We start from the raw sequence: 57,283 nt of genomic DNA on the forward strand, positions 1-57,283 counted from the left end.
GACTGCTGAATCCAGCAATCAAGTCGTCGAGCATAGCCTTTGCACGGAACAAAGGCCAGCTACGACGAGGAAAATGATCGCACGGAACTAAACAGTTTAACCACCACCATTGGCGCGATGGCGCCGACCTTCGGGTTGCGGTACTGCTTGTCGAGCGGCAGGTTGTCTTCGAGTTCCTGCAGGTGCTTGCCGAAGAAGTCGAGCTTGGCCGTTTCCTGCGGATCGCGGATGCTCACATAGGCTTCGAAGGCGGCCTTGTAGCCGAACAGCTCGTCGTTATAGGTTTCGTACGGCCCGATGGTCACGTCGACCGGCGCGTCGAGGTCCATCCAGGCGAAGTCCGAGGCGAGATAGTCGTTGGAAAGGAACGCGTCGGCGCGCAGGTTCAGGAATTTCTTGAGCGAGGCGTTATCGGTGGCTGCCGCCGCCTCGCGCAGCAGTTTCGCCAGCTGTTCCAGTTCGGGGCGGTATTCTTCCGAATACTTCACGGTGCGCAGCTTGCCGTCCGGCCCGGTGCGAATCACCGTAAAGAACCACTGCGCCTCTTTCTTCTGCTCCGGCGCCAGGCCGTTCATCCAGTTTTCCAGGGATGCCTTGGTGGCGCCTTGCGGATAGAAGTTGGCGCCCTCGGGCTTCTGCGCCGGAATCCTGATGCCCGCATACTCGGCCGGCATGAAGGAGGCATTGTTGTCGAGGTTCGACCACGGGCCCTTGTTGAGCCAGAAGGCATCCAGGCGCGCACGGCCGAGCGGCGTGGTGTCTTTCCTGAGCGCGTTCCACAGGGCCTCGTTGTGGGCCCAGCGCTGGCGCAACTGCAGCGTGTCGACGATCTTCGCCGCTTCGATCAGCTTGGCGATGGCGGCGCGGTCGCCTTTGGACAAGTGCGCCACGTCGGCGCGCAGCTCGACCGGCGCGAAGCGTTTCGCCATGGCGTGCAGCTGGTCGGCGCTGGCGACCGCGGGCGCTGTTTGCGCCTGCACGGTCGGGGCAACAGCGGCGCCGATGGCGGCGCACAGGACGAATGGTGCGAGGATGGTTTTCATGGTCTCTCGGGTCGTGGATGACAACCGGACCATTATCGCACCGTCGCCAGCGCCTCTCCCTGCTCCCAACCGCCGCCGAGCGCGCGCGCCACCGCCACCGTCGCCAGCAGGCGCTGGGTGCGGATCTGGGCCGCGGCGCGGTCCGCCGCCAGCGTGCTGCGCTGGGCGTCGGTCACGTCGAGATAGGTCGACACGCCGCGCTCGTAGCGCGCCTGCGCCACCAGCAGCGCGCGCGCCGCGGCCTCCTGCGACTGCGCTTGCACGTCTCCCTGCTTCTGGCGTTGCTGCAGGTCGGACAGCGCGTCTTCGACCTCGCGCAGCGCCGTCAACAATGTCGTCTGGTGGTTGGCCACCGCCTCGTCGTAGCGCGCCCTGGCGAGCGCCAGGTTGGCGCGATTGCGTCCGCCATCGAAGATCGGCAGCGACAGCGCCAGCGGGCCGGCCGAGAACTGGCGTGCGCCGCCGCTCGTCAGGTCGTTCAGGCTTTGCGAGGCATAGCCGAAATTCCCGGTCAGCGACAGCGCCGGATAGAAGGCGCCTTCGGCCACGCCGATCTGGGCGTTGGCCGCCTTCAGCTGCGCCACGCTGGCCGCCAGGTCGGGCCGCTGGCCCACCAGGCTGGCCGGCAGGCCGACGGGAATCGCGGGCGGCTGCGGCAGTCGCACGTCCGCTGCCGCCAGCAACGGCGCGCTGGGCGTGCTGCCCACCAGCGTGGCCAGCGTGTGTTCCACCAGGTTGCGCTGGCGCTGCACTTCGTGCAGGTCGGCTTCGGCGTTGGCGCGCTCGATGCGCGCGCGCGACACGTCCAGCTCGTTCGACAGGCCGGCATTGAAGCGGGCCTCGACCAGTTGCTGCGACTCGCGCCGCGTGGCCAGGGCGTCCTCCAGGATCGCCCGCTCGGCATCCAGGCCGCGCAGCTGCCAGTACGACGACGCGACCTGGCTCGACAGCAGCAGGATCACGCCGTCGCGATCAATCTGCGCCGCCAGCGCCTGCGCATCGCTGGCCTCGACGACGCGGCGCACGCGGCCCCACAGGTCGAGCTCATACGACAGCGACGCGCCGACGCTATAGTTATTGCCCTCGATCGAGCGCCCGCCCAGGGCCAGGCCCTGCGACGTTTCGGCCGAGGTCCGGCTATTGGACACGCCCGCGCCGAGCGAGACGCTCGGCAGCTGGCCGGCGCGCACCACGCCGAGTTGCGCCTGCGCCTGCAGCAGGCGCTGGGCCGCGGCCTGCACGCCCGGATTGTCGCGCAGCGCGCGCGCCTCCAGGCTGTCGAGGGTGGCGTCATGGAACACGGTCCACCAGGCGGCCGGCAGGCGCGCGCTGTCGCTGCCCGCGTCGAGATGGCGGAACGCAGATTGCGCCGGCGCGTCCGGCGCCTTGAAGTCCGGGCCGAGCGTGGTGCAGCCGGCGAGCAGTACGCCGATCGCGATGACGGTGGCGAGAGGTTTGAACATGGTTGATCTCTTCATTCGAATTCAATATCAGTGGCCACCGCCACCACCGCCAGGCGACTTGACCTTGTCGGCCATCCAGATCGCCGCGATGCAGCCGAGCAGGATCATGCCGATGATCCAGAAGCCGTCGTTATAGGCCATCACATAGGCTTCGCGCCGCACCAGGCGGTCGACCACGGCGAGCGCCTGATCGGCGGCGCTGGCGGGATCGATGCCCTTGGCGATGAAGCCCTGGGTCAGCACATCGAGGCGTTCCTGGGTCGCGGGCGCATAGCTGGAGACCGCTTCGCCCAGGCGCGCCGAGTGGAAGTGTTCGCGGTTGGTGAGCGAGGTCGCCAGGAGCGCGATGCCGATCGAGCCGCCCAGGTTGCGGGTCATGTTGAACAGGCTCGAGGCCGATCCCATGTCGCGCGGCGACAGGCCGGACATCGCGAAGTTCGACAGGGTCAGCATCACGAACGGCTGGCCGATGGCGCGCACGACTTGCGTCCACATCAGCTGGTCGTAGCCGGTGGTGGCGTCCATGAACGAATTCATGATGCATGAGATGCCGAACATGAACAGGCCGAAGCTGCACAGGATGCGGTTGTCCACTTTCGAGGACAGCTTGGCCGCGAACGGCATCACCAGCAATTGCGGCAGGCCGACCCAGGCGATCACTTCGCCGATCTGCATCGGCGTATAGCCGGCGATCTGGCCCAGGTACAGCGGCAACAGGTAAGAGGAACCATACAGGCCCATACCGATCACCGCCGACAGCGTGGTCGCCACCAAAAAATTACGCTGGCCGTAGAGGCGCAGGTTGACGAACGGTTCCGGCTTCGAGAAGCTCAGCGCCACCCAGCCCAGGAGGCCCGTGAGCGAGAGCGCGGCGAAGGTCACGATGAAGCTCGAATCGAACCAGTCCTTCGAATTGCCTTCTTCCAGGAAGATCGTCAGGCAGGCCAGGCCCATCGCCATCAGCGCGATGCCGAGCCAGTCGGCCTTCACCAGCGTCCTGAGGTTGGCCTTCTCGGGATTCAGGCCCCAGGCCATGCCGGCGATGAGCAGCACGCCCGGCACCCAGTTGATGTAGAAGATCGACGGCCAGCCATACAGCTCCGACAGGTAGCCGCCCAAGGTCGGGCCCATGGCCGGCGCCAGGGTCGCGGTCAGGCCGAAGATGGCCATGCCGGTGGCGCGCTTCGACGGCGGCAGCAGGGTCATCACCAGGGTCATCGCCATCGGGATCAGCGCGCCGCCGGTGAAGCCCTGCAGCATGCGGAACACGATCATGCTCTCCAGGCTCCAGGCCGCGCCGCACAGGGTCGAGAACACCAGGAACAGCGCGGTGGTGCCGATCATGTAGTTGCGCACGCCGAAGGCGCGCGTGAACAGCGCCGTCAGCGGGATCACGACGATCTCGGCGCACAGGTAGGCGGTCGAGATCCATGAGCCTTCTTCCTGCGTGGCCGACAGGGTGCCGAGGATGTCGCGCAGCGAAGAGTTGGTGATCTGGATGTCGAGCACCGCCATGAAGGCGCCCAGCATGCCGGCGGCGATCGCGATCCAGGTGCGCAGGTCGACCGCGGCGCCATTCGCAGGCGCGCCGGGGACTGCCCCCGATGTCGGGCCGGCTGCGGCGGGTTTGCTCAGGGTCGTCATGGCAAGCGCTTAGTGCGCGGCGGCGGTCTGGGTCGGCTTGACGTCCTGGCCCAGTTCGACCTCGGCCACCACCGACATGCCGGGCACCAGGCGGCCGGCGTATTTTTTCACGTCCTGCGGGTCGAGCGTGATCTTGACCGGCACGCGCTGCACGATCTTGGTGAAGTTGCCGGTCGCGTTATCGGCCGGCAGCAGCGCGAACTGGTTGCCCGAGGCCGGGGCGAAGCTGTCCACGCGGCCCACCAGGTGATGCTCGGGCAGCGCGTCGACCTCGAGATTGACCATCTGTCCCGGCGCCAGGCCGGCGAGCTGGGTTTCCTTGAAGTTGGCGACCACCCAGACGTTGTCCTCGACCACGGCCAGCATCGCCTGGCCCGGCTGCACGCGGGCGCCGACTTCGACGCTGCGGCGGCCGACGCGGCCGTCCACCGGCGCCACGATGCGGTTGTAGGCCAGCTGCTGCTGCGCTTCCTTCCACTGCGCCTGCAATACCTTGACCTGCGCCTTGAGCACGTCGCGGCCCGCCTCGGCAGCGCCGATCTGGGCTTGCGCCGCGGCGGCGTTGTCGCGGCGCGCGGCCAGGTCGGCCACGGCGGCGTCGCGCGCGGCGTTCGAGGCATCCACCTCGGCCTTCGAGACCGCCTTCATGGTCTCGTTGTACAGCTGGCCGAAGCGTTCGGCGTCCTGGCGCGCCCGCAGCAGCTGGGCCTGGGACTGCTTGACCTGGGCGCTAGCGCCGGCGGCCTGGGCGCGCACCTGCTCGATCTGCGCCTCGGCCTGCTTGAGCTGCTGCTGCATGCTGGCGATCTGGGCTTCGATCTGCTCGACGCGCACGGCGTGGTCGACCGGGTCCAGCTCGGCGATCGTGTCGCCCGCCTTCACCAGCTGGTTGTCGTCCACCAGGACCTTGGTGACCACGCCGGCCACGCGCGACGACACCTGGTGCACGCGCCCGGTGACATAGGCATTTTCGGTCTCGACGAAGTGATGGCTGCGGTACCACATGCGTCCGCCGGCGCCGATCGCGGCCAGCGCGATCAGGCCGACGACGACCAGCACGCGCTTGTTGGGCGCGCTCTTGCCGGGCCCGCTGCCTGGCGCCGCGCCCGCTGGGGTCTGTGCCGCGGGCGCCTGCCCTGCCGTGCTGTGCATCTCTGCCATGGAAAAGCTCCGGAAAATGAAATGAAATGGATTCATCGCATTATTTGCCAGCAACACGGGGAAGTCAAGAAATGAAACGGTTGCGTTTCATTTTGGTTTGCACTAGAGTCCTTGCCATGAGCAAAGCACAGAGTGAAACCCCGGCGACCGTCAAATCCGCCGGCCGCCCGAAGGCGTCGGAAGTCGAGGCCCGTACCCAGGAATTGATCGAGGCCGCGGGCTGCCTCATCCTGCGCCATGGCTATACCAAGGTCAGCCTGGAAGCCATCGCCCGCGAGGCGCGGGTGGCGGTGCGCACGATCTATGTGAAGTTCGGCGGCAAGGCCGGCCTGCTCAAGGCCGTGCTCGCCTCACGGCGCGAACGCCTGTTTGCCGGACACAGCATGGACGCCGACACCCGGCCGCTGCGCGCGATCGTCGACGACTTCGCGCGCGACTTCTACGATCTGCTGGTCGACCCAGATACGATGGCCATGCAGCGCGTGGTGATCGCCGAAGCCGCCAGCAATCCGGAACTGGCGAAGGCTTTCTATGAGGGCGGGCCGCGCCTGACGCGCGAGATGCTGTACCGCTTCTTTTCGCGCCCGGACATCCGCAGGCAGCTGCGCGACGAGGTGCCGCTGGAATTGCTGCCGATCCATCTGATCGGCTGCATCTGCGGCGATCCGATCGGGCGCTTCTTGTTCCCCGACACCCAACCCACGCGCGAGGAGGCGCGGCGCGAGCTGGCGGCGCGTCTCGAGCTGTTTTATGCCAGCGTTCTGAAGAACTGTTAAATAATCACGGGAGCTGGATGACTAAGTGCGGCATCGCACGGACACAACGGGCATTTTTGTGGCACTCTGTAAGCCTTCACAGAGGGTGTCGTGAATATCAATAACAGCGGTGAGACCGCGAGGAGAAAGCATGAGCAAGTCGTCCAGATACGAATGGCGTGATCAACAGGCATCGCTGCAAGAACGCATGAAAAACTTTATCGAAAACCCTGGCGCCGACCAGATGGAAGCCGTGATCGCTGAAATGCGGTCCTATGCCGCCGCCGCCAAGGCCGGCACGATCGATATCCCGGAGCGCTTCGTCAGCTTTAGCTGAAGCAAAGTCGCCTCCAAAACAATGCCGTCCGGTGCAAGCCGGGCGGCATTTTCATTTTTATGGTGCTCGTCAGACGGCCGACACGGGCACCGGCCTGGCCTGCTCTTCCACGTCATGCACGCGCGTGAGCAGGTGCACCTTGCGCGGCGCCCGGTGGCGCTCGTGCAGTTCGCGGGTCAGCACCTCGACCCGGCGCGGCCGCACCGCCACCTGCTGCGGATCGACGGTGCCGATGGCGCCCGGCACGTACTGGCTGAACTGCGAGGCCAGCAGCTGGGACACCGTGCCGCAAATGGTCGCCGGCGCGCCGTGGACCGTGGTGTGGAGTTCGAAACAGCGGGTTTCCGGTAACACGTAGACGGTCCCGACGTACTCGTTGCAGTGCTCGTCCATCTTGCCCTCCTGAGCTGAACGCGGGCGCGGCAAGTCGGCTTGCCGCCGCATTTCCCGCCGTACTCCCTCATCATAGGCTTTTGCCAGGCGCTGGCAAGCGGCGCACGTGGCGCTCTCTCTTGATGACGATTCGCGCCGTATCCGTGCATTTCGCGCCGCCCGGCGCCGCCTCGTCGCAAACCGCGGCGGGGCGCGGTTCGCTCTTCCAGAATGGCCCTATCGACCACTCAACGGAGACTTTCATGCACCGCCTTGCCCTTCTGCTTGCCCTGCTGTCCAGCGCCGCCGCCAGCCACGCCGCCGACCTGTCGATCCAGGTCGACGGCGCGCGCGGCGACGGCGGCAGCGTGAAGATCGCCCTGTTCGACAGCGCCGACCGCTTCCTCAAGCGCCCGCTGCACAGCGCCAGCGCGCCCGTCCGGGATGGCGGCGCCACCTTCGCGCTCAAGGACCTGGCCGCCGGCCAGTACGCCATCGCCGCCTACCATGACGCCAACGACAACGGCAAGCTGGACCAGAACATGATGGGCATCCCGGTCGAGGCGACCGGCTTCAGCAACGATGCGCTGGGCAATATGGGGCCGCCGGCGTTCGAGGCTGCCCGCATCGACCTGCCGCAGGGCGGCAACGCCATCCGCATCACCGTGCGCTGAGGCCACCATGCACCGCCGTTCCTTTTTGCATGCCGGCGCCGCACTCGGCGCCCTCGCCCTCGCCCCGGCGGTCCGCGCCGACGAGGCCACCCACCAGCGCTTCCACGCCGCCCTGGCGCGCGACCCGTCGCTGGCGGTCTACGCCAACCAGGCCGGCAACCAGGAAGGCGACGCCGCCGTCAGGGGCCGCCTGCCGCGCGACCTGCGCGGCACCTTCTACCGCAACGGGCCGGGCCGCTTCGAGATGAAAGGCGAACGCTATCACCACTGGTTCGACGGCGACGGCTTCGCCCAGGCCTGGACCGTGGCCGACGGCAAGGTGCGCCACCGGGGCCGCTTCGTCGAGACCCAGCGCTACGTCGAAGAAAGCGCGGCCGGCCGGTTCCTGTATCCGGCCTTCGGCACGCTCGTGACGCGCCGGGGCGTGCGCGACAACGACACCATGAACGCCGCCAACACCAATCTGCTGCCGTTCGACGGCCGGCTGTATGCGTTGTGGGAAGGCGGCTCGGCGACCGAACTCGATCCGGAGTCGCTGGCCACGCGCGGCATCAAGACCTGGAGTGACGAACTGCGCGCGATGCCGTTCTCGGCCCACCCCAAGCTCGATCCGCAGGGCGGCATGTGGAACTTCGGCACGCTGCCCGGCGCCAACCGCCTGGCGCTGTACCAGATCGGCGCCCGGGGCCAGGTGCTGCGCACCGCCCTGCTGCCGGTGCCGCAACTGGCGATGGTGCATGATTTCGTGGTGAGCGCAAAGCACCTGATCTTCGTCGTGCCACCCTACGATCTGCGGAACGATGCGCGCCTGAGTTTCGCCGACCGCCATGTCTGGAACAGTGAACGTGCGGCGCGGGTGATCGTGATCGCCAAGGACACGCTGGCGCTGCGCCAGGTCTTCGAACTGCCGCCAACGATGGTGTTCCACTTCGGGAATGCCTGGGAAGACGGCGACTGCACCCGCTTCGACGTGGTGCTGCACGAGGGCGACGCGCTGGCCGGGGTGGGCAGCGTGATGCGCGGGGAGCATACGCCGCCGCGCAGCCGCACCGTGCAGGTCACGCTCGACTATGCCGGCGGCCAGGCGCGCACCGAGCGCCTGTTCGGCGCCAGCGAATTCCCGCGCGTGATGCCGCAGGTGGCGATGGCGCGCCACCGCCGCCTCGCCCTGCTGGGCGCCAGCGGCGCCTCGCCCGACCTGCGGCTCGACAGCGTCAACCTGGTCGATCTTGACACCGGCAAGGTCGATGGTTACGTCTTCGGCGCCGGCTGGCAGGTCGAGGAACACGTGCTGGTCCCGCGCCGCAACGCGCGCTCGGAGCTCGATGGCTACCTGGTCGGCGTGGCCCAGGACTTGCGCGCCGGCGTCACGGTGATGACGGTGTTCGACGCCGCCGGCGTCAAGGATGGGCCGGTGGCGCTGGCGCGACTTCCCTATCGCGCACCGCACTGCTTTCATGGTAATTTCTTAACAGCATGAAACTATCCGCTCCGACCTCCGCGCACAGGCGCGGCCACCCGCTGGAACTGTTCCCGGTATTCCGGCGCTGGCCGCGCTCGGCCGCGCGCGACCTGCTCTATACCGCGCTGTGGAATACGCTGATCGCGCTCGGGATCTCGCTGGCGTTGACCACCTTCGGCAACTGGCGCGCGTCGTTCCTCACGCTGTTCGGCTACAGCCTGCTGGCGTCGCACTGCGTCGGCTTCCCCATTCATGGCGCGCTGCGGGTGCTGGAGAAGGTGGTGCCGCCGACCACCAGCCGGACGAATGCGCGCCTGCTCGACCTGGCCGCGATCGTGCTGTGCGCCGCCTTCGGCATCGCCGTCTCGGGCGCCATCCTGCGCGGCGCCATGCCCATCCTGAATGCCGACGCGCTCGGGGCCCTGCTGGCCTTTGGCCTGGCGATCGGCGTGGCCATCCTGATGGTGCTGGTCGCCGGCGAGCGCCGCATCGAACGCCAGACCCTGGAGGCGCGCCGGCAAGAGCAGATGGCGACCACGGCGCGGCTGCTGGCCGAGGCCCAGCTGCGCGCGCTGCAGGCCCAGATCGAGCCGCACTTCCTGTACAACACGCTGGCCAATGTGGTCAGCCTGATCGATACCCAGCCGGCCCAGGCGCGGCGCATGCTGGAGCGCTTCATCGACTACCTGCGCGCCAGCCTGGCCGCCAGCCGCGCCGGCAGCGCCACGCTCGGGGCTGAACTGGATCTGGCGGCAAACTATCTCGACGTGCTGGGCGTGCGCATGGGCCAGCGCCTGCGCTGGCGCATCGAAGCGGACAACGCCTGCCGCACGCTGCCGATCGCGCCGATGCTGATCCAGCCGCTGGTCGAGAACGCCGTCATGCACGGACTGGAACCCAAGGTGGACGGCGGCGAGATCGTGCTGCGCGCCGCCGTCGACGACGGCGTGTTGCGGGTCGAGGTGCGCGACAGCGGGCGCGGGCTGGTGGCCGCGCCGCCGCGTCCCGGCGGCGGCGTCGGCCTGTCCAATCTGCGCGAGCGTGTGCGCCAGCTGCATGGGCCGGGCGCGCGCCTGGAGCTGCTCGACAATCCCGGCGGCGGCGTGGTCGCGCGCCTGCTGCTCCCCCTTTCCCACACCGAGGTGACATCATCGACCGCTGCCTTGCCCTGATCGCCGACGACGAACCCCATTTGCTCGACTATCTCGCCACCCAGCTGCGCGAAGCCTGGCCCGGGCTCGAGATCGTGCGCGCCCCGAACGGCATCGAAGCGCTGCGCCTGATCGACGAGCTGGCGCCGCAGGTGGCGTTCCTGGACATCCAGATGCCGGGCCTGACCGGGATCGACCTGGCCGCGCGGCTGTGCGCCGGCGGCAACGCGCCGCGCGTGGTGTTCACCACCGCCCACGAGCATTACGCGGCCCAGGCCTTCGAGCACGAGGCCTTCGATTATCTGCTGAAGCCGATACGCCAGGAGCGGCTGGCGCGCACCGTCGAGCGACTGCGCGCCGCGCTGTCGGCGCCGGCGCCAGCGCTGCCGGCGGACGCCCTGCAGGCGCTGCTGCGCCAGCTGGGGGCCGGCGTTCCGGCCACCCCGGCCGCGCCCGCACCGCTGCAATGGATCCGCGCCGCGGCGGGCCAGGAAACGCGCCTGATCGCGGTCGAGGAAGTGATCTATTTCCAGAGCAACGACAAGTACACCAGCGTATTCCTGCCGGATGGCGAAAGCCTGATCCGCACGCCGCTGCGGCAGTTAAAGGAGCAATTGGACCCGCAACAGTTCTGGCAGATCCACCGTGGGGTGATCGTGGCGGCGCGCCACGTGGCGGGCACGCGCACCGATTTTCGCGGACGCTTGCATGTGAAGCTCAAGGGGCGCGATGAGCAGCTGGTGGTGAGCCGCAACTACATGGACGTGTTCCGGCAGATGTAAAAAAACGGGACCATCGCTGGTCCCGTCCCTGTCATGCGCTTGCCGCGATCAACGCTTCTTCGGCGGCGGCAAATCGGTGCAGACGCCTTCGTAGGCTTCGGCCGCCATGCCGATCGACTCGCCCAGGGTCGGGTGCGGGTGGATGGTCTTGCCGATGTCCACGCCGTCCGCGCCCATCTCGATCGCCAGCGCGATCTCGCCGATCATGTCGCCGGCATTGGTGCCGACGATGGTGCCGCCGACGATGCGGTGGGTCTCGGCATCGAACAGCAGCTTGGTGAAGCCTTCGTCGCGGCCGTTGGCGACCGCGCGGCCGCTGGCGTTCCACGGGAAGTGGCCCTTCTCGACCTTGATGCCCTTCTGCTTGGCTTCGTCCTCGGTGAGGCCGACCCATGCCACTTCGGGATCGGTGTACGCGACCGACGGGATCACCTTGGCGTCGAAGTGGGTCTTCTTGTCGAGCGCTGCTTCGGCCGCCACGTGCGCCTCGTGCACCGCCTTGTGCGCCAGCATCGGCTGGCCCACCAGGTCGCCGATGGCGAAGATGTGCGGCACATTGGTGCGCATCTGGCCGTCGACCGGGATGAAGCCGCGGTCGGTCACCGTCACGCCGGCCTTGTCGGCAGAGATCTTCTTGCCGTTCGGGCTGCGGCCCACGGCCACCAGCACCAGGTCGTACAGCTGCGGTTCCGGCGAAGTGGCGCCGGCTTCGGCCGCTTCGAAGGTGACCTTGATCCCTTCCGGCAGCGCTTCCACGCCGACGGTTTTGGTTTTCAGCATGATGTTATCGAAGCGGTGGGCATTGAACTTCTGCCAGACCTTGACCGCCTCGCGGTCGGCGCCCTGCATCAGGCCATCCATCATCTCGACCACGTCGATGCGCGAACCCAGCGACGAATAGACGGTCGCCATTTCCAGGCCGATGATGCCGCCGCCGATGACCAGCATCTTCTTCGGCACCTGGCGCAGTTCCAGCGCGCCGGTGGAATCGACGATGCGCGGATCTTCCGGCACGAACGGCAGCTTCACCACCGACGAGCCGGCGGCGATGATCGCCTTCTTGAAGGCCACGACCTTCTTGCCGCCATCGGGACCGGTGACTTCGATGTGGTTCGGGGAGAGGAACTGGCCCACGCCCTGCACCACATTGACCTTGCGCGCCTTGGCCATGAAGGCCAGGCCGCCGGTCATCTTCTTGATCACGCCATCCTTGTGCGCGCGCAGCTTGTCGATGTCGACTTGCGGCTTGGCGAACGAGACGCCCAGGTCGGCCATGTGCGCGGTTTCATCCATGATGTGCGCCACGTGCAGCAGCGCCTTCGATGGAATGCAACCGACGTTCAGGCACACGCCGCCCAGGGTCGCGTACTTCTCGACCAGCACGGTGTTCATGCCGAGGTCGGCGGCGCGGAAGGCGGCCGAATAGCCGCCAGGACCGGCGCCCAGCACCATCATCTCGCATTCGATGTCGACCTGGCCCGAGTAGCTCGACGCATTCGGCGCAGGTGCGGCGCCCGGCTGGGCGGCCGGCGCCGGGTGCGCCGGCGCATACGAATCGGTCGGCGCGGCGGCGGCGGTCGGCGCCGCGGCTTGCGCACCGATCTGCGCGGCCGGCTTTTCTGCCGGCTTTTCAGCCGACTTGTCGGCGGCAGGCGCGCCCGCGCCCGATTCTTCAATGCTCAGCAGCAGGTCGCCTTCATTGATCTTGTCGCCGACCTTGACCTTGACTTCCTTGACCACGCCCGCGTGGGTCGACGGGATCTCCATGCTGGCCTTGTCCGATTCGACGGTGACCAGGGACTGGTCGACCTTGATCGTGTCGCCCGGCTTGACCATCAGCTCGATCACTTCGACGTCCTTGAAGTCGCCGATGTTCGGGACTTTCACTTCAACAGTGCTCATCAGTGCGCTCCAATCACAGAAGGGTCTTGCGCATATCGGCCAGCACTTCGGCCAGGTAGGCGGCGAAGCGCGCGGCGCCGGCGCCGTCGATCACGCGGTGGTCGTACGACAGCGACAGCGGCAGCATCAGGCGCGGCTGGAAGCTCGAGCCGTCCCACACCGGCTTCATCGCCGACTTGGACAGGCCCAGGATCGCCAGCTCCGGCGCGTTGATGATCGGCGTGAAGTTGGTGCCGCCGATGCCGCCCAGCGACGAGATGGTGAAGGTCGCGCCCTGCATCGCGGTCGGCGGCAGCTTGCCTTCGCGCGCCTGGCCCGAGAGCTCGCCCATTTCGACGGCGATCTGCGAGATCGTCTTCTTGTCCGCATCCTTCACGACCGGCACCACCAGGCCATTCGGGGTGTCGGCCGCGAAGCCGATGTTGTAGTACTGCTTGGTGATCAGGGCCGCGCCGTCTTCCGACAGCGACGCGTTAAATTGCGGGAACTTCTTGAGCGCGGCGACGCTCGCCTTGATCACGAAGGCCAGCATGGTCAGCTTGACTGCGGACTTCTGCTTGGCCAGCGCGGCGTTCGAATCGACGCGGAACTGTTCCAGGTCGGTCACGTCGGCTTCGTCGAAGTGCGTCACGTGCGGGATCATGACCCAGTTGCGATGCAGGTTCGGGCCCGAGATCTTCTTGATGCGCGACAGCGGCACGGTTTCGGTCGGACCGAATTTCGAGAAGTCGAGCGACGGCCATGGCAGCAGGCTGATGCCGCCGATGCCGGCGCCGCCGCCCGCTGCCGCAGGCGCAGCGGCGGCCGGCGCGGACATCACGCCCTTCACGAACGTCTGCACGTCCTGCTGGGTGATGCGGCCCTTCGGACCGGTGCCCGGCACGCGGCCCAGGTCGACGCCCAGTTCGCGCGCGAATTTGCGGATCGATGGCGAGGCGTGGGCTTTCGAGCCGGTGACGCCTGGCGCGGCGGCTGGCGCAGGAGCTGCGGCAGGCGCTGGCGCCGGTGCTGGCGCAGCTGCTGGAGCAGCGGCAGGTGCGGCTGCCGGAGCAGCGGCAGGTGCGGGCGCGGCGGCAGGAGCAGCCGATGCGCCGCCGGTCGCTTCCACGACCAGCACCAGCGAGCCCTTGGCGACCTTGTCGCCGACCTTCACTTTCAGTTCCTTCACGACGCCGGCATGGCTCGACGGGATCTCCATGCTGGCCTTGTCCGACTCGACCGTGATCAGGGACTGGTCGACCTTGATCGTGTCGCCGACCTTGACCATCAGTTCGATGACTTCGACTTCCTTGAAGTCGCCGATGTCGGGCACGGTCACGTCGACCGGGCCGCCGGATGCCGCTGGGGCGGCTGCGGCCGGCGCTTCGGCAGGTTTTTCAGCCGGTTTTTCAGCAGCCGCAGGAGCGGCGGCGGCAGGCGCTTCGGCGGCGCCGCCCGCTTCCTCGAGCAGCAGCACCAGCGAACCTTCGGCGACCTTGTCGCCGACCTTCACCTTGATCTCTTTCACGACGCCGGCATGGCTCGACGGGATTTCCATGCTGGCCTTGTCCGACTCGACGGTCACCAGCGACTGGTCGACCTTGATGGTGTCGCCCGGCTTGACCATCAGTTCGATGACTTCGACTTCCTTGAAGTCGCCGATATCGGGGACTTTGACTTCCACAACGCTCATAGTGTTAGCTCCAAATTTTTTATTCGAGTTAGCCTAGGCAGGCCGCTTCCGACAGGAAGAAACGGCCTGCATGAGCATTTACTGGGTCACCGGATTCGGCTTGTTCTGGTCGATGCCGTACTTGGCGATCGCCTGCGACACGATGGCGCGGTCGATCTTGCCTTCGTCGGCCAGGGCGCGCAGCGCGGCGACCGTGACGTAGTAGCGGTTCACCTCGAAGAACTCGCGCAGCTTGACGCGCGAATCCGAGCGACCGAAGCCGTCGGTGCCCAGCACTTTATAGGTGCGGTCCTTCGGCATGAAGGCGCGGATCTGCTCGGCGAACATGCGCATGTAGTCGGTGGTCGCGACGATCGGGCCGCTGGTGTTCTGCAGCAGCGAAGTCACGTACGGCACGCGCTGCGGCAGTTCCGGGTTGACCATGTTCCAGCGCTCGGCGTCCTGGCCGTCGCGCGCCAGCAGGGTCAGCGAAGGCGCCGACCACACGTCCGCATCGACGCCCCAGTCGTTCTTGAGCAGCTCGGCGGCGAAGATCGACTCGCGCAGGATGGTGCCGCAGCCGATCAGCTGCACGCGCGGCGCAGGTTTGTCGCCAGTGATCGCGGCGCCTTCCTGCAGCAGGTACATGCCCTTCAGGATGCCCTCTTCCTGGCCCGGCTTCAGGCCAGGATGCGAGTAGTTCTCGTTCATGATGGTGATGTAGTAGAACACGTCTTCCTGTTCTTCCACCATGCGGCGCAGGCCGTCCTGGATGATGACGGCGACTTCGTGACCGAAGGTCGGGTCATACGGCAGGCAGTTCGGCACGGTCGCGGCGATCACGTGGCTGTGGCCATCTTCGTGCTGCAGGCCTTCGCCGTTCAGCGTCGTGCGGCCGGCGGTGCCGCCCATCAGGAAGCCGCGCGCACGGATGTCGCCGGCCAGCCAGACCAGGTCGCCCACGCGCTGCATGCCGAACATCGAGTAGAAGGTGTAGAACGGGATCATCGTGCGGTTGTTCGACGAGTACGAAGTCGCCGCCGCGATCCACGAGCTCATGCCGCCCGCTTCGTTGATGCCCTCTTGCAGGATCTGGCCTGCCTTGTCTTCACGGTAGTACATCACCTGGTCGCGGTCGACCGGCTCGTACAACTGGCCCTGCTGGTTGAAGATGCCGATCTGGCGGAACAGGCCTTCCATGCCGAAGGTGCGCGATTCGTCGACCAGGATCGGCACGATGCGCTGGCCGATGCTTTCGTCCTTCAGCAGGCTGGTGATCACGCGCACGTACGACTGGGTGGTCGAGATCTCGCGGCCTTCAGGGGTCGGCTCGAGCACGCCCTTGAACGATTCCAGCTTCGGCACGGTCAGCTGCTCGTCGGCCTTCTCGCGGCGCTGCGGCAGGTAGCCGCCCAGGGCCTTGCGGCGCTCGTGCAGGTACACCATCTCGGGCGCGTCGTCGGCCGGCTTGAAGAACGGGATGTCGGCCAGCTTGTCGTCGGGGATGGCGATATTGAAGCGGTCGCGCATGTCGCGGATCGCCTGGTCGTCCAGCTTCTTGGTCTGGTGCGCGGTGTTGCGCGCCTCGCCCGACTTGCCCATGCCGAAGCCCTTGACGGTCTTGACCAGCAGGACGGTCGGGGAACCCTTGTTTTCTTGCGCGTTCTTGAAGGCGGCGTAGATCTTGTGCGGATCGTGGCCGCCGCGGGTCAGGCGCCAGATGTCGTCGTCGCTCATCTTCGAGACCATCTCGAGCAGCTTCGGATGCTTGCCGAAGAAGTGCTTGCGCACGTAGGCGCCGTCCTTGGCCTTGTAGTTCTGGTATTCGCCGTCGACGGTTTCCATCATCACGCGCTGCAGGATGCCTTCCTTGTCCTGCGACAGCAGCGGATCCCACTGCGAGCCCCAGATGACCTTGACGACGTTCCAGCCGGCGCCGCGGAAGTCGGCTTCCAGTTCCTGGATGATCTTGCCGTTGCCGCGCACCGGACCGTCCAGGCGCTGCAGATTGCAGTTGACGACCATGACCAGGTTGTCCAGCTGCTCGCGCGCGGCCATGCCGATCGCGCCCATCGATTCCGGCTCGTCCATCTCGCCGTCGCCGCAGAAGACCCAGACCTTGCGGTTGTCGGTCTTGGCGATGCCGCGCGCGTGCAGGTACTTCAGGAAGCGCGCCTGGTAGATCGCCATCAGCGGGCCCAGGCCCATCGACACGGTCGGGAACTGCCAGAAGTCCGGCATCAGTTTCGGGTGCGGGTACGACGACAGGCCCTTGCCGTCGACTTCGCGGCGGAAGTTCAGCAGCTGCTCTTCGGAGAGGCGGCCTTCGAGGAAGGCGCGCGCGTAGATGCCGGGCGAGGAGTGGCCCTGGATGTACAGCAGGTCGCCGCCGTGGTCTTCGGTCGGGGCGTGCCAGAAGTGGTTGAAGCCGGTGCCCAGCATGTTCGCCAGCGAGGCGAAGGACGAGATGTGGCCGCCCAGGTCGCCGTCGGCGCGGTTGGCCTTGACGACCATCGCCATCGCGTTCCAGCGCATCCACGAGCGCAGGCGCTCTTCGTATTCGAGATTGCCCGGCGAATTCTGGTTCAGGTGGGCCGGGATGGTGTTGACGTAGGCGGTATTGCTCGAGAACGGAACGTGGGCGCCACGGCGGCGCGCCAGGTCCACCAGGCGCTCCATCAGGTAATGGGCGCGCTCGGTCCCTTCATGTTCGATCACCGCTTCCAGCGCATCGAGCCATTCCTTGGTCTCGATCGCGTCCGGATCATTGGCGGCTTGCGCGGTCAACTGGTCGAGTTGAGCTGACATGTCATGCGTCTCCTAGAGTGGTGCGCCCCGACCCGATCCCTGCGCAGGCTGGCGGCGAGTGGTGAAATTTCAGACTATCTTTTTAGATAAACCAATGGATTCTACCAGTGGATTTTGGCATTTTCAAATTACGGTATGGCATTTCACAATATAAAATCCCATGCTGCAAGTGCACAATTTTCATAGAGAAACATTGGATTTTCGATCAATGAACATCGTATACCGGAGCGCCTGATCGGCGGCAAAAAACGGCCCATTTATACGCTGAAAGGAGGAGATTGCATGCGTGGGCCGTATAATTCTCTTTTTGCCCAGCGACGAGCTTTCACCATGCCTGCACAACTGATCGACGGAGTCCTCCTTTCCAAACAACTGCGCGAAGATATCGCCGCGCGCGCCGCCAAACTCACCGCCGCCGGCAAGCAGCCTGGCCTGGCCGTGATCCTGGTCGGCGAAGATCCGGCCAGCCAGGTCTATGTGCGCAACAAGGTGAAGGCCTGCGGCGACGTGGGCTTCCATTCGGTGCTCGAGAAATACGAGGCCGACCTTTCCGAGCAAGCCCTGCTCGACCGCATTGCAGCATTGAACGCGGACCCGGCCATCCATGGCATCCTGGTGCAGATGCCGCTGCCGAAGCACATCGACCCGTCGAAAGTCATCGAGGCCATCTCGACCGCCAAGGACGTCGACGGCTATTCGGTGCTGTCGGCCGGCGAGCTGGTGGCCAACCTGCCGGGCTTTCGCCCCTGCACCCCGTACGGCTGCATGAAGCTGATCGAGACCACCGGCATCGACCTGCGCGGCAAGCACGCAGTGGTGATCGGCCGCTCGAATACCGTCGGCAAGCCGATGGCCCTGTTGCTCTTGCAAGCCAACGCCACCGTCACCATCTGCCATAGCGCAACGCCGGACCTGGGCTACCACACCCGCCAGGCCGACGTGATCGTGGCCGCCGTCGGCCGCCGCAATACCCTCACCGCAGAGATGGTCAAGCCGGGCGCGATCGTGATCGACGTCGGCATGAACCGTGACGACGCGGGCAAGCTATGCGGCGACGTCGATTTCGCGGGCGTGTCCGAGGTGGCGTCGCACATCACTCCAGTGCCTGGCGGCGTCGGTCCGATGACGATCACGATGTTGTTGATGAATACCCTCGAGTCCGCGGAGCGCGTGCACGCCAGCGGCCAGCCGCCGGCGGGCCAGGCGTCGGGCATGGAACCGAAACCAGGCCTGGCGTAAGCCCGTCATGGCGCCATGGCCGCTCATTGGCTGCCATGGCATCTGCATGAGCGTTCGGCGTACCAGTGATTAACGAATATGGAAGGACTACGATGACGACCGCTACCAATCCCCTCCTCGACTTTTCCGGCCTGCCGCGCTTCGACGCGATCAAGCCCGAGCACGTCACGCCCGCCATCGAGCAGCTGATCCTTGACGCCAATGCCATCGTGGCGCAACTCGAAGCCCCGGTGGATGACGTCACCTGGGACACCCTGGCCCCGCTCGACGACGCCAGCGAACGCCTGGGCCGCGCCTGGGGCGTGGTCGGCCACCTGAACCACGTGGTGGACACGCCCGAGCTGCGCGCCACCTATAACGAGAACCAGCCGAAGGTCGTGGAGTTCTCCACCGCCATCGGCCAGAACGAGGCGCTGTTCGCCAAGTACAAGCAGCTGCGTAATGGCCCGCACTGGGACAGCCTCAACCCTGTGCGCCAGCGCATCGTCGAAAACGCCCTGCGCGACTTCCGCCTCGGCGGCGCCGAACTGCCGGAAGATAAAAAGCCGCGCTTCGCCGAGATCCAGGAGCAGCAATCGCAATTGTCGACGCGCTTCTCGGAAAACGTGCTGGACGCGACCAACGACTACAAGCTGGTGGTCGAGAACGAAGAAGAACTCGCGGGCCTGCCGGACGACGTGAAGCAGGCCGCCAAGGCCGCCGCCGAGCGCGATGGCAAGAGCGGCTGGCTGTTCACCCTGCACTTCCCGTCCTACTTCCCGGTGCTGCAGTTCGCCGACAACCGCGCGCTGCGCGAAACGATCTACCGCGCCAGCGCCACCAAGGCGTCGGACGCCGGCATCATGTTCACCGAGGTCGAGAAGTGGGACAACTCGTCCAATATCGTCAACCTGCTCAAGCTGCGCAACGAAGAAGCGCGCCTGCTCGACTACGGCAGCTTCGCCGACGTCTCGCTGGTGGCCAAGATGGCGCAGAGCCCGCAGCACGTGATCGAATTCCTCGAAGACCTGGCGCGTCGCGCGCGTCCGTACGCCGAGAAAGACCTGCTCGAGCTGCGCGAGTTCGCGCGCACCGAGCTTGGCATCGATGATCTGCAATCCTGGGACGTCACCTATGCTTCCGAAAAGCTGCGCGAGAAGCGCTATGCCTTCTCGGCCCAGGAAGTGAAGGAATACTTCCCCGAACATAAGGTGCTGCAAGGCCTGTTCGGCGTGATCCGCCAGCTGTTCGAGGCCGACGTCATCCCCGAAGAGGCGCCCGTATGGCACCCGGACGTGCGCTTCTACCGCATCGAGCGCAACGGCCAGCTGGTCGGCCAGTTCTACCTCGATCCGTATGCGCGCGCCGGCAAGGCCCAGGGCGCCTGGATGAACGATGCGCGCGGCCGCCGCCTGCTCTCTGGCGGCGCGGTGCAGACCCCGGTCGCCTACCTGGTCTGCAATTTCACGCCGCCGGCGACGGTGGACGGCGTGCTGCAGCCGTCGCTGTTCACGCATGACGAAGTGACCACGCTGTTCCACGAATTCGGCCACGGCCTGCACCACATGCTGACCGAAGTCGAAGAGCTGTCGGTGGCCGGCATCTCGGGCGTCGAATGGGATGCGGTGGAGCTGCCGTCGCAGTTCATGGAAAACTTCTGCTGGGAGTGGGACAAGCTGCAGCAGATGACCGCGCACTACAAGACCGGCGAACCGCTGCCGCGCGCGCTGTACGACAAGATGCTGGCGGCGAAGAACTTCCAGTCCGGGATGCAGACCCTGCGCCAGGTCGAGTTCTCGCTGATCGACATGCACCTGCACTACGATTTCGATCCGCACAGCCAGCAGGTGCAGGAACTGGTCGACGACATCCGCCGCAACTTCGCCGTCATCACGCCGCCGTCGTTCAACCGCTTCCAGCATTCGTTCAGCCATATCTTCGCGGGCGGCTACGCGGCCGGCTATTACAGCTATAAATGGGCCGAGGTGTTATCCAGCGACGCCTATGCCGCATTCGAAGAAGCCGTCGAATCCGGAGCCGACCTGTTCGACACCGGACGCCGCTTCCACCGCGAGATCCTCGCCGTGGGCGGCTCGCGGCCGGCGCTCGAATCGTTCAAGGCCTTCCGCGGCCGTGAACCTTCGATCGACGCTTTGCTGCGCCATAGCGGCATGAATGCCTGATCATTTGGAAAACTGCGCAGGAAACTGCACCGGAGGGCGAAAGCCCTCCTCTTTTTAGTGATGCCATGACCCGGATCGACTTCCATACCAATATCCCCGATAAGCTGTCCTATGCCTGCCGGCTGGCGCGCAAGGCATATGGCGCGCGCGCCAAAGTCGTGGTGCTGGCAGAAAGCCCTGAACAGGCCGAGGCATTGAATGCGGCGCTGTGGAACGTGGGGGATACCGATTTCATTCCGCACGTGCTGGCCGGCGATCCGCTGGCGCCGCAGACGCCGATCGTGATTACCGATAATGAAGACGCAACGCTGCCGCACCACGATATGCTGGTGAACCTCACGCGCCGCACGCCGAACAATTTCGCGCAATTCGCGCGCGTGTTCGAAATCATTTCGCTTGATGAAGACGATGCCGCCGAGGGACGCAAACGCTATGTCGCCTATAAAAGGCAATCCTATCCATTGACCCACTTCGTCGCAGGACAGACATGAACCAGGATCCCGCTTTCGATGCCAGCATTCCCGTATTGACCGAGGTCGTCGCCGACTCGCCGGCGCCTGCCGCGCCAGTGGCGTCAAGCGCTCCCGCTGCGGCAGCGGCAGCCGGCGCCACGACCGGAACGAACGGCGCCGACGACGCGGAGTCCCCGGAAGCCCTGGAACGGCGGGCCGCCGACCGCTGGAGCGGCGAGCAGTGGAGCGTCATGGAACGACGCCTGACCGAACGCGTGCTGCAGCAATTGCAGGGCCGGATCGATTTCGTGCTCGAACAGCGGCTGCGCGACGGCATCGCCGAAGCGGTAGATAAAGCGATGGCGGGTTTTTCGGCCGAAATTCGCGCGAGCCTGCATCAATCCCTGGGCCAGGTCGTGACCCGCGCCGTTTCACAAGAAATTGCCCATCTCCAGAACCTGGGAAAATAACCCCACATGCATTAACGATTTGCCATGTATTTGATTCGAAATCACCCCGCGCACGATTGTCATTCATATTCGGCGATTAAATAGTAAAATCGCTGCGCGGCACTTCGAAACGAATCGAATCACCTAATCAAGGATGAAACAAAATGGCAAACATCGATCTGTCGGGTTATAACCTCGCCGAGCTGAAGGGTCTTCAATTCGATATCGAAAAGGAGATCAAAAACCGCCAGCAGCAAGACGTCAAGAAAGCGCGCGAGCAGATTCTCGAGATCGCCCAGAATATGGGAATCTCGGTGGAAGAATTGCTGGCCAAGGGCACTGGCAAAAGCAAGAAAGCAGGCGGCGGCGCCAAGGTGAATCCCCAATACCACAACCCGGCCGACAATTCCCAGACCTGGACCGGCCGTGGCCGCCAGCCAAAATGGGTCGTGGAAGCGCTGGGCAAGGGCAAGTCGCTGGACGATCTGCGTATCTGACCGCGGCCTTTCCCTGTCGAGGCAACTCCTGCGCGCCGCCGTGACCACGTCCGGCGGCGCCACCTCTCCTGTTTTCTGTCTCATCGGTGGTTTCGGCTAAGATTGCAGGTTCAGCAATCATCCGGCCGTACCAGTGAAACGAACTTCCCTCATCGCCGCGCTCGTGGGCGCCGCCATCCTGGCCATCGGCACGGCCGTCTACTTCACCGATACCATCGAACAACGCCCCGGCGCCCTGGCCATCCTGACGCCGCCCGTCGCGAAGACCACGCCATTCTGGCCGGCGCGGGTGAGCCTGCTGGCGGGCGACGGCCGCGACGGCGTGATCGACGGGCCGGGCAGCGCCAGCCGTTTCAGCGATCCCTATGGCGTGGCCATCGGCGCGCGCGGCGCGGTGTACGTGGCCGACGGGGGCGAAGCCAACCGCATCCGCCTGATCCAGCCCGACGGCGCGGTCTCGACGCTGGCCGGCGGCAAGGAAGGCTTTGCCGACGGCATCGGCGCCGCGGCCGCCTTCCACACCCCGTCCGCCCTGGCGCTCGACCATGAAGGCAACCTGTACGTGGCCGACACCGGCAACCATGCGATCCGCAAGGTGGCGCCCGACGGAACAGTGACCACGGTGGCCGGCAGCGGCAGCCCCGGCTACCTGGACGGCATTGGACGTGCGGCCCAGTTTAACGGCCCGGTCGGCATCGCGGTGGACGACGCCGGCATCGTCTACGTGGCCGACACCTACAACGACCGCATCCGCCGCATCGCGCCCGATGGCATGGTGACCACGCTGGCCGGCAATGGCAAACCCGGGCTGCTGGATGGCGCGCTGCTCGACGCCGGCTTCGACACCCCGAGCGCGCTGGCGGCCGGCCGCGACGGCACGCTGTACGTGGCCGACACCGGCAACCACGCGGTGCGCCGCATCAAGCCCGACGGCACGGTCGACACGCTGGCGATCCCGCTCGAAGGCGAGACCAGGCCGCCGCTGCGGCGTCCGGCGGGCCTGGCGCTCACGCGCGACGGCTACCTGTACATCGCCGCCAGCGCCGGCGGCCGCATCCTGCAACTGACGCCGGAAGGAGAAATGCGCCCGCTGCAGGACGTCGACCGCCCGCTCGATCCGAACGGCTTCGGCAGCGACGGCACGGTGCAGCTGTACGGTCCGCGCGGCATCGCGGTCGGCCGCGACGGCAGCCTGGTGGTGGCGGACGCCAATGCCCACCGCGTGCACCGGCTGGCGCCGCCGCGCGAGGGCGAACCGGCGCCGGTGCTGGCGCGGCCGGCGCTGGTCACGCGCACCGAACCGATGCCGTGGCCGGTCGGCCCGCAAGACATGGTCCATGAAGTCGTCGGCGTGATGGGCGAGGTGCGCGGCGCCTACAACGGCGACAGCCGCCACCATTTCCACGCCGGCCTGGACGTGCGCGCCGACGTCGGCGCGAAGGTGCTGGCGGTGTTCCCGTCGAAAGTGACCGACCCGCATGCCAACTGGGGCTTCAACACGCTCAGCGAAGGCCTGAGCGTGGGCCCGCTCTCGTATATCCACATGCGCGTCGGACGCGACCCACAGGGCCGGCCGCTCGATAAGCGCTTCCAGATCCTGCGCGAAGGGAAAGCGAACGGCGACGGCAAGGTCGTACGGGTGCGGGTGCCGCGCGGCACCCGCTTCGCCGTCGGCGATGCGCTCGGCACCATCAATGCCATGGCCCACGTCCACTTGGATTACTACCAGGGCGGGACGGTGGTCAATCCGCTGACCCTGCCCTTCGTCGGCTTTACCGACACCGTCCCGCCGTTCATCCAGCGCATCGCGCTGTACGACGGCGCCGGCAAGCGCATCACGGCGAAGAAGGGCCAGCCGATCCTGTTGCCCCGCAGCCTGGGCGAGGTGCAGGTGGTCGTGAATGCCTACGACCAGGTGAACGGCAACCTGGCGCGCCGCAAGCTCGGCCTGTACAAGCTGGGCTACCAGCTCCTGCAGGCCGACGGCACGCCGCTGCCCGGCTTCGGGCAGCCCGTCATCACCCAGGTCTTCGACCGCCTGCCGCGCAACCAGGACGCCGTCAAGGCCGTCTACGCGCCAACCAGCGGCATCACGGTCTATGGCAGCAAGTCGACCCAGTTCGACTATGCGCTGGGCAACCGCCTGCAGGACGGCGAGATCGAGACCGGCAGCTGGCGCATCGGCGAGCTCGCGCCCGGCCGCTACACGCTGCGCATCCACGCCGCCGACTTCGCCGGCAATCTGGCCCAGGAGGGGCGCGACCTGGACTTCGAAGTAACCGACTAGACTGCTCACGTCCATGGAACCATTGCGCCACGCCGGCATCTGAATAGGACGGGCGAAGGAGGTGATGGTGGACAGGTACGACGTGCTCATCGCCGGCGCGGGGCCGACCGGCCTGGTGCTGGCCTTGTGGCTGGCGCGCCAGGGCGTGAAGGTCGCGGTCGTGGACAAGGCGGCGCAGCCCGGCACGACCTCGCGCGCGATGGCGGTCCAGGCGCGCACCCTCGAGCTGTACCGCCAGCTCGGCCTGGCCGACGAAACGATCGCCGCCGGCAAGCGCAACATCGCCCTCAATATGTGGGTGCGCGGCAAGCGCCGCGCGCGCCTGTCGTTCCAGGACGCCGGCGAAAAGCTCACGCCCTACCCCTTCGTGCTGGTGTATCCGCAAGACCTGCACGAGCGGCTGCTGCTGCGCCATCTCGGGCAGGCCGGGGTGCAGGTCCAGCGGCCGGTCGAGCTGGTCGCCTTCGAGGATCGCGAAGACTATGTGGTGGCGCGCCTGCGCGATGCTGACGGCGGCCTGCGCGAATGCGAGGCGCGCTTCCTGGCCGGCTGCGACGGCGCCAGCTCCACCGTGCGCCAGAAGCTCGGCGCCGGTTTCCCCGGCGGCACCTACGACCACGTCTTCTACGTCGCCGACGTCCAGGCCGCCGGCGTGGCGGCCGACGGCGAGGTGCACGTCTCGCTCGAGACGTCCGACTTCGTCATCATGCTGCCCTATACCGACACCGGACGCGGACGCCTGATCGGCACCGTGCACCGCATCTCCACCGACAGCCACGGCGCCGGCCCCTACACCTTCGACGACGTCGGCCACAGCGCCCTGTCCAGCCTGGGCCTGCGGGTCGACCAGGTGCACTGGTTCTCGACCTACCGCGTGCATCACCGCGTGACCAGCCATTACCGCAGCGGCCAGGTGTTCCTGGTGGGCGACGCCGCCCACGTGCACAGCCCGGCCGGCGGCCAGGGCATGAACACCGGCATCGGCGACGCCGTCAACCTGGCCTGGAAGCTGGCCGCCGTGGTGCGCCACGATGCGCCGGACAGCCTGCTCGACAGCTACGAGACCGAGCGCCTGGCGTTCGCACGCAAGCTGGTCGACACCACCGACCGCATGTTCAACTTCATCACCGCCGAGGGCAACTTCGCCGACTTCGTGCGCACCCGCATTGCGCCGCTGTTCGCCACGGTCGCCTACGGCGTCGACACCGTGCGCGAACTGATCTTCAAGATCGTCTCGCAGATCACGATCAGCTACCACGACAGCCCGCTCAGCATCGGCAGCGCGGGGAGCGTCAAGGCCGGCGACCGGCTACCCTGGGTGGACGCTGACGGCGCGGACAACCACGCGCCGCTGGAGAACATGGACTGGCAGGTGCAGGTCTATGGCGAGGCGGGCGACGGCCTGCGCGCCTGGTGCCAGCTGCACGGCATGCCGTTACGCGAATTCGCCTGGAGCGCGCGCCATGAAGCGGCCGGCTTCGCGCGCAACGCCCACTATCTGGTGCGGCCCGACGGCCACGTCGCCCTGTGCGATCCGGGCCATGGCCCCGATGCCCTGGCCCACTACTTCCGCGACCGCGCCTACCGGCGCTTCTGCGACTGACGCTACCCGCGCGGCATGAAATGCCGCCGCCATTCTAGACATCAATGTCTAGATAACCTAAGCTGACTGTCGCCGGGAATCGTCCCGCCTCACAAGGACCGTCATGCTGAAGAAACTCGCCGTCAAATTCGCCATCGCTTCCTGCGCCGCGTTCGCACCCGCCCACGCGGCCGACCTGCCGGCCTACCCCTTCATCCACGTGAACGCCGCCGCCGACCTGCACGTGATGCCGGACACGGGCGAGATCGATTTCGAGATCGTCAGCCTGGAGCCCGACCTGGAAGCGGCCTGGAAGCTGGTCAGCGAACGGCTCGAGGCCAGCCGCGCGCTGCTCGCGCAGCACGGTGTCGCGGTCGAGGACATCGCGGTGCAGGACCTGCTGCGCCGTCCACTCAGGCAGGCCGATATACAGGGCGATACGGTGCCAGCGATCGAGACCCGCGCCGCGGTCCACGCCACGGTGCGCAACCTGGATGGCTGGACGGCGCTGATCCAGGCCTTGATGACGATGCCGAACGTCGAGTCGCTGGCGGTCGCCTTCAGCCGCAGCGACGCCGACAAGATCGAGGCCGAACTGGTGAGCCAGGCCCTGGCTGCGGCGCGCCTGAAGGCGCAGAACATCGCGCGCGGCATCGGCGCCAGGCTGGGACCGGCGAACGGCGTGGCGCTGGCGCCGCTGAAGAACCTGTCGAACGCGATGGGACTGGCGACCGACGGCCCGCGCTATACCCCGGTCGCGGCGGTGCGCGATCCGCTTCTGGTGGGCGTGCAAAAGCTGGTGCAGGGCGTGGACGTGATCTACCGGATCGGTAAATAGGCGCCGCCCCCGCGCTTCCGATGTCACCTTCCTGTCATGATGAAGCGTGCCGGGCAGTGAGCAAGAGTATGCTCGAGTCATCGACGTCATGTCAGTGAAAGGACCATCATGGCCAAGCAACAAAAACCGGCGCAGCCGGTGTCCAAGGCAACCCCGACGGCGGCTTCCCAGCCGCGTGAGACCGCGGCGAGCGGCCTGGAGTCGTTCCAGCAGCTGGACCAGGAACTGAGCCGGGAAGCCGCCGCCACCCCGCCGGCCGCGGAAGATCCGAAAGAAGACCAGCCGCTGCCGAAGGAGAAACCGATCCGCCCGGTCAAGGCCGAACCGGTGCGCCTGCGCGGGCGCATGACGCTGGAAGACGCGTTCCAGAGCATCGGCCTGAATTGCGTCCGCCAGATCGAGGCCAACGTGCCGGGCGTGCTGAAGCAAAACGTCGAAAGCCTGCACCAGATGCGGGTGGGCCTGCGCCGCCTGCGCGCGCTGCTTGCGATGTTCGAGGACCTGGCCGCGCCGCCGGTCGCCCTGCACGCCGACATCGAATGGCTGTCCGGCGAACTGGGACCGGCGCGCGACTGGGACGTGCTGGCCGACTCCACCCTCGACCGGGTCCACGGTTTCGACGCGACGGCGCTGCGCCAGGCCGCGCACGAGCGCGCGAACGCGCATCACGCGCACATCCTGAACGTGCTGCGCGAGCCGCGCTACCGTGACCTGATGACGCAGCTGAACGAATGGCTCGGCGAACGTCGCTGGCGTCTCGACGCCACGCTGGACAAGGATTCGCCCCTGGCCGAACGCGCCGCCAGGGCCGCCCTGCCCCTGCTGCGCAAGGCCGAGAAGCGCCTGGCCAGGCGCATCGACGGCCTGGACGAGGGCGACGCGCCTGGTCGCCACCGGGTGCGCATCGCCGCCAAGAAGGCGCGCTACGCGGCCGAATTCTTCCGCGACCTGCTGCCGGCGCGCCGCGTCAAGCGCTACGTCGGCCACCTGGAAAAGCTGCAGGACCGCCTTGGCCTCCTGAACGACATGGCGGTGGCCGACCACCTGCTCGAGGAACTCAAGGGCGGCGGCAGCCAGATCGCCAAGCAGGCCGCCTACGTGCGCGGCTACATGGCCGCCAGCGGCGAGGCCGGCGCCCGCGACCTGTCGAAGGCGCTGGCGGACGTCGCCAGGCGGCGCATCACGCGCTGAACGAGCTTGTGTTCAGCGCCTTCCGAAGACCGGAACGTGTGGCGCGGCGCTGTGCTTCGTCCATGCCAGGTCGTTGGGCCGCGCGCAACGCATTCATCCCTGGCCGGACACCGGCGCCATATTGCCGCAGTCGCTGCCCAGCCATTTGCCAGTGCCGCTGGTTTTCTGGGTCATCATCGCGCCGCCTGGACCGGCCATCGTGGCAGTCGAGTCGAAGGTGTAGGCAGTGTCGCTCGGGGTCTTCACGACAGCATCGATTTTCACTTGCGGCTGGTTGCACTGCATGCTCACATTCATGCCGCCAGCCGTCGGCGTCGCGTTCCTGGTGCAGCCTTCAGGACCTTTTTTACCAAACACGTCGAACTTCGCGATGTCTTCTTTCGTAATGCACTGTTTGGTGCGCAAGCCATCGTCGGTGAATTCCGTGCCGCTGGCGCCGAGCCTTCTTTGTATTTCCGCGCGCTGGGCGGGCGGCATCGAGGCCATCTGGCTCTTCATCAGCGCGACGATACCCGCCATCTGATTGCCCCCTGCCTGGCCGGGTAGCGTCATGTCGATCTGCCACAGTCCAGGCTTGATGTTGACTTGCTGCGCAAACGCATTCGTAGCGCACAAGGTGGCCATACTCAATGCGATGCTTGCGGTTCGAATCATGCTCATGGTCGCTCCTGGTAGGTGGGCCACCAGTGTAGCCGACCTGGCCGTGCATCCGCGCATGCGGTGCGGCCTGTCATATCCCAGGCGTGGGCGGCAAGCCGCGAACGCGTAAACGAACAAGCGCGCCATGCTCACGCAGGCGCGCTTCGTTTCGTGCGTCTTTTCAGGCGATTACTTGGTCGCCAGCACCCACTTGACCAGCGAACGCGCTTCGGCCTCGCTCACCTGCGGATTGGCCGGCATCGGGATCGGCCCCCAGGTGCCGGCGCCGCCTTTGAGCACCTTCTGCACCAGCTTGTCCTCGGCGCCCTTCTGGCCCGCGTACTTCTGCGCGACGTCCTTGTAGGCAGGACCGACCAGCTTGGTGGCGACGGTGTGGCAAGCCATGCAATTCTTGGCCTTGGCCAGGTCGGCCTGGGCGAATGCACCCGATGACGCGAAAGCCGACAGCACCACACACAACATCAGGGACCGCTTCATTTGTTTCTCCGAATTTATGACTGAGTGGATTCTACCCCCTTTCCCTGCGGGGCAAAGAGAGCGATACACTCTGTAACGCGATCGCCACGTTTACCAATATCCTGTAACAAGAAAATAGCAACTTTTGCCCGTCGGCATTCTTTTCTTTGTAAGATGTGAGGCCTGAAGGAGCTTTCCACATCATGCCACTCATCCTCTTGATCGTCGCCCTGGCCGCCTTGCGCTTCTTCGAGGTCTGGCGTTTTGCCGAGCTGTCCTGGTGGGTCATCGCCGGGCTGTTCGTTGCTGCCTTTATCTGGTTCGAGTACATCGAGAAAATGCTCGGGCTCGACAAGAAGAAAGAACACGAACTGCAGGACCAGCGCCGCAACGAGCGCGTCAAGAAGACCCTCGACAAGCGTCGCTGAACGGCGCCTGTAGGTGCCCTGTGATACATTGCACGTATCACAGCTTGTCCAATCACTCATGCATCCCGAACTGCGCCAGCTGCGCCATTTCGTCACCGTGGCCGAAGAGCTGCATTTCGGCCGCGCCGCGCGCCGCCTGCACATGACCCAGCCGCCGCTGTCGCAGAGCATCGCCAATCTCGAAGAACTGTTCAAGGCCCCGCTGTTCGTGCGCAACCGGCGCATGGTCGGCCTGACCGCGGCCGGCGCCGCCCTGCTGCCGGAAGCGCGCCGCATCCTCGAGGAAGCCGCCGCGCTGCCCGAGCTGGTGCGGCGCGCGGCCAGCGGCGAGGCTGGGCGCCTGGCCCTGTCGTTCGTCTCGACCGCGGCCTTGCGCATGCTGCCCGACGTGCTGCGCCGCTATCGCGTCGCCTATCCGGCGGTGCGCCTGGTGCTGCAGGAAGCGACCTCCGACGTCCAGTTCGAAGAACTGCTCTCGGGCCGCATCGACGCCGGCTTCGTGATCCCGCCGCAACCGGGCGCGCCCGACGGCATGGCCGACGGCGCCCTGGACTACCTCAAGATCGTCGACGAGCCGCTGGTGCTGTGCGCGCCGAGCGGGCTGGCGGCGCTGGAAAGGCCAGGCCCGGTGCGCCTGCGCGACCTGCCGCCGCTGCCGCTGGTGATCTTCCCGCGCACGGTGGCGCCCAGCCTGCACGATGCGATCCTGGCCTGCTTTCGCGCGGCCGGGGTGCTGCCCACCATCGGCCAGGAAGCGATCCAGATGCAGACCATCGTCAGCCTGGTTTCCGGCGGCATGGGCTTGGCACTTGTGCCACAATCCGTGTCGAACCTGATGCGTCCCGGCGTAGAATACCGTGCCCTGATCGATCCGGCGCCGCTGGCCGAAACCGGCCTGGCCTGGCGGCGCGACAACGATTCGCCCGTGCTGAAGGGCTTCCTGGAATGTTTGAAGAATTGAAGAGAGACTGACTATGCTGATTCATCCGCAGCCGGACCCGATCGCGATCTCGCTCGGCCCGGTGCAAATCCACTGGTATGGCCTGATGTACGTGGTCGCCTTTGCCCTGTTCATCATCCTGGGCCGGGTGCGCATCCGCATGCCGCACGTCGCGGCGCAGGGCTGGACCCGCGACGACCTGGACGACATGCTGTTCTACGGGATGCTGGGCGTGATCGTGGGCGGCCGCCTGGGCGAAGTGCTGTTCTACCAGCCGCTGTACTTCCTCGCGCACCCGCTCGAGATCTTCATGATCTGGAAGGGCGGGATGTCCTTCCACGGCGGCTTCCTGGGGGTGCTGATCGCGATGGCGCTGTGGGCCCGCAAACGCAAGCGCAACCTGCTCGACGTCTACGACTTCATCGCGCCGCTGGTGCCGCTCGGTTATGCCGCCGGCCGCATGGGCAACTTCATCAACGCCGAACTGCCGGGTCGCTTGGCCGACCCGACCCTGCCGTGGGCCATGCTGTGGCCAGGCGTGGCCGGCCCGCGTCATCCGTCGCCGCTGTACCAGGCGCTGGTCGACGGCGTGCTGGTGTTCGTGATCCTGTGGCTGTTCGCGCGCAAGGCGCGTCCGCGCCTGGCGGTCGGCGCCATGTTCACCCTGCTGTACGGCTGCGCGCGCTTCTTCACCGAGTGGTTCCGCGTGCCGGACTGGGAAACCACCGTGTTCGGCCTGCCGATCACCTCGGGCCAGGTGCTGTCGCTGCCGATGATCGTCGCCGCCCTGGTCATGCTGGCCTGGGCCTATCGCCAGGCGCCGGGACGGCCGGTCACCGCCTGATCCGCCTCTGAGTGGGCGAGCGCACAGAGCGCTCGCTCTTTACTGCTCGACAATGAGGCTCCACGGATCGGAGCCCTCATGGATCACACCAGGCGCAGGCGGCATATCGGATGGTGGCTGCTCCTCGCGGCCATCGTCGTATTGACGGTCGTCGCCTTCGCCATCATGTGGCGCCCCGCGCTGGCGCCGCAAGCCACGCCACCTTCCTTCGACCAGGCCCGCATCGAGCGCGGCGCCAACCTCGCAAACCTCGGCATGTGCGCCTCCTGTCACACCGCCGACCTGTCCCGCCCCTTCGCCGGCGGCAAGCCGATGGAGACGCCGTTCGGCACCGTCCACAGCACCAATATCACGCCGGACCGCGACACCGGCATCGGCGCCTGGAGCCCTGAAGCCTTTACCCGATCGATGCGCGAGGGCGTCTCGCGCGACGGTCACCTGCTGTATCCGGCCTTCCCCTACAACCACTACGTGCGCATGACGCAGGACGATATCGACGACCTGTACGCCTACTTCATGACGCGGCCCGCGATCGCCGCGCCGGCGCGCGACAACGCCATGACCTTCCCCTTCGGTTTCCGGCCGCTGGTCGGTTTCTGGAACGTGCTGTACCTCGATGATGCGCCGTGGCGGCCCGACCCGCGACAATCCGCCGAATGGAACCGCGGCGCCTACCTGGCCGACGCCGTCGCCCACTGCGCCGCCTGCCATACGCCGCGCACGAAGCTGGGCGGTCCGGATCTGAAGCGCCAGCTCGATGGCGGCGAAGCCGAGGACTGGTATGCGCCCGCCCTGAACCGTCACTCGCCGTCGCCGCTGCCATGGACGCGCGAAGCGCTGCAGGCTTACCTGCGCACCGGCATGGCCGAGGATCACGCAGTGGCCGGCGGCCCGATGCAGGACGTGGTGATGCACCTGGCCCAGGCCGATGCGGGCGACGTCGCCGCGCTGGCCGCCTGGACCCACGGCCACCTGTCGCAGGCGCCGGCGCGCACGACGCCGGCGCAGCAGGACGGCCCGCTGCCCCAGCCCGCCGCCGCCGATCCCGAACTGCCGCGCATGCGCCTCGGCTACGAGCTCTACGCCAATTCCTGCGCGCGCTGCCATGACGTCGGCCGCGCCCCGAGCTCGGGCGCCGCCCTGCCCTTGCAGAAGGCGATCGCCCTGTACGACCCCGACCCGCGCAGCCTGATCCATATCGTCGACACCGGCATCCTGCCGCCGGATGGCGAAGCGGGACGCTGGATGCCCGGCTTCAAGGCGATCCTGACTGACGAGCAGGCCGGCGCGCTGGCCGCCTACCTGCGCAAGTACGGCGCCGGCCAGCCGGCCTGGCCGGAACTGGACGAGCAAGTGAGCAAAGCGAGAGCACCATGACGACCTACCGCCTGCAGGTAAACGGCAAGAGCCACGCCGTCGACCTTGAACCCGACACCCCGCTGCTGTACGTGCTGCGCAACGACCTGGGGCTGAATGGCGCCAAGTTCGGCTGCGGCCTGGGCCAGTGCGGCTCCTGCACCGTGATCATGGACGGCAAGCCCGTGATGTCCTGCCTGGTGCCCGTGTCGAGCGTCGGCGCGCGCGCCGTGCGCACCGTCGAGGGCCTGGGCAGCAGCGACACGCCCGGCGTGCTGCAGCAGGCCTTCATCGACGAGCAGGCGGCGCAATGCGGCTACTGCATCGCGGGCATGATCATGCAGGCCACCGCGCTGCTCGAGCGCGAACCGAATCCGAGCGACGCCCGGATCCGCGCCCACATGTCGCCCAACCTGTGCCGCTGCGGCACCCATATGCGCATCCTGCGCGCGGTGCGGCGCGCGGCGGACCGGCTTGCGGCCGGAGGCAAGCGATGAGCCTCGACCAGGGTCGGCGCCGCTTCCTGGCCGCGGGCGGGGCGTTGACGCTGTCGTTCGCGATGCCGGCGTGGTCGGCGCAGGATGCATTGCCGAAGAGCCTCGAAAAAACGCCCTGGCTCGACGCCTGGATCCGCATCGACGCCGACGAACGCATCACGGTCTTCACCGGCAAGGCCGAGCTCGGGCAAGGCATCAAGACCGCGCTGCTGCAGGTCGTGGCCGACGAGTTGCGCATCGCGCCTGGGCGCCTGACCCTCGTCACCGCCGACACCGCGCGCACGCCGGACGAAGGCATGACCGCCGGCAGCAACTCGATGAAGGACAGCGGCGCCGCGCTGCGCCATGCGGCGGGCCAGGTGCGGATGCGCCTGGGCGAACTGGCGGCGGCGCGCCTGGCAGCGCCAGCGGCCGGCCTGGCATTGAAGGATGGCGCCTTCATCGCCCCTGACGGCCGCCGCGCCAGCTTCGGCCAGTTGGTCACCGGCCAGGAACTGCGCCTGCGCGCCACGCCGCAGCCGGCGCCGCCAGCGCCCGGCTTGGCGACGGCGATCGGCAAGTCGCTGCCGAGGATCGACATCCCGGCCAAGGTCACGGGCGGACGCGCCTACGTGCAGGACCTGCGCCTGCCGAACATGGTGCATGCGCGCGTGGTGCGCCCTCCCGCGCAGGCGGCGACCTTGAGCGCGGTGGATACGGCCGCCGTCATGCGCCTGCCCGGTGTGTTGAAAGTCGTGCGCGACGGCCGCTTCCTGGCCGTGATCGCGGACGGCGAATACCGCGCCGTGAAGGCCGCCGCGCTGCTCGCGCGCGGCGCGCGCTGGGAGACGCCGGCCGCGCTGCCGGTCCACCCGGACGTCAAGGCCCTGGTGATGGCGCAGCCGGCCGAACCGACCACCATCCTCGAACGCGGCGCGCGGGTGCAAGAAGGCGTGCATCTGAAGGCCACCTATACCCGTCCCTTCCAGCTGCACGCCTCCATCGGGCCTTCGTGCGCGGTGGCGCAGCTGGTGGAGAACCGCTACACGGTCTGGACCCACTCGCAGGGCGTGTTCCCGCTGCGCGGCGCGCTGGCCGAGCTGTTGGCGGTAAAGGAAGACGCGATCCGCTGCATCCACGTCGAGGGCGCGGGCTGCTATGGCCATAATGGCGCCGACGACGTGGCGGCCGACGCCGCCCTGCTGGCGCGCGCCTTCCCGGGCCGGCCGGTGCGGGTGCAGTGGATGCGCGAGGACGAGCATGCATGGGAACCGTTCGGCGCGGCGATGGTGGCCGAGGTGGCGGCCACGCTCGGTCCCGACGGCCGCATCGCCGACTGGCAGTACGACGTCTTCACGCCTTCGCACAACACCCGTCCCGGCAAGGCCGGCAACCTGCTGCCGGCCACGCATCTGGCAAAACCATTCGCGCCGCCCACCCCGAAACCCAGCCCGCAGCCGGAAGGCAGCGGCGACCGCAACGCGGTCCCCTATTACCGGCTGCCGAACGCGCGCGTGACCCATCACTTCCAGCCGAAGGCGGTCCTGCGCACCTCGGCCATGCGCGGCCTGGGCGCCTATTGCAATGTGTTCGCGATCGAGAGCTTCATGGACGAGCTGGCGCGCGCGGCGAAAGTCGACCCGGTCGCGTTCCGCCTGCGCCACCTGGAAGATCCGCGCGCCATCGACGTGGTCGAGCTGGCGGCGGCGAAGTTCGGCTGGGATGGCTACAAGAAGACCGCGCGGCGTGGCCGCGGTTTTGCTTTTGCGCGCTACAAGAACCTGGCGTCGTATTGCGCGCTGGCGGTCGAGGTGGAAGTGGCGCGCGAAACGGGGCTGGTGCGCGTGACGCGCGTGTCGAGCGCCGTCGATTGCGGCGAGATCGTCAACCCGGACGGCGTGCGCAACCAGATCGAGGGCGGCATCGTGCAGTCGGCCAGCTGGACGCTGCTGGAACAGGTGCGCTTCGACGCCGCGCGCGTGCTCACCGTGGACTGGGCCTCGTATCCGATCCTGCGCTTCGCCCAAACACCGGAGAAAATTGACGTGCACCTGATCGACCGCCCCGGCCAGCCCTTCCTGGGCACCGGCGAGGCGGCGCAAGGCCCGGCCGCGGCGGCGATCGCGAACGCGGTGTTCGACGCCTGCGCCCTGCGCATGCGCGACCTGCCGCTCGACCGCGCGCGCGTCAGGAAGGCTTAATTGAACGCCTTCCAGAACATATAGGCCGCCAGCGCATACAGGATCACGGCGAAGATGCGCTGCAGCTGGCGCACCGGCATCTTGTGCGCGGCGCGGGCGCCAAGCGGCGCCATGGCCACGCTGGCCAGCACGATGATGGCCAGCGCCGGCAGGTAGACAAAGCCCAGCGACCATGCCGGCAGGCCCGGTTCGCCCCAGCCATAATACACATTCGACAGCGTCCCCGAGAGCGCGATCGGAAAGCCCAGCGCCGCGCTGGTGGCGACCGCGTTATGGATGCGCACGTTACAGCGCGTCATGAACGGCACCGAGACGAAGCCACCGCCGGCGCCCACCAGTCCCGACAGGATCCCGATCAGGCCACCTGTGGCGAACATGCCTGCCCGGCCCGGCAATTCGCGCGCCGCCGTCGGCTTCTTCCCGATCAGCATCTGGGTGGCCGAGAAGGCGACGAAGCAGCCGAAGAAGAAGGCCAGCACCGAGGTATTCATCTGCTTGCCGATCCAGGGACCGATCCAGGAACCGATCAGGATGCCCGGGGCCAGCAGGCGCACCACGGGCCACAGCACGGCGCCATGCTTGTGGTGGGCGCGCACCGAGGACATCGAGGTAAACAGGATGACGCCGAGCGCGGTGGCGATCGCCATGTGGACCACGAGTTCGTCGGCGATGCCGCGCGCGGTGAAGATCATGGTGATGAAGGGCACCAGCACCATGCCGCCGCCGATGCCGAGCAGGCCGGCCGCGAAGCCGCCGAAGGTGCCCATCGCCAGCAGGGCCAGGATCAGCCAGGGATCCATTCAGGCCTCCCTGGCGCGCACGAGTTGGACGACCGCATCCCATTCGGATCTGGTGACCGGCGAGATCGACAGCCGGCTGCCCTTTTGCAGCAGCACCATGCTTTCCAGCGCGGGAACGGTGCGCATCTCGGCCAGCGGCAGATAGCGCCCCGCCTCCCGCGCGCGCACGTCGATCGAGATCCAGCGCGGCGTTTCCGGGGTGGCTTTCGGGTCGTGGTAATGGCTGGCGGGGTCGAACTGGGTGGCGTCGGGATAGGGACCGCTCGCGATCTCGGCCAGCCCGGCCACGCCGGGCACGGCGCAGCTGGAGTGGTAGAACAGGACGCCGTCGCCGACGGCCATCGCGTCGCGCATGAAGTTTCGCGCCTGGTAGTTGCGCACGCCGAACCAGGCCACGGTCTGGCCGGGTGCGGACAGGACGTCGTCGAAACTGACTTCGTCCGGTTCGGATTTCATCAACCAATAGCGCATTGCGCCGATCTCCCTGCAAGGCGCGCCGACAGGTTTGACGCGCGCACAAAAAAAGCGGCTGCGTACAAAGTGCGCAACCGCTTGTGTATCCTAGCCCCCGCCAGTGCCGTTATTGCCGGCATCCTGAACCAAAACGGTTCAAGGCGGTCACGGTCAGATCAATTTCGGGTTCGTCAAACGAGTGACGCTCACTCCCATCGAACTTGTTCCACGACCTATGCGTAAGAATGGTTCAAGGAATATATGGCAAATCTCGAACACCGCAGGGTAGAGCGCAGTTTACTCTTTTGATCCGTCATGTCAAATGGATTCGGTTTTCAGAAAAGATTTTCCTGGGGCGTCAGCGCCTTGTCGAGCACGGTGTGCATCGCTTCCAGTTTTTGCTTGACTTCGAGAATCGACATGTCCGACAGCGGTCCCTGCGGCGACTTGACCGACAGGAATTCCGCGGCGACGCTCAGCGCGGCCATCACGGCGATGCGGTCGGTGCCCTTCACCTTGCCCGAATCGCGCAGCTGGCACATCTTGCCGTCGAGGTAGGCCACCGCTTCGCGCAGGGTGCGCTCTTCGCCGTCGCGGCAGGCCAGGCGGTAGGGCTGGCCCATGATGGTGACGTCGAGATGGATCATCGTTGCTCCTGCTGGCGGGCGGCATGCGCGAGATGGAGCGGCCGCGGTTCATCCGGCCCGGGCTCGGGTTGCCCACCCTCGCCTTCGGCTTGCGCTTCGCCCGGCGGCTTGGGCAACTCGTCGAGCAGCGCCTCGACCCGGCGCTGGGCCTCGAACAGGCGCTCCTTGAATGCCAGGTTCTCGGCGCTGAGCAGGGTATTGGCCTGACGCAGCAAATAGTTCTCGGCGCGCAACGACTGGGTCAGCTGGGCGAGCCGGTCGATTTTGTCTGAGAGGTCTTGGAATTCGGAAATCATTCGACACTATAGGATCGAGAGGGATTTTCCGTCAACCGAATCGCGCTGCGGTGCGGCATGCCGCGCCCGCCGCCGGCCGTCCCGGCTGCCTGGCGTGCGGCAGGAAAGCGCCAGGCGGTGTACGCTGCCCGCCTCTTGCCAGGTTCGCACCGGGTGGCGAGAGATGCCAAAAACACATTGCTTGAAGCCCTGAAGGCTTGTGCCAGCTCAAGCGCACGAAAGTATTTAGCAATCTTGCTGCTTGAAATGGCAAATTATCGTCCCTATAATTAGCACTCGTTAGTAGAGAGTGCTAACAACTCTTTGCAGACCGACGCGGTGCTTGCCACAAGACTGCGACGGTGTCAAAAAACGCAAGTTAAACCACTGAATATTAAGGAGTTTTGCATGAACCTTCGTCCTCTGCACGATCGCGTTATCGTGAAGCGCCTCGACCAGGAAACCAAGACTGCGTCCGGCCTGATCATTCCTGATGCCGCGGCAGAGAAGCCAGACCAAGGCGAAGTCCTCGCCGTCGGTAACGGCAAAGTGCAAGACAACGGCCAGGTTCGTCCGCTGGAAGTGAAAGTCGGCGACCGCGTGCTGTTCGGTAAGTACTCCGGCCAGGCCGTCAAGGTCAATGGCGAAGAACTGCTGGTGATGCGCGAAGAAGACATCATGGCCGTCGTGGCCCAGTAAGTCTCATTCCCTGACCCCATTCACGATACATTCGGAGAAATAACAAATGGCAGCTAAAGAAGTAGTGTTCGGCGACGCAGCGCGCGCCAAGATGGTCGAAGGCGTCAATGTCCTGGCCAACGCAGTCAAGGTCACCCTGGGCCCGAAAGGCCGCAACGTCGTGCTCGAGCGCTCGTTCGGCGCCCCGACCGTCACCAAGGATGGTGTCTCGGTCGCAAAAGAAATCGAACTGAAAGACAAGCTCCAGAACATGGGCGCGCAGATGGTCAAGGAAGTCGCTTCCAAGACCAGCGACAACGCCGGTGACGGCACCACCACCGCGACCGTGCTGGCACAAGCCATCGTGCGCGAAGGCATGAAGTTCGTTGCCGCCGGCATGAACCCGATGGACCTGAAGCGCGGCATCGACAAGGCCGTCGCAGCGACCGTCGAAGAACTGAAGAAGATCGCCAAGCCAACCACCACCTCGAAAGAAATCGCGCAAGTCGGCGCGATCTCGGCCAACTCGGAAACCTCGATCGGCGAGCGCATCGCCGAGGCAATGGAAAAAGTCGGCAAGGAAGGCGTCATCACCGTCGAAGACGGCAAGTCGCTGAACGATGAGCTGGACATCGTGGAAGGCATGCAGTTCGACCGCGGCTACCTGTCGCCGTACTTCATCAACAACCCGGACAAGCAAGTCGCCGTCCACGAGCAGCCGTTCATCCTGCTGTGCGACAAGAAGATCTCGAACATCCGTGACCTGCTGCCGGTGCTGGAGCAAGTCGCCAAGGCCGGCCGTCCGCTGGTCATCATCGCCGAAGACATCGAAGGCGAAGCGCTGGCGACCCTGGTCGTCAACAACATCCGTGGCATCCTGAAGACCGTCGCCGTCAAGGCGCCAGGCTTCGGCGACCGCCGCAAGGCCATGCTGGAAGACATCGCCATCCTGACCGGTGGCCAGGTCATCGCCGAAGAAGTCGGCCTGACCCTGGAAAAGGTCACCCTGGCCGAACTGGGCCAGGCTTCGCGCATCGAAGTCGGCAAGGAAAACACCATCATCATCGACGGCGCCGGCCAGGCTGAATCGATCGAAGGCCGCGTCAAGCAGATCCGCGCCCAGATCGAAGAAGCGACCTCGGACTACGACCGCGAAAAACTGCAAGAGCGCGTGGCCAAGCTGGCCGGCGGCGTTGCCGTGATCCGCGTCGGTGCAGCCACCGAAGTCGAGATGAAAGAGAAGAAGGCACGTGTCGAAGACGCGCTGCACGCAACCCGCGCTGCCGTCGAAGAAGGCATCGTGCCAGGCGGCGGCGTGGCCCTGCTGCGCGCCCGCGCTACCCTGGACGTCAAGGGCGACAACCCTGACCAGGACGCCGGCATCAAGATCGTCCTGCGCGCCATGGAAGAGCCGCTGCGCATGATCGTCCAGAACGCGGGCGACGAGCCATCGGTCGTGGTCGCAGCCGTCCTGGGCGGCACCGGCAACTACGGCTACAACGCCGCCAACGGCACCTATGGCGACATGGTCGAAATGGGCGTGCTGGATCCAGCCAAGGTCACCCGCTCGGCACTGCAGAACGCAGCGTCGATCGCCGGCCTGATGCTGACCACCGACTGCATGGTCTCGGAAGTCGTCGAAGACAAGCCAGCCGGCGGCATGGGCGGCATGGGTGGCATGGGCGGCATGGGCGGCATGGACGGCATGATGTAATCCAGCCGGTCGCCTGGCGCGCCGCGGCAACGCCGGCGCGCCAGTCCTCCACGACGAAAAGCCCGCGAGGTTCACGCCTCGCGGGCTTTTTGCTGTCCGACATACTGAAAAACCGGGACGGCGGCTCAGCGCCGGGCGCGCGGCCCCTTGCGGCGCAGCCACAGCATGGCCGCCATGGCCACGCCGCCCAGCCACAGGGTGCCGGGCTCCGGCACGTCGACCGGATCGTTCGGCTCGACCTCGGTATCGTCCGGGGGCAGGCCCGGGGTGCCCGGCGTGCCCGGCGTATCGGGGCCACCCGGCGTATCGGGTCCACCCGGCGTGCCGGGCACGCCAGGCGTGGGCAGCGGCAGCTCCGGGTTCGGACCCGGGCCGGGATCGGGATCGGAGCCCGGACCGGTTCCGGTTTCCGGCGTCGGTGTCGACGGCGTCGGCGTATCCGGCGGGCTGCCGCCCGTGTCGCCGGGATTGCCTCCCCCGCCAGTGCCGCCATCGCCCTCGCTGGCGTTGCCCGGCGTCGGGTTGCCAGCGGCTGGCGGCGCCGTCGCGCCATCGCCGCTGCCATCGCCCAGCGTGCCGCCGCTCGAGATGCCCGAGCCATACCGCGCGGGCGGGCTGCCCATGAGGTCGGCCAGGCGCGGCTGCGCGACCGGCGCGGCGCCGCGCAGCAGGCCGGCGCCGTCCGGGAACACGTCGGGGTAGTAAGCCGGTCCTGCTCCGGGACCGTCGTCGAGTCCCTCCAGGCCGGCCGCCACCGCCATCAGGCCGCCGCCATCCTCGGTGACGAAGGAATCGAGTTCCGATTCGGTCGGGCCATTGGCTTCGACCGGGTACATCGGCACGTCCGAAATCCGGTTGGCGCAGCGCGCCCGCATCTCGTTCCTGCCGTCGGTGAGCAAGGTTTCGCCCGGCGCCAGCATGAGTTTCTTCTTTGTCCAGTACACCCGGTTGCCCTTACGGTACGACACGTACACGGCGCGCGGCTTGGTGACGGTGACCGCACGCGCGTTGGCGACGTCGAAGCCGGCATAGTGCGCCGCGACCACGGCGTCGGTGCGGATGACGCGCGCCAGCTCGTCCGCGTCCGCCACGCCGCCGGGAATGATCGAGAACGGATAGACGCGCCGCGCGGCGCCCTGCTCCGCGGCCGGCGCCGCACTGGCGGCGGCCGGCGCGATGGCGGCGCTGGGGCTCGCGCCGACATGGATGACCTCGTCCGGCTTGCGGTCCAGCCAGGTCCAGTCGATGTCCAGCGGCGGCGCCAGCACGCCCGCGACGCCCGTGGCAAGGCCCAGCATGGCAAGGATGCCAAGACGCTTTTCGCGTTGCGACGCTTTGACGAGGCGGCGGCTGTAGGCAGAGCGGCAGCGGTCCATGGGGACGAGTGGTGAGGGTGCAAAGTAGGAGTGGTCCTACAGAATAGCATTATTTCTATGAATAAATTACGGTTCCATGGTGAAAAATGTGATTTCGTGGCAAAAAACACGAATTACTTTCTGTATAGAAATATTTCGCACGACAGGCGCAAAGCATCGTTGCAATGCCCTTGCGTTCCGCGCAATCGATGCAGTCGGTCAGACGGCATCCGTGTTGCTGGTCGAACACGCATGGTTTACCATGACCGCCTGCCCTCACGAGACCCGCCATGTCCACACGCGCCGCTTCTTATTCTCCCTTGCGCCTGACCATTGCCGCACTGATGCTGTGCTGCGCCGTCGCCGGCTGCAAGCGCGCCGAACGCGAAGCGCCGCCGGCGCCGGCGCCGGCCGCGCCAAGCGTTCACGTGCCGGCGCACACGAAGGAAGAAGCGATGGCCTCGCTGCTGGCGTTGCCGGAACTGCAGGCGTGGTCGCGCCAGATCGAGCAGCGCAGCCAGGGCAAGGCGCGCGGCGCCGTGATCGAGGACGATCCGGTCCCGCGCGAAGTCAACGGCAAGAAGTATTACCAGCTGAGTTTTGTCGAGAACCGCGCCGAGGATGCGCGCCGCCGCGAGAGCTTCCTGGTGGCCCAGGACGGCAGCGAGATCCTGGTCGACGACGCCGATTCGGACACCCTGCTCAGCCTCCAGGAATGGCGCCGCACCATCGAGCGCGTGGATATCAAGAGCGCCAACTGACGCCGTGCGCCGCGGCGCTCAGCTGTCCAGGTGAGAGATGAGCAAGCGGCGCGGATCCTGGCCGGCGCCCTGCCCATGCTGGCCATCGACCGAGATCCCCACCGCCATGATGTCGATCAGCAGCAACTGCAGGATGCGCGAGATCATCGACAGGAAGCTGGTGCTGTCCTCGCTGTGATCGACCGCCAGGCATACGCTGGCCTTGCGCGCCAGCGGCGACTGGCTGTTGCTGATGGCGATCACGTCGGCGCCGGCGGCGCGCGCGATGTCCACCGCCTGCAGCAGCTCCGGCAAGCCGCCCGAATTCGAGACCGCGATCACCACGTCGCCCGGCCCCAGCAAGCCCGCGGCCAGCGTGAACAGGTGGGCGTCGCCATACAGCGCGGTCGGGATCTTGAAACGGAAGAATTTGTGCTGGCCATCCAGCGCCACCGCGCGCGAATTGCCGAGCGCATAGAACTCGACGCGCCGCGCGCGGCTCACGAGTTCGATCGCGCGGTCGAGCGAGCGCACGTCGAGCTGGTCGCGGAAGCGCAGGATGGCGGAGACCGTGTTGTCGATCACCTTGGCCGACAGATCGTGGGTGCTGTCGCTCATGCGCACCTGGCTGTGGCGCACGGGGATCGCGCCGGTCAGGCTGCTCGCGAACTTGAGCTTGAATTCGGCCAGGCCCTGGAAGCCCAGCGAGCGGCAGAAGCGGATCACGGTCGGCTGGCTCACGTCGGCCAGGCGCGCGATCTCGGCGATCGGTTCGTTCAGCACCGTGCGCGGATGCTCGAGCACGAGCGTCGCCACCCGCGCCTCGGCCGGCGACAGCTCTTCGCGTAGTTGCCCGATGCGTTCCATCAGCGTGTTGGCGCCGCTGCGCCCGCGCAGGTGCTCGGCCAGGATGGTCGCCACGCCGTGGAAGGCGGGGTTCGGCGTGGTGATCACATAGGTCGGGATATCCGCCAGGTAGTCGGAAAAGCGTCCCTTGGCCTCGAACCGCGTGCGAAACGGCGAGCGCGCGAACCATTCGCCGAGGCGCGGCACGATGCCGCCGCCGATGAAGATGCCGCCGAAGGCGCCCAGGGTCACCGCCAGGTTGGCGGCGGCGCCGCCCAGCATGCCGCAGAAGCACTCCAGCGTCTCCAGGCACAGCGGGTCGTCGGCCTCGAGCGCGCCGGCCACGATGGCGGCCGCGCTGCGCTCTTCGGCCCTGACGCCGTTGCGGTCGGCCAGCGCGCGGTAGATGACTTCCATGCCCGGCCCCGAGATCAGGCGCTCGTTCGACACGTGCGGCCATTCGCGCCAGGCGTATTGCAGGATGGCGAACTCGCGCTCGTCGGCCGGCGCGAAGTTGACGTGGCCGCCCTCGCTGCCCAGCGTGACGAAGCCGTCCGCGGTCGGGATCCCGCCCGACACGCCCAGGCCCGTGCCGGGCCCCAGCACGCCGATGACGGCGCCCGGCACGGGCGTGCCCGGCCCCACCTGCATCAGGTCTTCCTTGGCGAAGCCCGGCAGCGCGGTGGCCAGCGCGGTGAAGTCGTTGACGATCAACAGGGTCGACAGGCCCAGCTCGCGCCGCACCGCGTCGGTGGAGAACTCCCAGGCGCGGTTGGTCATGCGCACGTAGTCGCCGTTGATCGGGTTGGCGACCGCGAATGCGCCGTGGTTCAGCCGCACGTCCTCATGCTCTGCCAGGTAATGGCGCAGCAGCGGGACGATGCCCTCGAAGTCGTCGCAGCGCAGCACCTGGACCGAGCGAAACACTCCCGGCGCGGTCTGCAGCGCGAAGCGCGCGTGAGTTGCGCCGATGTCGGCCAGCAGGCGCGGGCCGTCGGCGAACGCCGTGCGCGCGAACTTTTCCGGCTCCTGCTGGATAGTCATCAGCCCTCCGCGCGTTCCAGGCCGAACCAGGCGCCGAACGGCGGCAGGGTCACGCGGCCGCCCCGGGCGTCGCCGGCCAGGCCGTCGACCGCGAGGCGGTCGGTGGCTTCGGTGGCCGGCCAGTCGAACGTGACTTCCGCGTTCGACAGGTTGAACGCCGCCAGCACGCTGCGCTCGCCCTCCAGGTCGCGGCGCAGGGCCAGCACCGGCTCCGGCGCGTCGATGAAGGCGATCTCGCCGCGCGTCAGCTGCGGCATGGTGCGGCGCAGGGCGATGAAGCGGCGCTGGAAGTTCAGCATCGAATCGGGGTCCTTGTCCTGCAGGTCGACCGCGGCGGCGGCGTGCGAGGGCTCGACCGGCAGCCACGGCTTGCCCGTGGTGAAGCCGGCGTGCGGCGCGGCGGCCTGCCACGGCATCGGGGTGCGGCAGCCGTCGCGGCCCTTGAACTCGGGCCAGAAGGTGATGCCGTACGGGTCCTGCAGCAGTTCGAACGGCACGTCGGCTTCGTGCAGCGCCAGCTCGTCGCCCTGGTACAGGCAGGGGGTGCCCTTGAGCGAGAGCTGCATCGCCAGCACCATCTTGGCAAAGCCGGCGGTGGCGTGCGGGCCGCCCCAGCGCGTCATCACGCGGATCGCGTCATGGTTGCCGACCGACCAGGAAGCCCAGCCTTCCTCGACGCGGCGCTCGAAGTCTTCCACTTGCGCGCGGATGTGGGCAGCGGTGAACACCGGCGTCAGGAAGTTGAAGCTGTAGGCCATGTGCAGCTTGTTCCCGCCCGCCATGTACTCGTTCATCTGGGCCAGCGCGTCGTCCGAGCTGATCTCGCCGATCGAGACCGCGCCGAATTCATCCAGCTGGGCGCGCAGTTGCTCCAGGAAGGCGATGTTCTCGGGCTGGGTCTTGTCGTAGATGTGGGCCTGCATGCCGTACGGGTTCACGTCGGTCACGGTCGAGGTGTCGCGCACCAGCGCCGGCGGATTGCTGCGCAACTGGCGGTCGTGGAAGTGGAACACGCAGGCGTCCAGGCGCACGCCGTCGACGCCGCGCTCGAGCCAGAAGCGCTGGGCCGCCAGGTGGGCTTTCTGCACCTCGGGATTGTGGAAGTTCAGCTGCGGCTGGCTCACCAGGAAGTTGTGCATGTAGTACTGCTTGCGGCGGGTATCCCATTGCCAGGCCGAGCCGCCGAACACCGACAGCCAGTTGTTCGGCGGGTTGCCGTCCGGGAGCGGATCGGCCCAGACGTACCAGTCCGATTTCGGGTTGTCGCGGTTGGAACGGCTTTCGACGAACCAGGGGTGGGAGTCGGCGGTGTGCGACATCACCTGGTCGATCATGATCTTCAGGCCCAGGCCATGCGCCTTGGCGACCAGGCGGTCGAAGTCGGCCAGGGTGCCGAACATCGGGTCGACGTCGCAGTAATCGGCGATGTCGTAGCCGAAGTCGCGCATCGGCGACTTGAAGAACGGCGACAGCCAGACGATGTCCACGCCCAGGCTCGCGATGTAGTCGAGCTTCTCGGTGATGCCGGCCAGGTCGCCGATGCCGTCGCCGTTCGTGTCGAGGTAGCTGCGCGGATAAACCTGGTAGATGATGGCGTCGCGCCACCAGTTCGGATTCGTCGTGGTCGGGATCTGGGTCATGGCTGGTCCGTGGTTTGGAATTCTAGGCAATATACAGGACGCAACAAAACTTGACAATTCCGGAAGTTTTCTAAAAATCCATAATTTATCCTTACGATTCAATACCTTGGCGTTTCGAAAACGTTTCCAGCAGCGTTGCGTGCGTAACTAAACTACGTCGATATGTTTCTCGTTTGTTTCACAACAATATTTTTATTGCAAAGTGAACCGCCCTCGTCATAGCATCGCGTCTGTTTGACATTTCAAGGAAGCGGTCGATGACTGATCTAGCAAAACCAGGTTCCGGGCGAATGCCGCGGCAGATTCCCTACATCATTGCCAACGAAGGCTGCGAGCGCTTCAGCTTTTATGGGATGCGCAACATCCTGACGCCCTTCCTGATCACGACGCTCCTGATGTTCCTGCCGGAAGACATGCGCACCGGCGAAGCCAAGCACGTGTTCCACACCTTCGTGATCGGCGTGTACTTCTTCCCGCTGCTGGGCGGCTGGCTGGCCGACCGCTACTTCGGCAAGTACAACACGGTGTTCTGGCTCAGCCTCGTGTATTGCGCGGGCCACGCCTGCCTGGCCATCTTCGAGGACAACGTCAACGGCTTCTATTTCGGCCTGTTCCTGATCGCGCTCGGCTCGGGCGGCATCAAGCCGCTGGTGGCCTCCTTCGTCGGCGACCAGTTCGACCAGACCAACAAGGACAAGGCGAAGATCGTGTTCGACGCCTTCTACTGGATCATCAACTTCGGCTCGTTCTTCGCTTCGCTGCTGATGCCGGTGCTGCTGCGCGACTACGGTCCGGCCTGGGCCTTCGGCGTGCCCGGCATCCTGATGTTCATCGCCACCATGGTGTTCTGGAGCGGCAAGAAGAAATACGTGCACGTGCCGCCGGCGCCGCCGAATCCGCACTCCTTCATGCAGGTGGCCAAGACCGCCCTTCTGGCCAAGGAACCCGGCCAGGGCCGTCCGGGCCTGAACGTGGCCCTGATCGGCGCCGCGGGCGCCGTGGTCTCGCTGGCGATGTCGGTGCAGTGGGGCTTCGTGATCGGCGCCTGCACCGCGCTGGTGCTGCTGATGGCCTTCGGCGGCATCGGCGCCTCGATGCAGCTGGACCGCGCGCGCGGCATCCATCCGCAAGAGGCCGTGGACGGCGTGCGCGCCGTGCTGCGCATCCTGATCGTGTTCGCGCTGGTGACGCCGTTCTGGTCGCTGTTCGACCAGAAGGCCTCGACCTGGATCGTGCAGGCCAATGAAATGACGACGCAGGTCAGCTTCCTCGGCTGGACCTTCGACGTCATCCCGGCCCAGATGCAGGCCCTGAATCCGCTGCTGGTGATGATCCTGATCCCGGTGAACAACCTGCTCCTGTTCCCCCTGCTGCGTAAACTCGGCATCGAACCTTCGCCGCTGCGCCGCATGACCGCCGGCATCGTGCTGTCGGCCGCCGCCTGGATCGTGGTCGGCAACCTGCAGGTGGCGCTCGACGCCGGCGATCCGGTCTCGATCGCCTGGCAGATCGCGCCGTATGCGCTGCTGACCCTGGGCGAGGTGCTGGTCTCGGCGACCGGCCTCGAATTCGCCTACAGCCAGGCCCCGGCCTCGATGAAGGGTGTGATCATGGCCCTGTGGTACCTGGCCGTCACGGTCGGCAACCTGTGGGTGCTGATCGTGAACGCGAGCGTCAAGAACGAGTCGGTGGTGGGCTATATCGAAGGCACCGGCATGGGCGTGATGGCGGCGCAGATGTATTTCTTCGCCGGCTTCGCGCTGCTGTCGGCGCTGGTGTTCGGCTGGTATGCGACGCGCTACAAGATGGTCGACCATTATCGCGGCAACGCCGCGTAAATCGTGGGGTGGACGGCTCTGCCGTCCACGCGTCCAATCTCCCTCAAACCTGTCTATCCTGGCGGTGTGCTCCGGTCGCTTGAACGCGTGGACGGGGGACCCGTCCACCCTACATGAGCAAACTTCATCTCGCCCTCGTCGCGGCCTCACTCTCCACGACCGCCTATGCGGCCGTGCCTCTCGATACCTGCAACAGCGCCGGCTTCCAGGAAGTCCTGCAAGCCAATGGCGAACAGCTCGACGCGCGCGCCGTCTGGCTCGACAAGCGCCTGGTGCGCTGGCCCGGCGCCCCGCTCGATGGGCGCTTCCGCCTGTACCACTCCCCTGCCGCATCGATCAATGCCAAGGCCGGCGGCAAGGTCGCCGGCGCCGCCGGTTCGATCAAGCTCGACATCTCGCCCACCGCCGTCCCGCAAGCCGCAAGCGAGCGTTTCAAATGGGTCGCCACCGGTCCGACCCTGCGCGTGGCGGACGGCGACCTGTCGCGCCTGCCCGCCTTGCACCGCGAACAGCTGGTGCTGGTGCAGGAAGACGCGCGCGGCATGGTGGTCGCCGCCACCCGCATCCAGTCGGCCGGGGCGCTCGACGACCTGTACGCCGCCGCCGAAGCCATCCCCGACCTCGGCGCCACGCCAACCGCGAACCAGACCGGCTTCAAGCTGTGGGCGCCGACCGCGCGCCAGGTGGCGGTCTGCACCTATGACGGCCCGACGGCCAAGGCGAGCGCCGTGCACGCGATGCAGCTCGACGAGAAGACCGGCGCCTGGGCGACCAGCCTGCCGCGCGACCTGTCGGGCACGTATTACAAATACGCGGTCGACGTCGTCGTGCCCGGCGCCGGCCTGGTGCGCAACCTGGTCACCGATCCGTATTCGGTCAGCCTGAACGCGGATTCGAAGCGCAGCTACATCGCCGACCTCGATGCGCCGCACCTCAAGCCGCGCGGCTGGGACGACACCCGTCCGCCGGCCACGGTGCAGGCCCCGACCGACATGGTCATCTACGAGCTGCACGTGCGCGACTTCTCGCTGATCGACGAGACCGTGCCAGAGTCCAAGCGCGGCAAGTACACCGCCTTTTCCGAGACGAACTCGAACGGCATGAAGCACCTGCGCGCGCTGGCGCAAGCCGGCCTGACCGACGTGCACCTGCTGCCGGTGTACGACATCGGCAGCATCCCGGAAGTGGGTTGCGCGATGCCGCAACCGTCCGGCGCGCCGGACGGCGAAAGCCAGCAGGCATTGATCGGCAAGACCGCGCATACCGACTGCTTCAACTGGGGCTACGACCCGCAGCACTTCAACGCGGTCGAGGGCAGCTACGCCAGCGACCCGCAGGATGGCGCGCGCCGCATCGTCGAGTTCCGCGAGATGGTGATGAACCTGCACAATGCCGGCCTGCGGGTCGGCACGGACGTGGTCTACAACCACACCTTCATCGCCGGCCAGGAAGAAAAATCGATCCTCGACCGCGTGGTGCCGGGCTACTACCACCGCCTGGATGCGCGAGGCGCCATCGAGACCTCGACCTGCTGCTTCAACACGGCCACCGAGAACACGATGATGGCCAAGCTGATGATCGACTCGTCGGTGCTCTGGACCCGCCACTACAAGATCGATTCCTACCGCTTCGACCTGATGGGCCACCAGCCGCGCGCGGCGATGGAACGCCTGCAGAAAGAGGTGAACGAGGCCGCCGGCCGCCACGTGCAGCTGATCGGCGAAGGCTGGAACTTCGGCGAGGTTGCCGACGGCGCGCGCTTCGTGCAGGCCTCGCAGCTGTCGCTGAACGGCACCGGCATCGGCACCTTCAGCGATCGCGCGCGCGACGCCGTGCGCGGCGGCTCACCGGGCGACTCGGGCGAGATCGTCGTCCGCCAGCAGGGCTATATCAACGGCCTGGCGTACGACCCGAATGCACTGGGCGGCGACGCCAAGCCCGATGCCCTGCTGCGCGCGGCCGACCTGATCCGCGTCGGCCTGGCCGGCTCGGTGCGGAGTTTCCCGATGCAGACCTTCGACGGCAAGGTGCGCCAGCTGCAGGACATCGTCTACGGCGGCAACCAGCCGGCCGGCTATGCCAGCCAGCCGGCCGAGGCCGTGAACTACGTCGAGAACCATGACAACCAGACCCTGTACGACATCAACGCGCTCAAGCTGCCAGTGGCGACCAGCGCTGCCGAGCGCGCGCGGGTGCAGGCGCTGGGCATGGCGATCAACGCCTTCAGCCAGGGCGTGGCCTATTACCACGCCGGCATCGACGTGCTGCGCTCGAAATCCCTGGACCGCAACAGCTTCAATTCGGGCGACTGGTTCAACCGTCTCGACTGGACCTACCGGGACAACTTCTTCGGCACCGGCCTGCCGCCCGCCGCCGACAACGCGAAGGACTGGCCGCTGTTCAAGCCGCTGCTGGCCAACGCGGCCCTGAAGCCGGCCCCTGGCGACATCGCGTTCGCGCGCGACGCCTTCCGCGACCTGCTGCAAATCCGCGCCAGCTCCACGCTGCTGCGCCTGCGCAGCGCGGAAGACATCAATGCCCGCCTGCGTTTCTTCAACACCGGCCCGCAGCAGGTGCCGACCGTGCTCGCGGCCTGGATCGACGGCCAGGGCTATCCCGGCGCGAACTTCGCCGGCCTGGGCTACCTGGTGAACGTGGACAAGAAGGCGCACACCATCGACGCCGCGCTCCTGCGCGGCAAGAAGCTGCGCCTGCATCCGGTGCATGCCGCAAGCGGCGCGGCGGACCAGCGCGCGCGCGAGGCGCGCTTCGACAGCGCCCGCGGGACCTTCACGGTGCCGGCGCGCACGGCCGTGGTGTTCGTGGAGTAGGGTCAGGCGGCGGCGAGCGCCAGCGTGTCGGCCAGCCGGGCGATGGCGAAGGTGTTGCGGCCCCTTCCCTTGGCCTCGTACAACGCGCCGTCGGCCAGCTCGCTGATCGCCTGCGCCGTGACGCCGGGCGCGTCGGCCAGGCCGACGCCGATGGTGACGCCCACGGGAATCGCATGGCTACCGACCACGAACGGCGCTTCCATCGCCTGCATGATCTTCTTGGCCACCAGCTCGACGTCGCGCGGCGAGCCGACTTCGTCGAGCAGCACCGTGAATTCGTCGCCGGCCAGGCGCGCCACCAGGTCGGAGCTGCGCACCACATTGCGCACGCGGCGCGCGAACTCCACCAGCACCATGTCGCCCACCGCGTGGCCGTGGCTGTCGTTGATGCGCTTGAAGTGGTCGATGTCCAGGTACAGCAGGGCGAAGGCGCGCTCGCGCTGCGGCGCGCGCTGCACCGCCGCCTGCAGCGCCAGCTCGAACTGGCGCCGGTTCGGGATGCCAGTCAGCGCATCGGTATGCGCCAGCGCATGCAGGTTACGCTCGTGCATGCGCGCCGCGGTGGCGTCGGTGGTGAGGATGTAGACGCCGACCACCTTGCCGTCGCGCAGGTGCGGCAGGAAGGTCGAGTGCACGATGCGGATGTGCTTCTTGCGCACGATGTCGTGCTCACACTGCGAGGCCTTGCCTTCCAAGGCATCCTTCAGCGCTTCCTGCTGCTGCAACCAGTATTCTTCGCCGAAGGCCTCGACCATGGTCTGCCCGACCACCTGCTCAGGCGCCTTGCCCAGCCAGGACTGGTGCACCGCGTTGGCGAACACATAGCGGTGGTCCTGGTCGAGATGCGCGATCAGCACCGGCAGGTTGTCGGTGATCGTGCGCAGCCGCTCCTCGCTCTCGACCAGCCGGTCCCTCGACGCCTTCAGCTCGGTGACATCCTTCATCGCCACCACCGCGCCCAGGGTCTTGCCCTGGGCATTGCGCAGCGGCCGGCCGCTGGCCATCAGGGTGCAGGGCGAGCGGCCGTGCGGCGCGATCACCATCGCGCCGTCGCGCACCACCTCGCCCTTGAGCGCGCGCACCAGCGGCACCTCGTCCATCTCCATCGGCGTGCGGCCGTCGGCGTGGTGCAGCGAGTAGTACTGCGACCATTCGCTCGGCGCCACCGCCTTCAGGTCGCGGCCGTGGAAGTCGCGCGCGCTGCGGTTGAACAGCGTCAGGTTGCCGATGGCGTCGCAGGCGACCACCCCGACGTCGATCGATTCCAGCACCGCGTCCAGCAGTTCCTGTTTCTCTTCCAGCTGCAGGCGGATGCGCATGGACTCGGCCATCCGCTCTTCCAGCTCGGCGGTGCGGGCGGCGATGCGGGCTTCGAGTTCGGTGTTGAGCGACTTGAGCGCCTGCTCGGCGAGCATGCGCGCCATCACCGCCTTCATGTGATTCAGTTCGACTTCGACCAGTCCGGCCAGGTCCTTCAGCACCTGGCGCTCCTCGATGCTGAAGACGCGCGGCGCGCGGTCGATGATGCACAGCGTGCCGACCGCCTGGCCATCGCTGTAGACCGGCTGCCCGGCATAGAAACGGATATGCGGTTCGCCCGTCACCAGGACGTTGTCGGCGAAGCGCGGATCTCGTGCGGCATCCTCCACCACCAGCATGTCGCGCGCCTGCACGGTGTGGCTGCAGAACGAGATCGAGCGCGGCGTCTCCTGCGGTTCAAGACCGGTGCGCGACTTGAACCACTGCCGGTCGGCGTCGATCAGCGAGACGAGCGCGATCGGCACGCCGAAGGTCATCGCGGCGAGCCGCGTGTAGCGGTCGAAGCGGGTCTCGGGAGGCGTGTCGAGGATTTCAAGCTCGGCCAGCGCGGCAAGGCGGGCCTGTTCGTTGTTGGCGTAGGTGACGATGATGGTGCTCTTCCAAATACCGGTTCGGGGGCGGCGGGTCGAGGCCGGGACAATGCGGGGACGCCAGGGATGAGGGCGTCCACCGCCGAATCTTACATTGGGTTCCTAGTGGAAACTACTGTTTCCGAAGAGAGCGTTGCGTGGCGTAGACGCTTTTACGTACTCGCCGCCCGCCAGTCAATACGATGCGCTGCCGAGCGCATGACAGCATACAAATTAATGTTTCCGCATGGCATTAACAGCCCCCCGTCCAGTGGCTGGATCGTCGGTGAAAATCGCGTCCACACCGGCCTCCAGGTAGGCGCGGATCTCGCCCGCAGCATCGCCGCGCTGGCTGGGCGAATCGGTGGGCGCGGCGCGCAACCCGGCCGGCAAGAAGGGATTCTCGGGCCGCATGGTCCACACGTGGATCGCCAGCCCGGCGCCGCGCGCCTCCCGGACGAAGCGGGTCGGCGTGCCCAGTGCGCCGCCCGCGTCGCGCGGAATCACGATGGTCTTGTACGGCGCCACCACGTCGGCATAGCGCGCGATGGCGCGCAGTCCGTCCGGCGTGATCATGTCGGCATAGGTCAGGCCGCTGCCGGCGGCGACCGCATCGTGCGGGGCGCCGTCAGCGGCCACCAGCTGCACCAGGCGGTAGCCGGCCATCGCGTGCAGTTCCTTCAGGTTGCCGGTTTCGAAAGACTGGATGAACACGGCCGCATCCCGGCCGCGGTAGCCGTTCGCCGCCAGCACGTCCACCAGGCGGCGCTCGAGCGGCAGGCCGATCGACTTGAAGTAGCTCGGGTGCTTCAGCTCCGGGACCAGGCCGATGGTCTTGTTGCGCGCGCGGCTCTCGCCGTCGACCAGGTCGATGATCTCCTGCAGGGTCGGGATCGCATGCTGGTCATCGTACCTCGTGTTGGCGGGCCGGTTGGCGGGAATGCGCTCGCGTGCGCGCAGCTGTTTCAGTTCGGCGAGCGTGAAGTCTTCGGTGAACCAGCCGCTGACCGCCACGCCGTCGATGGTCTTGCTGGTCTTGCGTGCGGCGAACCGCGCCAGCTCGGCGACGTTGGTGGTGCCCGAGATCTCGTTCTCGTGACGCGCCACCAGCACGCCGTCGCGGGTGGCGACCAGGTCGGGCTCGACGCTGTCGGCGCCGTCCTCGATCGCCTTGCGGTAGGCGGCCAGCGTGTGCTCGGGCCGCAGGGCCGAGGCGCCGCGGTGGGCGATGACGCTGGGCGAAGGGGGCCAGGACTGGCCGGGGTTCTTCAGGTCGTGGCTGGCGCAGCCGCTGGCCAGCAGCGCGACGAATGCGCAGCCGAGGATGCGCGAGGATGGCGGGTGCCGCATGGGCTGTCTCCGGTTGCCGGACTTGTCCGCATTGTCGCGGCGCGCCGTGACAGTGGCATGACAGCGTGGCATGACGCCGCCGGTCAGATATCGAGGTGCGAGATCAGGAGCCGGCGCTGCTCGATGTCGTTCTGGCTGCCCTGGCTGCCCTGGCTGCCCTCCCCCTGCGCGCCCAGCGAGATCCCGACCGACATGATGTCGATCAGCAGCAGCTGCAGGATGCGCGAGATCATCGACAGGAAGGTGGTGCTGTCCTCGCTGTGGTCGACCGCCAGGCACACGCTGGCCTTCTTCGCCAGCGGCGACTTGCTGCTGGTGATGGCGATGACGTCGGCGCCTTGCGCGCGCGCCGTGTCGACCGCCTCCAGCAGGTCGGGCAGCTGGCCGCCGGTGGAGATCGCGATCACCACGTCGCCCGGCCCCAGCAGGCCGGCGGCCAGGTTGAGCAGGTGCGAGTCGCCGTACAGCGCGGCCGGGATGCGGAAGCGGAAGAACTTGTGCTGGCCGTCCAGCGCCACCGCGCGCGAATTGCCCATCGCGTAGAACTCGACCCGGCGCGCGCGCCGCAGCAGTTCGATCGCGCGGTCGATCGCATGCACGTCGAGCGCGTCGCGGAACTTCAGGATCGCCGACACCGTGTTGTCGATCACCTTCGCCGACAGGTCATGGGTGCTGTCGGTGACGCGCACCTGGCTGTGGCGCACCGGGATGGTGCCGGTCAGGCTGCCGGCGAACTTGAGCTTGAATTCGGCCAGGCCCTGGAAGCCCAGCGAGCGGCAGAAGCGGATCACGGTCGGCTGGCTCACGTCGGCCAGGCGCGCGATCTCGGCGATCGGTTCGGACAGCACCTTGCGCGGATGGTCGACCACCAGGCTGGCCACGCGCTGCTCGGCCGGCGACAGTTCGTGGCGCAGCTGCTGCACGCGGTCCATCAGCGTGTTGGCGCCGCTGCGCCCGCGCAGGTGTTCCGACAGGATCGCCGAGACGCCGTACAGGGCCGGGTTCGGCGTCATGATGACGAAGGTCGGGATCTGGGCGATGTAGTCGGTGAAGCGGCCCTTGGCCTCGAAGCGGGCGCGGAACGGCGACGTGGCGAACCATTCGCCCATGCGCGGCACGATGCCGCCGCCGATGAAGATGCCGCCGAAGGCGCCCAGCGTCACCGCCAGGTTGGCGGCGGCGCTGCCCAGCATGCCAGCGAAGGTTTCCAGCACCTCCAGGCACAGGGCGTCGCCGGCGTCCAGCGCGCCGCCCATGATCTCGGCGGTGCTGCGCGCCGGAGCTTCCACACCGTTTCTTTGCGCCAGCGCGCGGTAGATCAGTTCGATGCCGGGACCGGAAATCAGGCGCTCGTTCGAGACGTGCTTCCATTCGCGCCAGGCATACTGCAGGATCGCGAATTCGCGCTCGTCGCTCGGCGCGAAGTTGACGTGGCCGCCCTCGCTGCCCAGGGTCACGAAGCCGTCGATGGTCGGGATCACGCCCGACACGCCCAGGCCGGTGCCGGGACCGAGCACGCCCGACACCGCGTGCGTCTGCGCCTGCCCGCCGCCGACCTGCAGCAGGTCTTTCGGCTGGAAGCCGGGCAGCGCCATCGCCAGCGCCGTGAAGTCGTTCACGATCAGGAGCGTCGACAGGCCCAGCGCGCGGCGCACCTCGTCGGTCGAGAACTGCCAGTCGCGGTTGGTCATGCGGATGAAATCGCCGCTGATCGGATTGGCCAGCGCGAAAGCCGCGTGGCTGATGCGCTGGTTCGGATGCTCGGCCAGGTAGGCGTTCAGCAGCGGGACGATGCCGTCGTAGTCGTCGCAGCGCAGCACGCTCACCTGGGAGAGGACCCCGGGCGCGGTCTCGAGACCGAAGCGCGCATGGGTGGCGCCGATGTCGGCCAGCAGGCGCGGACCGTCGGCGAAGGCCGCGCGCGCGGGTTTCAGTTTGGTGTCTGGGTCAACGGTCATCGTGCAAGGATACCATTGAACGAATTGCAAGAGAATGGGGCCGGCGCCGGCTCCCGCAGCGCCGGCCCAACGACAATCAGCGCACCAGTCCGTCGACCAGCGCCTTGTGGAACTTCACCGGATCCTGCATCTGCGGCGCATGCCCCATCTCCGGGAAAGTCACCAGCTTCGCGCCGGGAATCGCCTCCTTCGTCTTCTGCGCCAGCACCGTGTAGTTCCCGAGCTTCGGACGGATCGCGGCCGGCGCCGCGTCCTTGCCGATCGCGGTGGTGTCCTTCAGGCCCATCAACAGGAAGGTCGGCACCTTGATGAGCGGGAACTCGTAGACCACCGGCTGCGTATAGATCATGTCGTAGATCAGCGCCGAATTCCAGGCCACGATCTCCTTGCCCTTGCCGCGGTACATACCGACCAGCATCTGCACCCACACCTCGTACTCCGGCTTCCACTGGCCGTTGTAGTAGGTGGTGCGCTCGTATTCGCGCACGCGCTCGGCCGAGGTCTTCAGCTCGCGCTCGTACCACTTGTCCACGCCCAGCGACGGCACGCCGAGGTTCTTCCAGTCTTCCAGGCCGATCGGGTTGATCATCACCAGCTGGTCGGTCAGCTCCGGATACATCAGCGCATAGCGCGTGGCCAGCATGCCGCCGGTCGAGTGGCCGATGACGATCGCCTTCTTCACGCCGATCGATTCGAGCAGCTTGCGGGTGTTGTCGGCCAGCTGCTGGAAGGTGTACTGGTAATGCTGCGGCTTGGTCGACTTGCAGAAGCCGACCTGGTCGGGCACCACGACGCGGTAGCCGGCCTGGGTCAGGGCCTTGGTGGTGCCGTCCCAGGTCGCGCCGCAGAAGTTCTTGCCGTGCATGAGCACCACGGTGCGGCCGTTCGGCTTGACCGGCCTGACGTCCATATAGGTCATCTGGAGATCGACGCCCTGGGACTTGAAGCGGTATTGCTGCGTCGGTTCGGGATAGGTGAACTCTTCCAGCTCGGGACCGTAGACCGGCTCGGACGCGGCTTGGGCGAAGGCCTGGGCCGGCAGCAGCGCGAGGGCGAGACCCGCTCCCGCGACGGCACGGGCGATACGTGTAAAGACTGGCATGGCAATCTGTGCAAAGTTGACGGAACCACCAGTCTAACCCGGATCGCCACCGATTCGATATGCAGAAACTCAGGCCAGCAAGGCGCGCATTTCGGGCACCGACAGCGGCGCGTCCTGCGCTTCCTGGAAGCGGCCCAGGATGCGCTCGATCGCCTGCACCGGCTGCGCGCGGCTGAAGTACCAGCCCTGCACGCAGTGCACGCCGCGCTCGGCCAGCCAGGACAGGTCGGCCTCGTCCTCCAGGCCTTCGCACAGCAGCTCGGCGTCGAACACGGCGGCGATGCCCTGGATCAGGGCGAACACGCCGGCGGTGCGGGCGTCGCTCGCCACGCCGTGCACGAAGCGGCGGTCGGCCTTGAGCCGGTCGAAGGGGAAGCTGGTGAGCGCGTCCAGGTTCGAGTAGCCGGTGCCGAAGTCGTCGACCGCGACCCGCACCCCGAGCGCGCGCAGCGCCGAGATGCGCTGGTGCAGCAGCGTCGGCGAGTCGAGCAGCTGGCTCTCGGTGACCTCGAATTCGAGCAGCTCGCCCGGCACGCCGGTGGCCTCGAGGATCTCGGCCAGGCGCGCGAAGACCTGGGTGTGCATCAGCGAGGCGCGCGAGAAGTTCAGCGCCACCGGCGGCGTCGCCAGTCCGCGCGCGCGCCAGGCCATCAGGTCGCGGCAGACCAGGTCCAGCACGTGCATGTCGAGCTCGAAGATGCGGCCCGAACTCTCTGCCTGGGGCACGAACATCCCCGGGCCCACCAGGCCGTAGGCCGGATGGCGCCAGCGCACCAGGGCCTCCAGCCCGATCAGGCGTCCATGAGCCACGTCGACCTGGGGCTGGTAATGCACCTCGAGGCGGCCGAAACGCAGCGCGC

The 57,283-nt window shown here is 66.8% G+C and carries 48 protein-coding genes and 1 other RNA gene (1 of these 49 cut by a window edge); 26 read left to right on the forward strand and 23 right to left on the reverse strand.

What is annotated here, in order from left to right:
* Positions 1-59 precede the first annotated feature (59 nt).
* The 4 genes from ABIB42_RS15900 to ABIB42_RS15915 are packed head-to-tail and all read right to left on the reverse strand — an operon-like array spanning position 60 to position 5,311.
* Positions 60-1,043, reverse strand: coding sequence for a dipeptidyl-peptidase 3 family protein (locus ABIB42_RS15900; RefSeq protein ID WP_429248636.1), 984 nt, complete (start codon positions 1,041-1,043; stop codon positions 60-62).
* Between the two features lie 32 nt (positions 1,044-1,075).
* Positions 1,076-2,506, reverse strand: coding sequence for an efflux transporter outer membrane subunit (locus tag ABIB42_RS15905; RefSeq protein ID WP_184237282.1), 1,431 nt, complete (start codon positions 2,504-2,506; stop codon positions 1,076-1,078).
* A gap of 27 nt (positions 2,507-2,533) precedes the next feature.
* Positions 2,534-4,150 carry a DHA2 family efflux MFS transporter permease subunit gene (locus tag ABIB42_RS15910; protein ID WP_005665704.1) on the reverse strand — a complete coding sequence of 539 codons (1,617 nt, stop codon included), beginning with the start codon at positions 4,148-4,150 and terminating at the stop codon, positions 2,534-2,536.
* A 9-nt stretch (positions 4,151-4,159) separates the two neighbouring features.
* Positions 4,160-5,311: an HlyD family secretion protein gene (locus tag ABIB42_RS15915; RefSeq protein ID WP_184237279.1), complete on the reverse strand. Its 1,152-nt coding sequence runs from the start codon at positions 5,309-5,311 to the stop codon at positions 4,160-4,162.
* Between the two features lie 116 nt (positions 5,312-5,427).
* Here ABIB42_RS15915 and ABIB42_RS15920 point away from each other — a divergent pair, with 116 nt between their 5' ends.
* The gene (locus ABIB42_RS15920) at positions 5,428-6,087 is read left to right on the forward strand and encodes a TetR/AcrR family transcriptional regulator (RefSeq protein ID WP_429248637.1); all 660 of its coding nucleotides are present in this window, start codon (positions 5,428-5,430) and stop codon (positions 6,085-6,087) included.
* Positions 6,088-6,217: 130 nt separating this feature from the next.
* Entirely contained in the window at positions 6,218-6,403 is a 186-nt protein-coding gene (locus ABIB42_RS15925; RefSeq protein WP_005665700.1) for a hypothetical protein, read from the forward strand.
* A 69-nt stretch (positions 6,404-6,472) separates the two neighbouring features.
* Here the strand turns inward: ABIB42_RS15925 and ABIB42_RS15930 are convergent, their stop codons facing one another.
* Complete coding sequence (locus ABIB42_RS15930) at positions 6,473-6,796, reverse strand: hypothetical protein (protein ID WP_005665696.1); 324 nt, start codon at positions 6,794-6,796, stop codon at positions 6,473-6,475.
* 242 nt (positions 6,797-7,038) lie between these two features.
* Between ABIB42_RS15930 and ABIB42_RS15935 the strand changes: the two genes are divergently transcribed.
* The 4 genes from ABIB42_RS15935 to ABIB42_RS15950 are packed head-to-tail and all read left to right on the forward strand — an operon-like array spanning position 7,039 to position 10,844.
* Positions 7,039-7,449, forward strand: coding sequence for a DUF2141 domain-containing protein (locus ABIB42_RS15935; RefSeq protein WP_429248638.1), 411 nt, complete (start codon positions 7,039-7,041; stop codon positions 7,447-7,449).
* A 7-nt stretch (positions 7,450-7,456) separates the two neighbouring features.
* Positions 7,457-8,929: a carotenoid oxygenase family protein gene (locus ABIB42_RS15940; RefSeq protein ID WP_429248639.1), complete on the forward strand. Its 1,473-nt coding sequence runs from the start codon at positions 7,457-7,459 to the stop codon at positions 8,927-8,929.
* A complete protein-coding gene (locus ABIB42_RS15945; RefSeq protein WP_429248640.1) occupies positions 8,926-10,083 on the forward strand; it encodes a sensor histidine kinase in 1,158 nt (385 codons plus the stop codon). The genes ABIB42_RS15940 and ABIB42_RS15945 overlap by 4 nt, the downstream gene beginning before the upstream one ends.
* A 20-nt stretch (positions 10,084-10,103) precedes the next feature.
* Positions 10,104-10,844, forward strand: a complete 741-nt coding sequence (locus ABIB42_RS15950) for a LytR/AlgR family response regulator transcription factor (RefSeq protein ID WP_005665691.1) — start codon at positions 10,104-10,106, stop codon at positions 10,842-10,844.
* Between the two features lie 48 nt (positions 10,845-10,892).
* On the opposite strand, the gene lpdA is transcribed toward ABIB42_RS15950, so the two are convergent.
* The 3 genes from lpdA to aceE form a co-directional block, all read right to left on the reverse strand.
* Positions 10,893-12,746, reverse strand: a complete 1,854-nt coding sequence (gene lpdA / locus ABIB42_RS15955; protein WP_005665690.1) for a dihydrolipoyl dehydrogenase — start codon at positions 12,744-12,746, stop codon at positions 10,893-10,895.
* Positions 12,747-12,759: 13 nt separating this feature from the next.
* Positions 12,760-14,418, reverse strand: coding sequence for a dihydrolipoyllysine-residue acetyltransferase (aceF, locus tag ABIB42_RS15960; RefSeq protein ID WP_005665689.1), 1,659 nt, complete (start codon positions 14,416-14,418; stop codon positions 12,760-12,762).
* A gap of 78 nt (positions 14,419-14,496) precedes the next feature.
* Positions 14,497-17,205 (reverse strand): pyruvate dehydrogenase (acetyl-transferring), homodimeric type, encoded by a 2,709-nt coding sequence (aceE, locus tag ABIB42_RS15965; protein ID WP_005665688.1) that lies wholly within the window; start codon positions 17,203-17,205, stop codon positions 14,497-14,499.
* Between the two features lie 330 nt (positions 17,206-17,535).
* Here aceE and folD point away from each other — a divergent pair, with 330 nt between their 5' ends.
* The 9 genes from folD to ABIB42_RS16010 all read left to right on the forward strand — a co-directional run bounded on the left by folD (position 17,536) and on the right by ABIB42_RS16010 (position 27,902).
* Positions 17,536-18,444, forward strand: coding sequence for a bifunctional methylenetetrahydrofolate dehydrogenase/methenyltetrahydrofolate cyclohydrolase FolD (folD, locus tag ABIB42_RS15970; RefSeq protein ID WP_051205037.1), 909 nt, complete (start codon positions 17,536-17,538; stop codon positions 18,442-18,444).
* A gap of 92 nt (positions 18,445-18,536) precedes the next feature.
* Complete coding sequence (locus ABIB42_RS15975) at positions 18,537-20,606, forward strand: M3 family metallopeptidase (protein WP_005665683.1); 2,070 nt, start codon at positions 18,537-18,539, stop codon at positions 20,604-20,606.
* 65 nt (positions 20,607-20,671) lie between these two features.
* On the forward strand, positions 20,672-21,097 hold the full coding sequence (locus ABIB42_RS15980) for a DNA polymerase III subunit chi (RefSeq protein WP_005665679.1): 426 nt from the start codon (positions 20,672-20,674) through the stop codon (positions 21,095-21,097).
* The gene (locus ABIB42_RS15985) at positions 21,094-21,528 is read left to right on the forward strand and encodes a hypothetical protein (protein ID WP_005665678.1); all 435 of its coding nucleotides are present in this window, start codon (positions 21,094-21,096) and stop codon (positions 21,526-21,528) included. The genes ABIB42_RS15980 and ABIB42_RS15985 overlap by 4 nt, the downstream gene beginning before the upstream one ends.
* 143 nt (positions 21,529-21,671) lie before the next feature.
* On the forward strand, positions 21,672-22,004 hold the full coding sequence (locus ABIB42_RS15990; RefSeq protein WP_005665677.1) for an H-NS family nucleoid-associated regulatory protein: 333 nt from the start codon (positions 21,672-21,674) through the stop codon (positions 22,002-22,004).
* A gap of 133 nt (positions 22,005-22,137) precedes the next feature.
* Positions 22,138-24,291, forward strand: a complete 2,154-nt coding sequence (locus ABIB42_RS15995; protein ID WP_219861102.1) for an NHL repeat-containing protein — start codon at positions 22,138-22,140, stop codon at positions 24,289-24,291.
* Between the two features lie 64 nt (positions 24,292-24,355).
* Entirely contained in the window at positions 24,356-25,894 is a 1,539-nt protein-coding gene (locus ABIB42_RS16000; protein ID WP_229409753.1) for an FAD-dependent oxidoreductase, read from the forward strand.
* A gap of 103 nt (positions 25,895-25,997) precedes the next feature.
* The gene (locus tag ABIB42_RS16005; protein WP_005665674.1) at positions 25,998-26,711 is read left to right on the forward strand and encodes an SIMPL domain-containing protein; all 714 of its coding nucleotides are present in this window, start codon (positions 25,998-26,000) and stop codon (positions 26,709-26,711) included.
* Between the two features lie 108 nt (positions 26,712-26,819).
* Complete coding sequence (locus tag ABIB42_RS16010; protein ID WP_005665672.1) at positions 26,820-27,902, forward strand: CHAD domain-containing protein; 1,083 nt, start codon at positions 26,820-26,822, stop codon at positions 27,900-27,902.
* A gap of 93 nt (positions 27,903-27,995) precedes the next feature.
* Here the strand turns inward: ABIB42_RS16010 and ABIB42_RS16015 are convergent, their stop codons facing one another.
* Both ABIB42_RS16015 and ABIB42_RS16020 read right to left on the reverse strand, forming a co-directional pair.
* Positions 27,996-28,562, reverse strand: coding sequence for a DUF3617 domain-containing protein (locus tag ABIB42_RS16015; protein ID WP_005665670.1), 567 nt, complete (start codon positions 28,560-28,562; stop codon positions 27,996-27,998).
* Positions 28,563-28,730: 168 nt separating this feature from the next.
* Entirely contained in the window at positions 28,731-29,039 is a 309-nt protein-coding gene (locus tag ABIB42_RS16020) for a c-type cytochrome (RefSeq protein ID WP_005665668.1), read from the reverse strand.
* A gap of 182 nt (positions 29,040-29,221) precedes the next feature.
* Here ABIB42_RS16020 and ABIB42_RS16025 point away from each other — a divergent pair, with 182 nt between their 5' ends.
* From ABIB42_RS16025 to ABIB42_RS16050, 6 genes are all read left to right on the forward strand, one after another.
* Complete coding sequence (locus tag ABIB42_RS16025; RefSeq protein WP_005665667.1) at positions 29,222-29,446, forward strand: TIGR04438 family Trp-rich protein; 225 nt, start codon at positions 29,222-29,224, stop codon at positions 29,444-29,446.
* A 58-nt stretch (positions 29,447-29,504) separates the two neighbouring features.
* Positions 29,505-30,407 carry a LysR family transcriptional regulator gene (locus ABIB42_RS16030; RefSeq protein ID WP_005665665.1) on the forward strand — a complete coding sequence of 301 codons (903 nt, stop codon included), beginning with the start codon at positions 29,505-29,507 and terminating at the stop codon, positions 30,405-30,407.
* A gap of 13 nt (positions 30,408-30,420) precedes the next feature.
* Positions 30,421-31,230, forward strand: a complete 810-nt coding sequence (lgt, locus tag ABIB42_RS16035; RefSeq protein ID WP_005665662.1) for a prolipoprotein diacylglyceryl transferase — start codon at positions 30,421-30,423, stop codon at positions 31,228-31,230.
* A 78-nt stretch (positions 31,231-31,308) separates the two neighbouring features.
* Entirely contained in the window at positions 31,309-32,607 is a 1,299-nt protein-coding gene (locus tag ABIB42_RS16040; protein WP_219861104.1) for a cytochrome c, read from the forward strand.
* On the forward strand, positions 32,604-33,083 hold the full coding sequence (locus ABIB42_RS16045; RefSeq protein ID WP_219861106.1) for a (2Fe-2S)-binding protein: 480 nt from the start codon (positions 32,604-32,606) through the stop codon (positions 33,081-33,083). The genes ABIB42_RS16040 and ABIB42_RS16045 overlap by 4 nt, the downstream gene beginning before the upstream one ends.
* Positions 33,080-35,263, forward strand: coding sequence for a xanthine dehydrogenase family protein molybdopterin-binding subunit (locus ABIB42_RS16050; protein ID WP_219861108.1), 2,184 nt, complete (start codon positions 33,080-33,082; stop codon positions 35,261-35,263). The genes ABIB42_RS16045 and ABIB42_RS16050 overlap by 4 nt, the downstream gene beginning before the upstream one ends.
* On the opposite strand, the gene ABIB42_RS16055 is transcribed toward ABIB42_RS16050, so the two are convergent.
* The 5 genes from ABIB42_RS16055 to ABIB42_RS16075 all read right to left on the reverse strand — a co-directional run bounded on the left by ABIB42_RS16055 (position 35,260) and on the right by ABIB42_RS16075 (position 37,459).
* Positions 35,260-36,063, reverse strand: coding sequence for a sulfite exporter TauE/SafE family protein (locus ABIB42_RS16055; RefSeq protein WP_005665656.1), 804 nt, complete (start codon positions 36,061-36,063; stop codon positions 35,260-35,262). The two genes, ABIB42_RS16050 and ABIB42_RS16055, sit on opposite strands and share 4 nt — an antisense overlap.
* Positions 36,064-36,534 (reverse strand): EVE domain-containing protein, encoded by a 471-nt coding sequence (locus ABIB42_RS16060; protein WP_005665655.1) that lies wholly within the window; start codon positions 36,532-36,534, stop codon positions 36,064-36,066.
* A 90-nt stretch (positions 36,535-36,624) separates the two neighbouring features.
* Positions 36,625-36,806, reverse strand: a non-coding RNA gene (gene ssrS / locus ABIB42_RS16065) — 6S RNA.
* Between the two features lie 45 nt (positions 36,807-36,851).
* Complete coding sequence (locus tag ABIB42_RS16070; RefSeq protein WP_005665654.1) at positions 36,852-37,163, reverse strand: cell division protein ZapA; 312 nt, start codon at positions 37,161-37,163, stop codon at positions 36,852-36,854.
* On the reverse strand, positions 37,160-37,459 hold the full coding sequence (locus ABIB42_RS16075; RefSeq protein ID WP_005665653.1) for a hypothetical protein: 300 nt from the start codon (positions 37,457-37,459) through the stop codon (positions 37,160-37,162). The genes ABIB42_RS16070 and ABIB42_RS16075 overlap by 4 nt, the downstream gene beginning before the upstream one ends.
* A 387-nt stretch (positions 37,460-37,846) precedes the next feature.
* On the opposite strand from ABIB42_RS16075, the gene groES reads away from it, so the two are divergent.
* Together groES and groL are read left to right on the forward strand one after the other, a co-directional pair.
* Positions 37,847-38,137, forward strand: coding sequence for a co-chaperone GroES (gene groES / locus ABIB42_RS16080; protein WP_005665652.1), 291 nt, complete (start codon positions 37,847-37,849; stop codon positions 38,135-38,137).
* A gap of 46 nt (positions 38,138-38,183) precedes the next feature.
* A complete protein-coding gene (gene groL / locus ABIB42_RS16085; RefSeq protein WP_005665651.1) occupies positions 38,184-39,830 on the forward strand; it encodes a chaperonin GroEL in 1,647 nt (548 codons plus the stop codon).
* A 125-nt stretch (positions 39,831-39,955) separates the two neighbouring features.
* Here groL and ABIB42_RS16090 read toward each other — a convergent pair whose 3' ends face one another.
* On the reverse strand, positions 39,956-41,128 hold the full coding sequence (locus ABIB42_RS16090; protein WP_219861110.1) for a PEP-CTERM sorting domain-containing protein: 1,173 nt from the start codon (positions 41,126-41,128) through the stop codon (positions 39,956-39,958).
* A 347-nt stretch (positions 41,129-41,475) separates the two neighbouring features.
* Between ABIB42_RS16090 and ABIB42_RS16095 the strand changes: the two genes are divergently transcribed.
* Entirely contained in the window at positions 41,476-41,946 is a 471-nt protein-coding gene (locus ABIB42_RS16095) for a hypothetical protein (RefSeq protein ID WP_005665649.1), read from the forward strand.
* Between the two features lie 18 nt (positions 41,947-41,964).
* Here ABIB42_RS16095 and ABIB42_RS16100 read toward each other — a convergent pair whose 3' ends face one another.
* Positions 41,965-43,815 carry a glucokinase gene (locus tag ABIB42_RS16100; protein ID WP_219861112.1) on the reverse strand — a complete coding sequence of 617 codons (1,851 nt, stop codon included), beginning with the start codon at positions 43,813-43,815 and terminating at the stop codon, positions 41,965-41,967.
* Complete coding sequence (locus ABIB42_RS16105) at positions 43,815-45,455, reverse strand: alpha-amylase family glycosyl hydrolase (RefSeq protein WP_005665647.1); 1,641 nt, start codon at positions 45,453-45,455, stop codon at positions 43,815-43,817. The genes ABIB42_RS16100 and ABIB42_RS16105 overlap by 1 nt, the downstream gene beginning before the upstream one ends.
* Before the next feature lie 257 nt (positions 45,456-45,712).
* Between ABIB42_RS16105 and ABIB42_RS16110 the strand changes: the two genes are divergently transcribed.
* Together ABIB42_RS16110 and ABIB42_RS16115 are read left to right on the forward strand one after the other, a co-directional pair.
* Positions 45,713-47,293 carry an oligopeptide:H+ symporter gene (locus tag ABIB42_RS16110; protein ID WP_005665646.1) on the forward strand — a complete coding sequence of 527 codons (1,581 nt, stop codon included), beginning with the start codon at positions 45,713-45,715 and terminating at the stop codon, positions 47,291-47,293.
* Between the two features lie 113 nt (positions 47,294-47,406).
* Positions 47,407-50,124, forward strand: a complete 2,718-nt coding sequence (locus ABIB42_RS16115; protein ID WP_219861114.1) for an alpha-1,6-glucosidase domain-containing protein — start codon at positions 47,407-47,409, stop codon at positions 50,122-50,124.
* 2 nt (positions 50,125-50,126) lie between these two features.
* Here ABIB42_RS16115 and ABIB42_RS16120 read toward each other — a convergent pair whose 3' ends face one another.
* From ABIB42_RS16120 to ABIB42_RS16140, 5 genes are all read right to left on the reverse strand, one after another.
* Positions 50,127-52,085, reverse strand: a complete 1,959-nt coding sequence (locus ABIB42_RS16120) for a sensor domain-containing diguanylate cyclase (protein ID WP_307729071.1) — start codon at positions 52,083-52,085, stop codon at positions 50,127-50,129.
* 162 nt (positions 52,086-52,247) lie between these two features.
* Positions 52,248-53,363, reverse strand: coding sequence for a glycerophosphodiester phosphodiesterase (locus ABIB42_RS16125; protein WP_219861118.1), 1,116 nt, complete (start codon positions 53,361-53,363; stop codon positions 52,248-52,250).
* 83 nt (positions 53,364-53,446) lie between these two features.
* Positions 53,447-55,321 (reverse strand): glucokinase, encoded by a 1,875-nt coding sequence (locus tag ABIB42_RS16130; RefSeq protein ID WP_005665642.1) that lies wholly within the window; start codon positions 55,319-55,321, stop codon positions 53,447-53,449.
* Positions 55,322-55,397: 76 nt separating this feature from the next.
* Positions 55,398-56,423 (reverse strand): alpha/beta fold hydrolase, encoded by a 1,026-nt coding sequence (locus ABIB42_RS16135; protein WP_005665641.1) that lies wholly within the window; start codon positions 56,421-56,423, stop codon positions 55,398-55,400.
* Positions 56,424-56,492: 69 nt separating this feature from the next.
* Positions 56,493-57,283 carry the 3' end of a putative bifunctional diguanylate cyclase/phosphodiesterase gene (locus ABIB42_RS16140; RefSeq protein ID WP_229520274.1) on the reverse strand. Its footprint extends 1,057 nt past the window's final position, so the window shows 791 of its 1,848 coding nt (coding positions 1,058-1,848); the start codon falls outside the window, past its right edge; its stop codon occupies positions 56,493-56,495.

The sequence above is a fragment of the Massilia sp. UYP32 genome (assembly GCF_050434365.1).
GTDB classification, from domain to species: Bacteria; Pseudomonadota; Gammaproteobacteria; order Burkholderiales; family Burkholderiaceae_D; genus Telluria; species Telluria timonae.

Coding starts and splice junctions, on each gene's coding strand:
- ABIB42_RS15900 (WP_429248636.1), bottom strand. CDS start 1,043: ATGAAAACCATCCTCGCACCATTCGTCCTGTGCGCCGCCATCGGCGCC.
- ABIB42_RS15905 (WP_184237282.1), bottom strand. CDS start 2,506: ATGTTCAAACCTCTCGCCACCGTCATCGCGATCGGCGTACTGCTCGCC.
- ABIB42_RS15910 (WP_005665704.1), bottom strand. CDS start 4,150: ATGACGACCCTGAGCAAACCCGCCGCAGCCGGCCCGACATCGGGGGCA.
- ABIB42_RS15915 (WP_184237279.1), bottom strand. CDS start 5,311: ATGGCAGAGATGCACAGCACGGCAGGGCAGGCGCCCGCGGCACAGACC.
- ABIB42_RS15920 (WP_429248637.1), top strand. CDS start 5,428: ATGAGCAAAGCACAGAGTGAAACCCCGGCGACCGTCAAATCCGCCGGC.
- ABIB42_RS15925 (WP_005665700.1), top strand. CDS start 6,218: ATGAGCAAGTCGTCCAGATACGAATGGCGTGATCAACAGGCATCGCTG.
- ABIB42_RS15930 (WP_005665696.1), bottom strand. CDS start 6,796: ATGGACGAGCACTGCAACGAGTACGTCGGGACCGTCTACGTGTTACCG.
- ABIB42_RS15935 (WP_429248638.1), top strand. CDS start 7,039: ATGCACCGCCTTGCCCTTCTGCTTGCCCTGCTGTCCAGCGCCGCCGCC.
- ABIB42_RS15940 (WP_429248639.1), top strand. CDS start 7,457: ATGCACCGCCGTTCCTTTTTGCATGCCGGCGCCGCACTCGGCGCCCTC.
- ABIB42_RS15945 (WP_429248640.1), top strand. CDS start 8,926: ATGAAACTATCCGCTCCGACCTCCGCGCACAGGCGCGGCCACCCGCTG.
- lpdA (WP_005665690.1), bottom strand. CDS start 12,746: ATGAGCACTGTTGAAGTGAAAGTCCCGAACATCGGCGACTTCAAGGAC.
- aceF (WP_005665689.1), bottom strand. CDS start 14,418: ATGAGCGTTGTGGAAGTCAAAGTCCCCGATATCGGCGACTTCAAGGAA.
- aceE (WP_005665688.1), bottom strand. CDS start 17,205: ATGTCAGCTCAACTCGACCAGTTGACCGCGCAAGCCGCCAATGATCCG.
- folD (WP_051205037.1), top strand. CDS start 17,536: ATGCCTGCACAACTGATCGACGGAGTCCTCCTTTCCAAACAACTGCGC.
- ABIB42_RS15975 (WP_005665683.1), top strand. CDS start 18,537: ATGACGACCGCTACCAATCCCCTCCTCGACTTTTCCGGCCTGCCGCGC.
- ABIB42_RS15980 (WP_005665679.1), top strand. CDS start 20,672: ATGACCCGGATCGACTTCCATACCAATATCCCCGATAAGCTGTCCTAT.
- ABIB42_RS15985 (WP_005665678.1), top strand. CDS start 21,094: ATGAACCAGGATCCCGCTTTCGATGCCAGCATTCCCGTATTGACCGAG.
- ABIB42_RS15990 (WP_005665677.1), top strand. CDS start 21,672: ATGGCAAACATCGATCTGTCGGGTTATAACCTCGCCGAGCTGAAGGGT.
- ABIB42_RS16000 (WP_229409753.1), top strand. CDS start 24,356: ATGGTGGACAGGTACGACGTGCTCATCGCCGGCGCGGGGCCGACCGGC.
- ABIB42_RS16005 (WP_005665674.1), top strand. CDS start 25,998: ATGCTGAAGAAACTCGCCGTCAAATTCGCCATCGCTTCCTGCGCCGCG.
- ABIB42_RS16010 (WP_005665672.1), top strand. CDS start 26,820: ATGGCCAAGCAACAAAAACCGGCGCAGCCGGTGTCCAAGGCAACCCCG.
- ABIB42_RS16015 (WP_005665670.1), bottom strand. CDS start 28,562: ATGAGCATGATTCGAACCGCAAGCATCGCATTGAGTATGGCCACCTTG.
- ABIB42_RS16020 (WP_005665668.1), bottom strand. CDS start 29,039: ATGAAGCGGTCCCTGATGTTGTGTGTGGTGCTGTCGGCTTTCGCGTCA.
- ABIB42_RS16025 (WP_005665667.1), top strand. CDS start 29,222: ATGCCACTCATCCTCTTGATCGTCGCCCTGGCCGCCTTGCGCTTCTTC.
- ABIB42_RS16030 (WP_005665665.1), top strand. CDS start 29,505: ATGCATCCCGAACTGCGCCAGCTGCGCCATTTCGTCACCGTGGCCGAA.
- lgt (WP_005665662.1), top strand. CDS start 30,421: ATGCTGATTCATCCGCAGCCGGACCCGATCGCGATCTCGCTCGGCCCG.
- ABIB42_RS16040 (WP_219861104.1), top strand. CDS start 31,309: ATGGATCACACCAGGCGCAGGCGGCATATCGGATGGTGGCTGCTCCTC.
- ABIB42_RS16045 (WP_219861106.1), top strand. CDS start 32,604: ATGACGACCTACCGCCTGCAGGTAAACGGCAAGAGCCACGCCGTCGAC.
- ABIB42_RS16050 (WP_219861108.1), top strand. CDS start 33,080: ATGAGCCTCGACCAGGGTCGGCGCCGCTTCCTGGCCGCGGGCGGGGCG.
- ABIB42_RS16055 (WP_005665656.1), bottom strand. CDS start 36,063: ATGGATCCCTGGCTGATCCTGGCCCTGCTGGCGATGGGCACCTTCGGC.
- ABIB42_RS16060 (WP_005665655.1), bottom strand. CDS start 36,534: ATGCGCTATTGGTTGATGAAATCCGAACCGGACGAAGTCAGTTTCGAC.
- ABIB42_RS16070 (WP_005665654.1), bottom strand. CDS start 37,163: ATGATCCATCTCGACGTCACCATCATGGGCCAGCCCTACCGCCTGGCC.
- ABIB42_RS16075 (WP_005665653.1), bottom strand. CDS start 37,459: ATGATTTCCGAATTCCAAGACCTCTCAGACAAAATCGACCGGCTCGCC.
- groES (WP_005665652.1), top strand. CDS start 37,847: ATGAACCTTCGTCCTCTGCACGATCGCGTTATCGTGAAGCGCCTCGAC.
- groL (WP_005665651.1), top strand. CDS start 38,184: ATGGCAGCTAAAGAAGTAGTGTTCGGCGACGCAGCGCGCGCCAAGATG.
- ABIB42_RS16090 (WP_219861110.1), bottom strand. CDS start 41,128: ATGCTGGGCCTTGCCACGGGCGTCGCGGGCGTGCTGGCGCCGCCGCTG.
- ABIB42_RS16095 (WP_005665649.1), top strand. CDS start 41,476: ATGTCCACACGCGCCGCTTCTTATTCTCCCTTGCGCCTGACCATTGCC.
- ABIB42_RS16100 (WP_219861112.1), bottom strand. CDS start 43,815: ATGACTATCCAGCAGGAGCCGGAAAAGTTCGCGCGCACGGCGTTCGCC.
- ABIB42_RS16105 (WP_005665647.1), bottom strand. CDS start 45,455: ATGACCCAGATCCCGACCACGACGAATCCGAACTGGTGGCGCGACGCC.
- ABIB42_RS16110 (WP_005665646.1), top strand. CDS start 45,713: ATGACTGATCTAGCAAAACCAGGTTCCGGGCGAATGCCGCGGCAGATT.
- ABIB42_RS16115 (WP_219861114.1), top strand. CDS start 47,407: ATGAGCAAACTTCATCTCGCCCTCGTCGCGGCCTCACTCTCCACGACC.
- ABIB42_RS16125 (WP_219861118.1), bottom strand. CDS start 53,363: ATGCGGCACCCGCCATCCTCGCGCATCCTCGGCTGCGCATTCGTCGCG.
- ABIB42_RS16130 (WP_005665642.1), bottom strand. CDS start 55,321: ATGACCGTTGACCCAGACACCAAACTGAAACCCGCGCGCGCGGCCTTC.
- ABIB42_RS16135 (WP_005665641.1), bottom strand. CDS start 56,423: ATGCCAGTCTTTACACGTATCGCCCGTGCCGTCGCGGGAGCGGGTCTC.